Origin of the sequence: Massilia phyllostachyos (genome assembly GCF_021044825.1) — a bacterium.
GTDB classification, from domain to species: domain Bacteria; phylum Pseudomonadota; class Gammaproteobacteria; order Burkholderiales; family Burkholderiaceae_D; genus Telluria; species Telluria phyllostachyos.
Genome location: NZ_JAJNOC010000006.1, coordinates 166,715 through 221,904, shown reverse-complemented (window position 1 = coordinate 221,904; position 55,190 = coordinate 166,715). Strand labels below are relative to the sequence as shown.

57 protein-coding genes and 1 riboswitch (2 of these 58 running past the window's edge) are annotated in these 55,190 nt (G+C 65.6%); of the genes, 36 read left to right on the top strand and 21 right to left on the bottom strand.

The window, feature by feature from the left end; genetic code table 11:
- Together LQ564_RS18310 and LQ564_RS18305 are read left to right on the top strand one after the other, a co-directional pair.
- Positions 1-580 carry the 3' portion of an alpha/beta hydrolase gene (locus LQ564_RS18310; protein WP_231059550.1) on the top strand. Its footprint begins 185 nt before the window's first position, so the window shows 580 of its 765 coding nt (coding positions 186-765); its start codon lies beyond the left edge, outside the window; its stop codon occupies positions 578-580.
- A gap of 24 nt (positions 581-604) precedes the next feature.
- Positions 605-919, top strand: coding sequence for a Dabb family protein (locus LQ564_RS18305; RefSeq protein ID WP_231059549.1), 315 nt, complete (start codon positions 605-607; stop codon positions 917-919).
- A 78-nt stretch (positions 920-997) separates the two neighbouring features.
- Here the strand turns inward: LQ564_RS18305 and LQ564_RS18300 are convergent, their stop codons facing one another.
- From LQ564_RS18300 to LQ564_RS18285, 4 genes are all read right to left on the bottom strand, one after another.
- Positions 998-2,206, bottom strand: a complete 1,209-nt coding sequence (locus tag LQ564_RS18300) for a serine hydrolase domain-containing protein (protein ID WP_231059548.1) — start codon at positions 2,204-2,206, stop codon at positions 998-1,000.
- An 81-nt stretch (positions 2,207-2,287) separates the two neighbouring features.
- Positions 2,288-2,494 (bottom strand): addiction module protein, encoded by a 207-nt coding sequence (locus tag LQ564_RS18295; protein WP_231059547.1) that lies wholly within the window; start codon positions 2,492-2,494, stop codon positions 2,288-2,290.
- Positions 2,495-2,536: 42 nt separating this feature from the next.
- A complete protein-coding gene (locus LQ564_RS18290) occupies positions 2,537-6,121 on the bottom strand; it encodes an ABC transporter permease/M1 family aminopeptidase (RefSeq protein ID WP_231059546.1) in 3,585 nt (1,194 codons plus the stop codon).
- Between the two features lie 3 nt (positions 6,122-6,124).
- The gene (locus LQ564_RS18285; protein WP_231059545.1) at positions 6,125-7,027 is read right to left on the bottom strand and encodes an ABC transporter ATP-binding protein; all 903 of its coding nucleotides are present in this window, start codon (positions 7,025-7,027) and stop codon (positions 6,125-6,127) included.
- A 243-nt stretch (positions 7,028-7,270) separates the two neighbouring features.
- On the opposite strand from LQ564_RS18285, the gene LQ564_RS18280 reads away from it, so the two are divergent.
- The gene (locus tag LQ564_RS18280; RefSeq protein WP_231059544.1) at positions 7,271-7,693 is read left to right on the top strand and encodes a hypothetical protein; all 423 of its coding nucleotides are present in this window, start codon (positions 7,271-7,273) and stop codon (positions 7,691-7,693) included.
- Positions 7,694-7,724: 31 nt separating this feature from the next.
- Positions 7,725-8,369 (top strand): 2-polyprenyl-3-methyl-6-methoxy-1,4-benzoquinone monooxygenase, encoded by a 645-nt coding sequence (gene coq7 / locus LQ564_RS18275; RefSeq protein ID WP_231059543.1) that lies wholly within the window; start codon positions 7,725-7,727, stop codon positions 8,367-8,369.
- A 188-nt stretch (positions 8,370-8,557) separates the two neighbouring features.
- On the opposite strand, the gene LQ564_RS18270 is transcribed toward coq7, so the two are convergent.
- The 4 genes from LQ564_RS18270 to LQ564_RS18255 all read right to left on the bottom strand — a co-directional run bounded on the left by LQ564_RS18270 (position 8,558) and on the right by LQ564_RS18255 (position 12,446).
- A complete protein-coding gene (locus LQ564_RS18270; protein WP_231059542.1) occupies positions 8,558-8,980 on the bottom strand; it encodes an OsmC family protein in 423 nt (140 codons plus the stop codon).
- Between the two features lie 85 nt (positions 8,981-9,065).
- Positions 9,066-10,250, bottom strand: a complete 1,185-nt coding sequence (locus LQ564_RS18265; RefSeq protein ID WP_231059541.1) for an ABC transporter permease — start codon at positions 10,248-10,250, stop codon at positions 9,066-9,068.
- 8 nt (positions 10,251-10,258) lie between these two features.
- Positions 10,259-10,990, bottom strand: a complete 732-nt coding sequence (locus LQ564_RS18260; protein ID WP_231059540.1) for an ABC transporter ATP-binding protein — start codon at positions 10,988-10,990, stop codon at positions 10,259-10,261.
- Between the two features lie 10 nt (positions 10,991-11,000).
- The gene (locus LQ564_RS18255) at positions 11,001-12,446 is read right to left on the bottom strand and encodes an alpha/beta fold hydrolase (protein WP_231059539.1); all 1,446 of its coding nucleotides are present in this window, start codon (positions 12,444-12,446) and stop codon (positions 11,001-11,003) included.
- Positions 12,447-12,757: 311 nt separating this feature from the next.
- On the opposite strand from LQ564_RS18255, the gene rplM reads away from it, so the two are divergent.
- From rplM to LQ564_RS18235, 4 genes are all read left to right on the top strand, one after another.
- The gene (gene rplM / locus LQ564_RS18250) at positions 12,758-13,186 is read left to right on the top strand and encodes a 50S ribosomal protein L13 (RefSeq protein WP_231059538.1); all 429 of its coding nucleotides are present in this window, start codon (positions 12,758-12,760) and stop codon (positions 13,184-13,186) included.
- A 9-nt stretch (positions 13,187-13,195) separates the two neighbouring features.
- Positions 13,196-13,588, top strand: a complete 393-nt coding sequence (gene rpsI, locus LQ564_RS18245) for a 30S ribosomal protein S9 (RefSeq protein ID WP_005667904.1) — start codon at positions 13,196-13,198, stop codon at positions 13,586-13,588.
- A 198-nt stretch (positions 13,589-13,786) separates the two neighbouring features.
- Positions 13,787-14,530, top strand: a complete 744-nt coding sequence (locus tag LQ564_RS18240; protein ID WP_231059537.1) for a helix-turn-helix domain-containing protein — start codon at positions 13,787-13,789, stop codon at positions 14,528-14,530.
- A 23-nt stretch (positions 14,531-14,553) separates the two neighbouring features.
- Entirely contained in the window at positions 14,554-15,282 is a 729-nt protein-coding gene (locus LQ564_RS18235) for a hypothetical protein (protein WP_231059536.1), read from the top strand.
- A gap of 5 nt (positions 15,283-15,287) precedes the next feature.
- Here the strand turns inward: LQ564_RS18235 and LQ564_RS18230 are convergent, their stop codons facing one another.
- Positions 15,288-16,046, bottom strand: coding sequence for an SDR family NAD(P)-dependent oxidoreductase (locus tag LQ564_RS18230; RefSeq protein ID WP_231059535.1), 759 nt, complete (start codon positions 16,044-16,046; stop codon positions 15,288-15,290).
- A gap of 124 nt (positions 16,047-16,170) precedes the next feature.
- On the opposite strand from LQ564_RS18230, the gene LQ564_RS18225 reads away from it, so the two are divergent.
- Positions 16,171-16,761 (top strand): TetR/AcrR family transcriptional regulator, encoded by a 591-nt coding sequence (locus tag LQ564_RS18225; protein WP_231059534.1) that lies wholly within the window; start codon positions 16,171-16,173, stop codon positions 16,759-16,761.
- 128 nt (positions 16,762-16,889) lie between these two features.
- On the opposite strand, the gene LQ564_RS18220 is transcribed toward LQ564_RS18225, so the two are convergent.
- Positions 16,890-17,303 carry a BLUF domain-containing protein gene (locus LQ564_RS18220; protein WP_231059533.1) on the bottom strand — a complete coding sequence of 138 codons (414 nt, stop codon included), beginning with the start codon at positions 17,301-17,303 and terminating at the stop codon, positions 16,890-16,892.
- A gap of 265 nt (positions 17,304-17,568) precedes the next feature.
- Between LQ564_RS18220 and argC the strand changes: the two genes are divergently transcribed.
- From argC to erpA, 3 genes are all read left to right on the top strand, one after another.
- Positions 17,569-18,606 carry an N-acetyl-gamma-glutamyl-phosphate reductase gene (gene argC, locus LQ564_RS18215; RefSeq protein WP_231059532.1) on the top strand — a complete coding sequence of 346 codons (1,038 nt, stop codon included), beginning with the start codon at positions 17,569-17,571 and terminating at the stop codon, positions 18,604-18,606.
- A 136-nt stretch (positions 18,607-18,742) separates the two neighbouring features.
- Positions 18,743-19,144, top strand: a complete 402-nt coding sequence (locus tag LQ564_RS18210) for a bactofilin family protein (RefSeq protein WP_231059531.1) — start codon at positions 18,743-18,745, stop codon at positions 19,142-19,144.
- A 54-nt stretch (positions 19,145-19,198) separates the two neighbouring features.
- Positions 19,199-19,567 (top strand): iron-sulfur cluster insertion protein ErpA, encoded by a 369-nt coding sequence (gene erpA, locus LQ564_RS18205; protein WP_231059530.1) that lies wholly within the window; start codon positions 19,199-19,201, stop codon positions 19,565-19,567.
- Between the two features lie 314 nt (positions 19,568-19,881).
- Here the strand turns inward: erpA and LQ564_RS18200 are convergent, their stop codons facing one another.
- Complete coding sequence (locus LQ564_RS18200; protein ID WP_231059529.1) at positions 19,882-20,979, bottom strand: anhydro-N-acetylmuramic acid kinase; 1,098 nt, start codon at positions 20,977-20,979, stop codon at positions 19,882-19,884.
- A 158-nt stretch (positions 20,980-21,137) separates the two neighbouring features.
- Here LQ564_RS18200 and fliD point away from each other — a divergent pair, with 158 nt between their 5' ends.
- Both fliD and LQ564_RS18190 read left to right on the top strand, forming a co-directional pair.
- A complete protein-coding gene (fliD, locus tag LQ564_RS18195) occupies positions 21,138-22,466 on the top strand; it encodes a flagellar filament capping protein FliD (protein ID WP_231059528.1) in 1,329 nt (442 codons plus the stop codon).
- 238 nt (positions 22,467-22,704) lie between these two features.
- Positions 22,705-24,315: a methyl-accepting chemotaxis protein gene (locus LQ564_RS18190; RefSeq protein WP_272492119.1), complete on the top strand. Its 1,611-nt coding sequence runs from the start codon at positions 22,705-22,707 to the stop codon at positions 24,313-24,315.
- A gap of 28 nt (positions 24,316-24,343) precedes the next feature.
- On the opposite strand, the gene LQ564_RS18185 is transcribed toward LQ564_RS18190, so the two are convergent.
- The 3 genes from LQ564_RS18185 to LQ564_RS18175 all read right to left on the bottom strand — a co-directional run bounded on the left by LQ564_RS18185 (position 24,344) and on the right by LQ564_RS18175 (position 27,622).
- Positions 24,344-24,871 carry a nuclear transport factor 2 family protein gene (locus tag LQ564_RS18185; protein ID WP_231059527.1) on the bottom strand — a complete coding sequence of 176 codons (528 nt, stop codon included), beginning with the start codon at positions 24,869-24,871 and terminating at the stop codon, positions 24,344-24,346.
- Entirely contained in the window at positions 24,868-26,016 is a 1,149-nt protein-coding gene (locus LQ564_RS18180; protein WP_231059526.1) for an alpha/beta hydrolase family protein, read from the bottom strand. Before LQ564_RS18180 ends, LQ564_RS18185 begins: the two co-directional genes overlap by 4 nt.
- A 241-nt stretch (positions 26,017-26,257) precedes the next feature.
- Positions 26,258-27,622, bottom strand: coding sequence for a M23 family metallopeptidase (locus tag LQ564_RS18175; protein WP_231059525.1), 1,365 nt, complete (start codon positions 27,620-27,622; stop codon positions 26,258-26,260).
- Between the two features lie 149 nt (positions 27,623-27,771).
- Here LQ564_RS18175 and tyrS point away from each other — a divergent pair, with 149 nt between their 5' ends.
- From tyrS to LQ564_RS18105, 14 genes are all read left to right on the top strand, one after another.
- Positions 27,772-29,037 carry a tyrosine--tRNA ligase gene (gene tyrS, locus LQ564_RS18170; RefSeq protein WP_231059524.1) on the top strand — a complete coding sequence of 422 codons (1,266 nt, stop codon included), beginning with the start codon at positions 27,772-27,774 and terminating at the stop codon, positions 29,035-29,037.
- Entirely contained in the window at positions 29,034-29,492 is a 459-nt protein-coding gene (gene dtd, locus LQ564_RS18165) for a D-aminoacyl-tRNA deacylase (protein WP_231059523.1), read from the top strand. Before tyrS ends, dtd begins: the two co-directional genes overlap by 4 nt.
- A 49-nt stretch (positions 29,493-29,541) precedes the next feature.
- Positions 29,542-30,207: a YbhB/YbcL family Raf kinase inhibitor-like protein gene (locus LQ564_RS18160; protein WP_231059522.1), complete on the top strand. Its 666-nt coding sequence runs from the start codon at positions 29,542-29,544 to the stop codon at positions 30,205-30,207.
- A gap of 33 nt (positions 30,208-30,240) precedes the next feature.
- The gene (locus LQ564_RS18155; RefSeq protein WP_231059521.1) at positions 30,241-30,906 is read left to right on the top strand and encodes a histidine phosphatase family protein; all 666 of its coding nucleotides are present in this window, start codon (positions 30,241-30,243) and stop codon (positions 30,904-30,906) included.
- Between the two features lie 304 nt (positions 30,907-31,210).
- Positions 31,211-32,236 carry a tRNA dihydrouridine synthase DusB gene (gene dusB, locus LQ564_RS18150; protein WP_231059520.1) on the top strand — a complete coding sequence of 342 codons (1,026 nt, stop codon included), beginning with the start codon at positions 31,211-31,213 and terminating at the stop codon, positions 32,234-32,236.
- 79 nt (positions 32,237-32,315) lie between these two features.
- Positions 32,316-32,549, top strand: coding sequence for a helix-turn-helix domain-containing protein (locus LQ564_RS18145; RefSeq protein WP_027865797.1), 234 nt, complete (start codon positions 32,316-32,318; stop codon positions 32,547-32,549).
- A gap of 91 nt (positions 32,550-32,640) precedes the next feature.
- Positions 32,641-34,227: a bifunctional phosphoribosylaminoimidazolecarboxamide formyltransferase/IMP cyclohydrolase gene (purH, locus tag LQ564_RS18140; protein WP_231059519.1), complete on the top strand. Its 1,587-nt coding sequence runs from the start codon at positions 32,641-32,643 to the stop codon at positions 34,225-34,227.
- Positions 34,228-34,407: 180 nt separating this feature from the next.
- Positions 34,408-34,944 carry a crossover junction endodeoxyribonuclease RuvC gene (gene ruvC, locus LQ564_RS18135; protein WP_231059518.1) on the top strand — a complete coding sequence of 179 codons (537 nt, stop codon included), beginning with the start codon at positions 34,408-34,410 and terminating at the stop codon, positions 34,942-34,944.
- An 18-nt stretch (positions 34,945-34,962) separates the two neighbouring features.
- Positions 34,963-35,541, top strand: coding sequence for a Holliday junction branch migration protein RuvA (gene ruvA / locus LQ564_RS18130; RefSeq protein ID WP_231059517.1), 579 nt, complete (start codon positions 34,963-34,965; stop codon positions 35,539-35,541).
- Positions 35,542-35,544: 3 nt separating this feature from the next.
- Positions 35,545-36,612, top strand: coding sequence for a Holliday junction branch migration DNA helicase RuvB (gene ruvB, locus LQ564_RS18125; protein ID WP_231059516.1), 1,068 nt, complete (start codon positions 35,545-35,547; stop codon positions 36,610-36,612).
- 99 nt (positions 36,613-36,711) lie between these two features.
- Positions 36,712-38,487 (top strand): CIA30 family protein, encoded by a 1,776-nt coding sequence (locus LQ564_RS18120; protein WP_231059515.1) that lies wholly within the window; start codon positions 36,712-36,714, stop codon positions 38,485-38,487.
- Positions 38,488-38,599: 112 nt separating this feature from the next.
- Positions 38,600-40,396: a CIA30 family protein gene (locus LQ564_RS18115; RefSeq protein WP_231059514.1), complete on the top strand. Its 1,797-nt coding sequence runs from the start codon at positions 38,600-38,602 to the stop codon at positions 40,394-40,396.
- A gap of 21 nt (positions 40,397-40,417) precedes the next feature.
- Positions 40,418-41,530 carry a sensor histidine kinase gene (locus tag LQ564_RS18110; RefSeq protein ID WP_231059513.1) on the top strand — a complete coding sequence of 371 codons (1,113 nt, stop codon included), beginning with the start codon at positions 40,418-40,420 and terminating at the stop codon, positions 41,528-41,530.
- Positions 41,527-42,132 (top strand): response regulator transcription factor, encoded by a 606-nt coding sequence (locus LQ564_RS18105; protein WP_231059512.1) that lies wholly within the window; start codon positions 41,527-41,529, stop codon positions 42,130-42,132. Before LQ564_RS18110 ends, LQ564_RS18105 begins: the two co-directional genes overlap by 4 nt.
- On the opposite strand, the gene LQ564_RS18100 is transcribed toward LQ564_RS18105, so the two are convergent.
- The 5 genes from LQ564_RS18100 to LQ564_RS18080 all read right to left on the bottom strand — a co-directional run bounded on the left by LQ564_RS18100 (position 42,099) and on the right by LQ564_RS18080 (position 44,643).
- Complete coding sequence (locus LQ564_RS18100) at positions 42,099-42,557, bottom strand: hypothetical protein (protein ID WP_231059511.1); 459 nt, start codon at positions 42,555-42,557, stop codon at positions 42,099-42,101. The genes LQ564_RS18105 and LQ564_RS18100 overlap by 34 nt on opposite strands.
- Positions 42,558-42,861: 304 nt before the next feature.
- Complete coding sequence (locus LQ564_RS18095; protein WP_231059510.1) at positions 42,862-43,341, bottom strand: hypothetical protein; 480 nt, start codon at positions 43,339-43,341, stop codon at positions 42,862-42,864.
- 90 nt (positions 43,342-43,431) lie between these two features.
- A complete protein-coding gene (locus LQ564_RS18090; RefSeq protein WP_231059509.1) occupies positions 43,432-43,773 on the bottom strand; it encodes an SMR family transporter in 342 nt (113 codons plus the stop codon).
- Positions 43,774-43,805: 32 nt separating this feature from the next.
- On the bottom strand, positions 43,806-44,174 hold the full coding sequence (locus LQ564_RS18085; protein ID WP_231059508.1) for a VOC family protein: 369 nt from the start codon (positions 44,172-44,174) through the stop codon (positions 43,806-43,808).
- Positions 44,175-44,193: 19 nt separating this feature from the next.
- Positions 44,194-44,643, bottom strand: a complete 450-nt coding sequence (locus LQ564_RS18080; protein ID WP_231059507.1) for a DUF2147 domain-containing protein — start codon at positions 44,641-44,643, stop codon at positions 44,194-44,196.
- A gap of 194 nt (positions 44,644-44,837) precedes the next feature.
- On the opposite strand from LQ564_RS18080, the gene LQ564_RS18075 reads away from it, so the two are divergent.
- Positions 44,838-45,032, top strand: a complete 195-nt coding sequence (locus tag LQ564_RS18075; RefSeq protein ID WP_231059506.1) for a hypothetical protein — start codon at positions 44,838-44,840, stop codon at positions 45,030-45,032.
- A gap of 30 nt (positions 45,033-45,062) precedes the next feature.
- The gene (locus LQ564_RS18070; RefSeq protein WP_231059505.1) at positions 45,063-45,788 is read left to right on the top strand and encodes a hypothetical protein; all 726 of its coding nucleotides are present in this window, start codon (positions 45,063-45,065) and stop codon (positions 45,786-45,788) included.
- Positions 45,789-45,996: 208 nt separating this feature from the next.
- Here LQ564_RS18070 and LQ564_RS18065 read toward each other — a convergent pair whose 3' ends face one another.
- Positions 45,997-48,795, bottom strand: a complete 2,799-nt coding sequence (locus LQ564_RS18065; protein WP_231059504.1) for a valine--tRNA ligase — start codon at positions 48,793-48,795, stop codon at positions 45,997-45,999.
- Positions 48,796-48,885: 90 nt separating this feature from the next.
- Positions 48,886-48,989: riboswitch (TPP riboswitch) on the top strand.
- 67 nt (positions 48,990-49,056) lie between these two features.
- Between LQ564_RS18065 and thiC the strand changes: the two genes are divergently transcribed.
- The 5 genes from thiC to thiE are packed head-to-tail and all read left to right on the top strand — an operon-like array spanning position 49,057 to position 53,347.
- Positions 49,057-50,970 (top strand): phosphomethylpyrimidine synthase ThiC, encoded by a 1,914-nt coding sequence (gene thiC, locus LQ564_RS18060; protein WP_272492116.1) that lies wholly within the window; start codon positions 49,057-49,059, stop codon positions 50,968-50,970.
- Positions 50,970-51,173, top strand: coding sequence for a sulfur carrier protein ThiS (thiS, locus tag LQ564_RS18055; RefSeq protein WP_231059503.1), 204 nt, complete (start codon positions 50,970-50,972; stop codon positions 51,171-51,173). The genes thiC and thiS overlap by 1 nt, the downstream gene beginning before the upstream one ends.
- Positions 51,174-51,184: 11 nt before the next feature.
- Positions 51,185-51,970 (top strand): thiazole synthase, encoded by a 786-nt coding sequence (locus LQ564_RS18050; RefSeq protein ID WP_231059502.1) that lies wholly within the window; start codon positions 51,185-51,187, stop codon positions 51,968-51,970.
- Positions 51,970-52,713 (top strand): hydroxymethylpyrimidine/phosphomethylpyrimidine kinase, encoded by a 744-nt coding sequence (locus tag LQ564_RS18045; protein ID WP_231059501.1) that lies wholly within the window; start codon positions 51,970-51,972, stop codon positions 52,711-52,713. The genes LQ564_RS18050 and LQ564_RS18045 overlap by 1 nt, the downstream gene beginning before the upstream one ends.
- A 25-nt stretch (positions 52,714-52,738) precedes the next feature.
- On the top strand, positions 52,739-53,347 hold the full coding sequence (gene thiE, locus LQ564_RS18040; RefSeq protein ID WP_231059636.1) for a thiamine phosphate synthase: 609 nt from the start codon (positions 52,739-52,741) through the stop codon (positions 53,345-53,347).
- 3 nt (positions 53,348-53,350) lie between these two features.
- Here the strand turns inward: thiE and LQ564_RS18035 are convergent, their stop codons facing one another.
- On the bottom strand, positions 53,351-54,427 hold the full coding sequence (locus LQ564_RS18035; RefSeq protein WP_231059500.1) for a S41 family peptidase: 1,077 nt from the start codon (positions 54,425-54,427) through the stop codon (positions 53,351-53,353).
- 265 nt (positions 54,428-54,692) lie between these two features.
- Here LQ564_RS18035 and LQ564_RS25915 point away from each other — a divergent pair, with 265 nt between their 5' ends.
- Positions 54,693-55,190 carry the start of a methyl-accepting chemotaxis protein gene (locus LQ564_RS25915; RefSeq protein WP_272492114.1) on the top strand. Its footprint extends 1,107 nt past the window's final position, so the window shows 498 of its 1,605 coding nt (coding positions 1-498); the start codon lies at positions 54,693-54,695; the stop codon falls past the right edge of the window.

Here is a 55,190-nt window from a genome sequence, read left to right as displayed (position 1 = left end):
CGCCGGCCACGGCGCGGTGATCTATTTGGGCGGGAATGCCGAGGATGTCAGCGCCAGCCTGCCGCTGCTGGACGCCTCCTACCCGGAACGCGCGCTCTACCTGCTGCACTACCGCGGCTACGCCGGCAGCACCGGCAAGCCGGCCGAGGAAGAGCTGGTGCACGATGCGCTGGCGCTGTTCGACAAGGTCGCGCCGGAGCACGGCGACATCGTGGTGGTGGGACGCAGCCTGGGCAGCGGCGTGGCGGTGCAACTGGCGACCCAGCGCCCGGTGCGGCGGCTGGTGCTGGTCACGCCCTTCGACAGCCTGCGCGACCTGGCGGCCGCCCAGTTCCCCTACATGCCGGTGCGCTGGCTGCTGCGCGACCGCTACGAATCCTGGCGCTACGCGCCGCAGGTGACGGCGCCGACCCTGATCCTCGCCGCCGGGCAGGACGAGATCATCCCGGCGGAGAGCACCCGGCAGCTGTCCACGCGCTTCGCGCCCAAGGTCGCCACCATGCGGGTGATCGAGGGCGTCGGGCACAATACCATTTCGAACAGTCCCGAGTACGTCAAGGCGCTCGCCTGGGCGCGTTGAACTAAACCGTTTATAAGGAATGCCATGTCATCCAGTTCCATCCTGCGCCATGTGGTGCTGTTCTCGTTCAAGGACGATGCTCCTTACGAGGCGGTCGACCAGGTGGTCGCCGATTTCGCCCGGCTGCCGGGCCAGATCCCGGGCATCGTGTCCTACGAGTGGGGCACCAACGTCAGCCCGGAGGGCCTGAACGACGGGTTCACGCATTGCTTCACCTTGAGCTTTGCGAGCAACGAAGACCGCGACGCGTACATCGTGCATCCGGCGCACGAAGCCTTCGTCAAGACCTTGGGCGCGAGCCTGGCCCGTTCGCTTGTGCTGGATTACTGGACGCGCTGACGCCGGCGCAGGCTGAATCCGTAACCGTCGAACGTCGTACGCGCCACTGGCGCCTGCGCCGGTGCGACGGTCTTGCGGTCAGCGGATTTCAGCCAATGCGGTCCAGATCTCACGGAACTGCTGCACCACGCGCGCATCATCCTCCCCATCCGCACCGCTGAACTCCGTATTCGTCATCAACATCCTCCCCGTCCCGCTGGCCGGGTCGATGAACATGAAGGCCGTGACCCCCGGATCGCTCCCGGTATGCCCGACCTGGCCGTTCTTGCGAATGCGCCAGAACACGCCGCTGTTCGGCTCCCCCGCCGGACTGCCGGCCGGCAGGGCGTCCGGCGCGAACTGCGGATCGAACAGCAGGGTGAAGCCGGCCTTGCTCAGGATCCCGGCGCCGCCGTGGAAGCCCTTCACCATCGCCATGAGGAAGCGAGACAGGTCGGACACGGACGTGGTCAGCCCGCCATCCGGATAGGTGGTCAAGCCATAGCGCGGATACGCTCGTCCCTGACGGTCGTAGACGCTGGCCTGGCGCGATGCGAGCGCCGGGTCGGCATGCCAGCGTGTCGACAGCATGCCGAGCGGTTCGAAGATATGCCGCCTGGTGAACACGTCGAAGCCCATGCCGCTTTTCACTTCGACCAGGTAGGCCGCCAGCGCCGAACCGATGTTCGAGTAGTGGTAGGCGCTGCCCGGCGCTTTCCGATCGAAGTTGCTCTTGCGGTAGCGCGCGCCGCCCGGGGACAGGTAGTTCTTCAGGAAGCCGCCCAGCGTGGCGTCAGGCCGGCCGGGCACGGTGGAATCGCGCTCGAACGCCTTGTACAGCGGGCCGTTGCGGTCCGCGCCGGGCAGGATGGTGTAGCTGTGGCCGTAGATCTCCTCGTCGTCGACGATGGACGAGGTATGCGTGACCAGCTGCCGCACCGTGATCGCCCCCGCCGCGTGCGGGTTGCGCACCTTGAACGGCAGGATGCGCTCGATCTCGGTGTCGAGGTCGAAGTAACCGAGCTCGATCGCCTTGACCAGCGCCACCCCGACCACGGTCTTGCTGACCGAGCCGACGTTCTGCACGGTGTCCTCGGTGTATGGCCGCCGGGCGGCGACGTCGGCCAGGCCGAAGCCGCGCCGGTACAGCACCTTGCTGTCCGAAACCACGGCGACCGCGAAGCCCGGCAGCAGCGACCGCTTGTGCAGGGCCGCCAGCTTGTCGGTGGGATGGGGACGGGCGGGCGTGCCGGCCAGCGCGGGCAGGCCGAGGGACAGGGGAAGGAGCAGCAGCGAGCGTCGTTTCATGGCAATCCCGGCAGGCGTATAACGCAAAAAACCGCGGTGGGGCCGCGGTTCTTCATGGGGGCGCGAGGCGCCGCTGGAGGATTATTCCTGCCACTCCTGCAGGGCGCGGATCGCCGCTTCGCCGTTGCGGATCGCCTTGACGCGGCGTACCACTTCGTTGCGCCAGGCTTCGTCGGCATCCTGGTCGGGGCCGTCGATATCCTCGAGCAGCAGGCGCAGCAAGTCATGCTTTTCGTTCGCACTCAGCAGCTGGATCTGTTGCGCGATCTCGGCAACTCCATTCGACATGATGCTTCCCCCGGTAATATTTTTGAAATAATAACTTGCGAATTAAAGGTTGTCGACAGGAACCATATTATCCGTTGGTTTTCTATCAATTAATTTATTGTCGGGGTCGATGCCGGCCCGGGCCGGCCGCCCGTCGACCACCAGGGTGACGCTCTGCTGCGCCTTGTCGACCAGGCGCCGTTCGCGCGCCAGTGGATTGCCGTTGCGGTCGTCGACGCCGAATTCGATGTAGTCCTTCAGGGCCAGCGGCTGCTCTTCGCCCAAGGCGCCCGCGCGCACCTTGCCGGCCTGCGCGTTGATGGTGACCTCGAACTTGCCGTCGGCACGCTGGCGCGCCGTGGCGCCGACCGCGCGGTTCTCGTACAGGACGATGGATTCGAACAGGTCGCCGATCAAGTAAGCCTTGTCCGGCGGGGTGACGGCGCGCAGCCCGTCCACCAGAGCCGAGACGGTGGGGTAGGGCACGCCCTTGAAGGCGTGCTGCTCGACCAGCCGGCGCAGCACGCCGTTCACCACGTCTTCGCCCAGCAGGTCCTGCAGCAGGTAGAGCGCCAGGCTGCCCTTGCGGTAGTGGACGTAGTTCTGCTGTTCGTTGTCGGACAGCGGCAGCTCCTGGCGGCGCTCGACCGCGCGGCCCATCAGGTAGGCGTCCAGGTTGTAGCGCAGGAAGCGCCGCATCTTCCGGGCGCCGACCGTGCGCTTCATGACCATCAGCGCGGTGTACTCGGACAGGCTTTCGGACAGCACGGTGGCGCCGCGCGCGTCGGCGCCCACCACCTGGTGGCCCCACCACTGGTGCGCCGCCTCGTGCGCGCTCACGTAGAAGGGATAGTCGATGTCCTTCGGCGAATCGTCGTCGATGCGGGCGATGAAGCCGGCGCTTTCCGAGAACGGGATGGTGCCGGGGAAGGCCTGGGCATACTGCTCGTAGCGCGGGAACTCGACGATGCGCAGCTCGCGGAACTGGTAGCGGCCGAAGCGGCGCGAAGCGTAGTCGAGACTGGCCTGGGCGCCGCGGATCATGCGCTCGACGTTCCAGTCGTGGCCCGGATGGTAGTAGACGTCGATGGTCACGTCCTGCCAGCGGTCGTGGCGCACCTCGTAGCGGGCCGACTGGAAGGCGTAGAAGTTCAGGATCGGCTGGTCCATCTGGTACTGGAAATAGCGGCGGCCGCCCTCGATCCATTCACGCTGCAGGGTGCCGGGCGCGATCGCGATCTGGTCCGGGCTGGTCGAGACCACGGCGTCGAATTCGATCCAGTCGGCGTCCCGGCCCAGGAAGTTGTGCTGGCGCGCCGCCGGATCGTCGCGCCCCGCCATCGGCGTGCGCGGCCCCAGGCCGAAGCGCTTGCGGTCACGCTCGTCCACGAGTTCGACCGCGCGCTGGTAGCCGATGCGCGGCAGGACCTCGTTGGTGAAGAAGCTGCCGTTGGCCACCACCGGGGTGTCGCGGCCGATGCCGAGCCAGCCGCCCGGCGCGTACGCCACATTGAATTCGACGGCGGTGCGCGCGCCCGGCGCCAGCGGCTGGGCCAGGCGATAGTGATAAAAGCCGTGCGCCGGATCGGCGGCCAGCTGGCGCGCGCCCATGGCGAACTTCACCTTCAGGACCGCGCCGCGCTGCTGGTACAGGATGACGTCGCTGAGCGGCGCGCCGGTCCGGTTTTCCAGCTGGTAGAAGCCGGTCACGTTCAGCGCGCGCCGCTCCGGCTCGATATCGACATCCAGATGGACCACGGCGATGCGCGGCTGCGGCAGTTGCGCGAAGCGGCGGTAGCGCTGCTCGTACTCGGCGCGCTGGCGCTCGACCTGCACGCCGGTCTGGAAGTCGCCGGCATGCAGTTCCCAGGCGATCAGGGCGCCCGTGCCCGCGAACACCATCAAGCCCAGCGCGAAGCCGGCCAGCACGGTGCGCGACAGGTTGCGCCGGGCCAGGCGCAGGCGCTCACCCCAGGCATCGTCGACGCCGCGCGCCCACAGCACCCGCGCCACCACCAGCAGCATCAGGGCCAGGCCCGACCAGTAGAGCTGGAACAGGCGCTCGCGCAGCAGGTAGTGGCCGAAGCCGTTCATCGCCGAGTAGGTGGTCTGCGGCCAGTAGCCGTAGGTGAGCAGCGGATGGTCGAAGCCGTAGCCGCGCGCGGTGGCGCCGACCAGGTAGCAGGCGATCAGGATGAAGTAGGCGAGGTAGCGGTTGTTGACGATCACCTGGGTCGCGATCGCCAGCGCCCCCACGAGCGCGCACTGCGGCAGCAGCACCGTGAACAGCATCCGCAGGTACAGGCCCGGCTCGAGGCCGAACCAGCCCTTGAACAGCTGGACCAGCATGCCGACCACCATCGCCATGAACAGCAGCACCGCCTGCAGCCCGACCAGGGCCAGGAATTTCCCGGCGAGCGGCAGCCAGGTCGGCGCCGGCATCGCGTCCAGCATCTGCGCCATGCGCGCCTCGCGCTCGCGCCAGATCATCTCGCCGGCGAACAGGATGGTCACCACCAGCATGTAGAGCTCGAACACGCCGCGGATCAGGTCCAGCACCATGTAGGTGACCGGCTGCGTGCTGGTGCCGTAGATGCTGCCCAGGTCGATCGAGCTGGCCGCCAGGATCAGGGCCCCGGCCAGGGCCAGCGCCAGGAAGTAGACGTTGCGGGTCGCTTCGCGCAGGTTGTACCAGACCGATTTGCCCAGCAGGAGGGTGAGGCTGCGGCGCTGGAAGTCGGGTTCCTCGCGGGTGTCCACGGCGGTCTGCGACAGGCTCGGGGCGGTCTCGGCCTGCGGCGCCGCCGCGCCCGGACGCCGGCGCGGATCGACGCTGCCGACCGGCTGGAAGCGCCAGTAGCCGAGCAGCAGGACCACCAGGCCGAAGCCGATCCACAGCAGGCGGTTGACGAGATACACGCCCTCCAGCGTCACGGTGCGCGTGTTGCGCTCGGCGATCGGCCAGTATTCGGTGAGGCGGATCAGGGCCGTGGTGCCGAAGGGGTCGATCAGGGCGGCCAGGGTCTTGTAGTCGAGGTCGCGCGCCAGCGAGGGCGCGACCACGTAGCCGATCATCATGACGATGCTGGCCACGTACACCGGCAGCATGCGGCGCGACAGCGCGGCCAGCACGAAGAACAGGGCGCCGAAGATGAAGGTGTTGGGCAGCAGCGTGAACAGATAGGGCAGGACCCAGTTCGAGACCGGGCTCGGTCCCAGGCGGTCCGGCTCGATGCCGGGGATCAGGGTGCCGAGCCAGGCGCCCAGCACGATGCTCGACAGGATCACGGCGAGCGTGAGGAAGGCGCCGAGGAAGCGTCCGAACACGTAGTCGTGCTTGCGGATCGGGGCGCTGAAGAAGAAGTGCTGCATCTCGTATTCGAAGTCCTGCTGCACCGAGCGCCCCATCACGGCCGCCACCACCACCACCCCGAAGCAGCCGAGGAAGGAGGCGGTCAGCGCGATCTGACGCGGGGCGTTGATCAGGAGGCGCCCGCCGAAGGTGACGGTGGCGTCGCGGAACACGCCGCCCGCCGCCGCCATCCACAGCATGGCCAGGGCCAGGAACATGCCGAAGTAGATCCAGGTGGACAGCAGCCGCAGGCGCTGCCCCGCCTCGAAGCGCGCGATGGCGAACAGGAGCCGCATGGCCTAGCAGGTCCCCGCGGCGGTGGAGCGGTCGGCGAACAGGCCGGCGATGGTGGCGAAGTAGACGTCTTCCAGGCTGGCGCGCGCCGGCTCGAAACCGTCGCCCGGGTCGCTCTCTGCGTACACGTGGATCAGGGTCTTACCGGTCAGCAGGCGGGTCGAGATGACCTGGTGGCGCTTCTGGAACAGCGGTAGCTCCTGGCGCGTGACGAAGCGCGCCCAGATATAGTCCTCGATCTCGTAGGTGAGGTCTTGCGGGTCGCCGCACAGCAGCACGTGGCCCTTGTTGATGATGGCCATGTTCGAGCACAGGTCGGCCACGTCGGACACGATGTGGGTCGACAGGATCACGGTCTTGTCCTCGCCGATCTCGGACAGCAGGTTGTGGAAGCGCACCCGCTCCTGCGGGTCCAGGCCCGCGGTGGGCTCGTCGACGATGATCAGGCGCGGGTCGCCGAGCAGGGCCTGGGCGATGCCGAAGCGCTGGCGCATGCCGCCCGAGAAGGTGCCGAGGCGCTGCTTGCGCACCTCCCACAGGTTCACCTGCTGCAGCAGGCCGTCGACCACCTCGCGCCGGCGCTGCGCATGCGACAGGCCCTTCAGCTGGGCGAAATGGTCGAGCAGCTCGTAGGCAGTCACCTTCGGATAGACGCCGAAATCCTGCGGCAGGTAGCCGAGCATGCGGCGCACCGCGTCCTTTTCGTCGAGGACGTCGATATCGCCGAGGAATACCGAGCCGGAGTCGCACTCCTGCAGGGTGGCGAGGATGCGCATCAGGGTCGACTTGCCGGCGCCGTTGGGGCCCAGCAGGCCGAACATGCCGGCCGGGATGCTCAGGGTGACACGGTCGAGCGCGACCACGCCGTTCGCGTAGGTCTTCGACAAATTCCGGATTTTCAATTCCATGCCATGCTCCCGCGGACCGCCCGGTCCTCCCCCGTCAGACTTCTCAACGCTTGCATTGTATTAAATTGTTCTGCAAGCTGTGGCGACTCTGCGATACACGGGTGGATTGGTAGGCTGGATTGCATAATCTGCTGACAGGACGCATTAATAGGACGCACTAGTTGGACGCACTAAGCTTTGCCAGTTGTAAATATCGATTTGTTTGCCGGTGGAAACATGCGAGAAAACATGGATAATGGCAGGATGAACGACGCCCTCCAGGACAAGCTGCTGCTCTTGATGCGCGAGGCGCAAGGCCGCGTCGAGGCCACCGACTGGTTCCGGGTGGCGCTCGGCCTGGTCTACCTGGCCGGCCTGATGACCAAGGAAACCATCGACTTCAAGAAGGTCGACCGCGCTTTCAACCGCTTCATCTATCACACGCTGGGCAAGGGCCACAGCATCGCCAGCGTGCTGCAGTTCATGAGCGGCGAGAAGGTGATGCCGACGGTGCAGTCCGAACGTTTCATGGAAGCGTTCCGGCGCCACTGCCCGGAAATCCCGGCCGAGTCGATCCCCTTCCTGCTCGAGCTGAACCTGGGCGTGGCGAAGAATATCTCCGGGCTGGACCCGAGCGGCCCGCTGGCCGACTGGGTGGCGCAGCGCAAGAGCGCTCAAGGCCTATAATGGCGTTTTCGATATCGAACTGGCCATTCCCATGAGCGCTTTCCGTCTGCATTCCCCTATCGACAGCTTGATCACCGGTTTCGACAAGGCCCTGCGCGTGGTCGGCGGCGTCGCCGCGTCCTCGCGCCCTAACCCGGGCCAGCATGCTACCGATTGCGAACTCTCCGATGAGGAACGGCGCCACAGCGCGGGCCTGATGCGGGTGAACCACGTCGGCGAAGTCTGCGCCCAGGCCCTGTACGATTCGCAGGCGCGCTTCGGCAAGAGCCCGGCGATCCGCGCCCAGTTCGAAAAATCCGCGCGCGAGGAAGAAGACCACCTGGCCTGGACCGCCGAGCGCCTGGCCGAACTGGGGTCGCAGCCGAGCGTCCTGAATCCCCTGTGGTACGCCGGCTCCTACGTCATGGGCAGCATCGCCGCCAAGCTGGGCGACCCGCAGAGCCTCGGCTTCGTGGTCGAAACCGAGCGCCAGGTCGAGGCGCACCTGAACAGCCACCTCGAGACCCTGCCGGCGCAGGATGCGAAGTCGCGCGCGATCGTGGAGCAGATGCGGGTGGACGAGATCGCGCACGGGGCATCGGCGCAGGCGCTGGGGGCGGCCGAGACGCCGCTGCCGGTGCGGGTGTTGATGAAAGCGATGTCGAAGGTGATGACGACGACGGCGTACCGCATCTGACGTTCCTGGAATAGCCCCATACCCACCAACGTCGTTCCCGCGAAGGCGGGAACCCAATTTTGCACGCCTTACGTCGACGCCACGAACCTGGATTCCCGCCTGCGCGGGAAGTCATGGGCGCCAGCGGCGCGCATGACGGTGTCAAGGTAGGCGGTAATAAGCGCGTCTGCGGCCTGCTTACATCCAAATCAAACTTCGACGATCTCGATTGAGTGGGTAATCTCCGCCATTTGCGCCAGCATGATCGACGCCGAGCAGTACTTGTCGTGCGACAGGGTGACCGCCCGCTCCACCGCCGCCGGCTTCAGGTTGCGCCCCGTGACCGTGAAGTGGAAGTTGATCTTCGTGAAAATCTTCGGATCTGTCTCCGCGCGCTCCGCCTGCAGCGTGACGTCGCAGCCGCGCACGTCCTCGCGCCCGCGCTTCAGGATCAGCACCACGTCGTAGGCGGTGCAGCCGCCGGTGCCGACCAGGACCATCTCCATCGGCCGCGGCGCCAGGTTATGGCCGCCGCCTTCGGGCGCGCCGTCCATCGACACCATGTGGCCGCTGCCGGTCTCGGCGCGGAAACTCATGCCCGAGGGGCCGTTCCAGCTGACTTTCACTTCCATGTAGATTCTCCGCGTTTGAATTGACTAGCGAAGATTGTAAGGCAGGCGGGGCGCCCATGCAGGCGCCCCGTGATTGCGGCAGGGGTCAGACAGCCAGCACGTAGCGCTCGCTCTTCATGCGCCAGCTGGCATAGGCCACCAGCAGCAGCGCCGGAATCGCGGAACACAGGAAGGTCAGCAGCAGCGGCAGGGCGTGCGCGTCGCCGGCCTTGGACATCTCCTTGATCAGGGTCTGGTTCGACAGCATCGGCACCGCGTACATCCACAGCGCGGTCTTCAGGTCGAGGAAGGACACCACGATGCCCGGGATGATCGGCACGATCATCGCGAAGCTGAGGATGGTCTGGGCTTCCTTGAAGGTCTTGGAGTTCATCGCCAGGGTCACGTACAGCGCGGAAGCGAGCAGCGACAGCGGGACGGTGGCCAGGCAGACCAGCGCCAGTTCGCCCCAGCCCAGGCTCCACGACATGCCGATTTCCTCCAGCGGCAGCCACTTGAGCATCACGTGCGCCAGCACCAGCTCGAAGGTGACGCCGACCACGCCCAGGATGCCGGCCGCGAGCCACTTGCCGCCGATGAGTTCCCAGGTATGCGCCGGCTGCGCCATCAGCACTTCCAGCGAACGGCGTTCGCGCTCGCCGGCGGTGGTGTCGACCGAGGCCGACATGGTCAGCATGAAGGCGGGCAGGAACAGCACGCCCATGATGCTGCCGACCAGCATGGCCGAGCGCGAGGCGTTCGAGCCGGTGTCGTAGCGCTGCACCTGGATCGGCATCACCGCCACCGGCGACACGCCGTGCGCCAGCAGGCGTGCGCTGGTCACGTTGCTGCCGTAGGCTTCCAGCACGTCCTCCACTTCACGCCGCTGGGCGTTCGATTCGGCCGCCGAGTCGTACCAGATCTCGACCCGCGCCGGACGCATCGCGTAGTAGTCCTCGACGAAGTTGTCCGACAGGCGCAGCACCGCCGCGACCTTCTTCCCACGCAGCAGTTCGGCGATGGCGTCTTCGTTCATCGGCGGCGTGTCCTTGACCGTGATGTTGCGCTGGCCCAGCTGGGCCATCAGGGTCGGCGCTTTCGAGGCGCCGATCACCGCCAGGTCGACGCCTTCGCGTTCGGTCTTGGTGCTCTTGTCGATCAGCTGGTGCAGGGTCATGCCGATGATGAGCGGGTACAGCAGCGTGAACAGGGCCAGCATGCCGAGGGTGCGCTTGTCGCGCAGCGTCTCGCGCAGCTCCTTGAAGAAGACGATCAGGAATTTCGAGTTCATACGCGCTTTCATGCGATCCCTTCTTCGGTGCCGACCAGGTTGACGAAGGCGTCTTCCAGGTTGGCGATGCCGGTGCGGCGGCACAGTTCATCGGGCGAGCCCTGGGCCACGGTGTGGCCGCCGGCGATCACGATCACGTCCTCGCACAGGGCGGTGACCTCCTGCATCACGTGGGTCGCCATGATCACGCAGCAGCCGTCGGCGCGCAGCGAGTTCAGGGCGGTGCGCAGGGCGCGCGTGCTCATCACGTCCAGGCCGCGGCTCGGTTCGTCGAGCAGCAGGTGGCGCGGGCGGTGCAGCAGGGTGCGGGCAAGCGCGACCTTGATGCGCTGGCCCTGCGAGAAGCCCTTGCTGCGGCGCGCCAGGATGTCTTCCATGCCGAGCAGCTCGGAGACTTCGTCGGTGCGGCGGTTGATCGATGCGCGGTCCATGCCGTTCAGCTCACCGAAATAGGTGAGGTATTCGCGCGTGGTGAGGCGCTCGTACAGCCCGAACTGGTCGGTCAGGAAGCCGATCGAGCGGCGCACCGCCATCGGGTCCTTCTCGGGGTCGACGCCGTCGATCGAGATGCTGCCCTGGTCGCGCTTGAGCAGCCCGACCAGGGTGCGCAGCAGGGTGGTCTTGCCGGCGCCGTTGGGGCCGAGCAGCGCGGTGATCTGGCCGTCGCGCGCGGTGAAGCTGACACCGCCCAGCGCCTGGACGGCGCCGAACTTCTTGCGTACATCGTGGACTTCAATCATGTTGTTTGCCTTATGGTTGCGGGCCGGCGCTGCCGAGCTGGAAGGTCGGAGGCGGGATCTCTTTGAGGCAGCTGGCGTCCAGCTTGTCCTGCGGCTTGTCGAGGAAGGTGCGCAGCAGGCGCGGGGCGCAGCCGAGCTGCGAGACGCCGTGGCCGAGGTTGTCGACCACCACCTGCTGGGCGCGGCTCATGTATTTGGCGGCGGTGGCGGCGCGGTGCGGCGGCGTCACCGGGTCCAGCGCGCCGGACAGCAGCAGGGCCGGCGTGTCGATGCGGCTCGGCTCCTTGTACGCCACCGGCGGCACGTTCATCGACTTGCACACGCGCGGCATCTGCTCGGCCAGCGGCTTGGTCAGCTTGCCGGCGTCCTGCGCCAGCAGTTCCGGCGTCATGCGCGGCACGTCCTCGGCGCACACCACCGCCAGGTGCATCAGCATCGCGATGCCGCCCGGGCCGCCGAAGTCGCCGGCCAGGTTCTGGCGCGCGATGAAGGGCTGCCAGCGTCCCTGCGCGGCGTTGTGGATCAGGAAGGGCAGGCGGCGCGCGTCGGCCGGCGAATACAGCACGCCGTGCACGGTGCCGAGGAAGCGCGAACGCGTCATGTTGAACTCGACCGGCTGCGCGGTGCGCGGGTCGGGCAGCGACAATTTGATCGGGCCGGCTTCGAGTTTGCCCACCAGGCCGTCGAACTCGGCGCGCAGGTTCGGGAAGGCCTTGCTGCAGCCGGCGTCCTTGGCGCACTGGTCGAACACCCGGTCGAGCGCGGCCTGGCCGTCCTTGGCGCCGGCCGGGATCACCTGGTCGGGCGCGGCCACGCCATCCAGGATCAGGCTGCGCACGCTGGACGGATACAGGCGCGCATAGGCCTGCCCCAGGCGGGTGCCGTAGGAGCCGCCGAACACGTTCACCTGGGTGTAGCCGAGCGCGCGCCGCACGACCTCGATGTCGCGCGCGCCGGCCTCGGTGGTGTAGGCGGCCCAGGTGGCCTTGGTCTTGCCGATGCAGGCCAGCAGCTCGGCTTCGATCTGCTGTTCGTTCATGCGTTCGTGTTCCGGCTTGCTTTCGCAATCGAGCTTGCCCGAGCGGCCGGTGCCGCGCTGGTCGATGAACACGATGTCGCGGGTGGCGCGCACCCGGTTGAAGGCGGTCGACAGCAGCGGCGCGACTTCGCTGCCCGCTTCGCCGGGGCCGCCGGCCAGCACGAACAGCGGATCGCCGCGCGTGCCCTGGCGATGGGCCGGGGCGACGGTGACGTGCAGTTTCAGTTTGGCGCCGTCGGGCCTGGCATGGTCGAGCGGGACGTCGAGGGTGACGCAGCGCAGGCCGTCGGTGACGCCGGGCAGGTGGCAGCCACGGGCAGTGGCGGGGGCGGTGGTGCTGGCCGGCGCCGCCGCATTGGCTGTGGAGGCCGTCAGCAGCATGAGTGCGGCAAGCGGAACCAGGGAACGACGGAACATTGATCTTGTCTTCACACAATCTCCTCAAAGGACAGTTCCATACTAGAGTGGCATTATTTTGGAGGTCAATGGATTAATTGCGACGAAGCACGAAATTATGCGGCTGGGAGACGTTCTATTCATGCGGAATGACAGGCGGCCCCATGAAGAACGGAAAATGCGACAGCAAAGGTCAATGCGCATTGACGGCGAGCCTGCTGTTCGGCTATCATCGTGGGCTTTCCCTTTGCTCGGGGAAGACAATAAGGCAGAGTCCGCTGCAGCAAGGGCGGAACCACCACAGTGAGCATTTAACCTATTAGGAAGTCAACATGAAAACTTTTTCCGCTAAGGGCCATGAAGTCCAGCGCGACTGGTTTGTGATTGACGCGACGGACTTGGTCCTCGGACGTGTTGCCAGCGAAGTGGCACTCCGACTGCGCGGCAAGCACAAGCCGGAGTTCACTCCGCACGTCGATACCGGCGACTACATCATCGTCGTCAATGCAGGCAAACTGCGTGTGACCGGCACCAAGGCCACCGAGAAGACCTACTACCGTCACTCGGGCTACCCGGGCGGTATCTACGAAACCAACTTCCTGAAAATGCAACAGCGCTTCCCGGGCCGCGCCCTGGAAAAAGCCGTCAAAGGCATGCTGCCGAAGGGCCCGCTGGGCTATGCAATGATCAAGAAGCTGAAAGTGTACGCGGAAGGCTCGCACCCGCACGCAGCACAGCAACCTCAAGCACTGACCCTCTAAGGAACTGACATGATCGGTAACTACAACTACGGCACTGGCCGTCGCAAGAGTGCAGTCGCTCGCGTGTTCATCAAGGCCGGCACCGGCCAGATCATCGTGAACGGCAAGCCGGCATCGGAATACTTCTCGCGCGAGACCGGCCTGATGGTCATCCGTCAGCCGCTGGAACTGACCGGCAACGTCGAACGTTTCGACATCAAGGTCAACGTGCACGGCGGTGGCGAGTCGGGCCAGGCAGGCGCCGTCCGTCACGGCATCACCCGCGCCCTGATCGACTACGACGCAGGCCTCAAGGGCGACCTGGCACGTGCCGGTTTCGTCACCCGTGACGCCCGTGAAGTCGAGCGTAAGAAAGTCGGCCTGCGTAAAGCACGTCGCGCAAAGCAGTTCTCTAAGCGTTAATTCGTTTCCTCAGCCGGCGCCTCCGGGCGCTGCTGCGAGAAAGCCGTCCTCCGCAAGGTGGGCGGCTTTTTTGCTTTTCCGGCCCTGTTTTTCTGCCGGACCCGTCAAATTCATTGCTATTCGCACATATTCATCTTCCGATTCCTGCATGAATGCCGAAGAATACGGTCATTCCATTGACGTTCAGGAAAGTTCAACATGAATTTTGGCGAAAGACTCAGGCAAGTCCGTACGGACAAGGGGCTGACCCAGCCGCAGTGTGCGCAGATGGCGGGGATCGAGCAGTCCTACCTCTCGAAACTGGAGAACGGCAAATCGGTGCCCTCGGCCGAGATGTTTTCCACCATCCTGGCCGGGATCGGCATGGATGAGAAAACCTTTCTCGCAGATGTGGACCGGGAGGTGCTGGAGACGACTTTGCGCCATATTCCGGCGGTCAGCCAGTTCACCACACAGGTGGCGGTAGCGCAGGTGAATCATGGCAAGCGCTGGCTGTTCGGTTCGGCTGCCTGCTGGGTGCTGGGCTTCGCGATGATGCTGGCGGCGAACGACGGCATCTTCTTTTCCCAGTGGCGCTACCACTACGATTCGCCGGGTGTGATCCGCGCAGGCGAGGCGGACAACATCTTCTCCACCCACCGCGAGATCGTCACGCTGCGCCAGGCCGCGAAAGTCATTACCGACGAGGAAGCCTCGCGCGAGCTGGCCGACTTCGAGTCGACGCGGGCCCGGCCGGTCAGCGCCGAGTGGCCGGAGAGCCGCGGCGCGGCATACGCCGAAGCAGCCGACGGCGGACACCGCCGTTTCCAGCTGGTCCGTACGGAGTACGTCAAGGCGCCGGGCAACGTCATCCTGAATTACCTGGGCGGGGTCGTGCTGTTTTCCGGCTTCGTCGGCCTGTTCATCGAGTGGCGCCTGCGCCGCCTGAAATCCAAGCGTTGATTCCACATCCATCAAGGAAAACCATGTCCCAGCTTCGCACCTTCTTCGCCGGCGCCACCACCATGGCCGCTTTACTTGCCGCCATCTTCACCCTCACCGGCGCCAAGGGCCCCGCGCGCCACGAAACCTTCGACGAGATCACCGTCGGACGCATCAATATCGTGGAACCGGACGGCACCAAGCGCATCATCGTGTCCAACCGGGCCCAGTTCCCGGGCGACTTCATGCAGGGCAAGGAAGGCGCGCGTCCGGACCGGCGCAGCTTTGCCGGCATGTTGTTCATCAATGAAGAGGGCACGGAGAACGGCGGCCTGATCCAGAAGGGCAGCATCGGACCGGACGGCAGGATCTCGTCCGGCCTGTCCCTGACCTTCGACCGCTTCCGCCAGGACCAGGCGCTGCAGCTCATGAACAACGACAGCGCCAATCACCAGACAACCGGGATCAAGATCAACGATGTGCCTTATTACGGCGTCACCTCGATCGAAGACTTCCGGCGCCTCCGCGAGGAGGCTGGGAAGCTGCCGGAAGCCGAGCGCGGCGCTTACTGGGATACATTGTCCGAAGCAGGGCGCCTGAACGAGAACCGCATCTGGCTCGGCAACACCATGGGCAAGGCCTCGACCCTGCAGCTCAAGGACGCCCGCGGCCGGGTGCGCATGATGCTGATGGTGTCGGCTGACGGCAAGGCCGAGATCCAGATGCTGGACGAGCAGGGCAAGGTTATCAAGTCCATCACCCCAGGTATCTAAACTTCTTAGACCCCAATGCCGCCCGACACGCTGATGGTCTCGCCGGTGATGTAGCCGCCCTGGGGACCGGCCAGGAAGCAGGCCAGCGCCGCCACCTCTTCGAGGGTGGCGATGCGGCGGATCGGGTGCTGGTCGAGCACGGCGTCAGGGACCGTGTCGCCCAGCACTTCGGCCGACATATCGGTCGGCATCACGCCGGGCTGGATCACGTTGGCGGTGATGTTGCGCCCTCCCAGGTCGCGGGCGACGCCTTTCGCGTAACCGATCAGCGCCGCCTTGGTGCCGGCATAGTCGGCGGCGCCGGCCCAGGGCACCACGGTGCCGAGGCGCGAGCCGATGTAGACGATGCGTCCGCCCTCCGCCAGGCGCGGGGCCGCGGCGCGGGTGAGGGCGACGGGGCCGAGCACGTTGACCTGCCACTGGCGGTCGAGGCTGGCGGTGTCGAGGTCCGGCGCGTCGACCGGCTTGCCCTGCACCGCGATGGCGGCGTTGTTGACCAGGATATCGAGGCGGCCGAAATGCTCGACGACCTGATCGACCAGCGGCTTGGCGGCGGCGGTGTCGGCCTGGTCGCTGCGGACCGCGAGGGCGCGCACGCCCTTCGCCTGCAGCTGCGCCACCACGGCATCGGCTTTTTCCTTCGACGCGACATAGCTGATGGCGACGTCCGCGCCCTGGTCGGCCAGCGCCAGCGCGGTAGCAGCGCCCAGGCCGCGCGAGCCGCCGGTGACGAGTGCGACTTTTCCTTTCAATGCTGCGGTCATGACAATCCCTTTCTGAATACGGTATTTTCGTAACGGTCGTTACGATAACGATCAGTATATAATTTTGACCTGTGAGCCTGTCAAGGCTTTTCCGTAACAACCATTATGAAAAGAGGAATTCCAGATGGGACGCCATCGCGAATTCGACGTGGACAAGGCGCTCGACGCGGCTTTGTGCGTGTTCTGGCGCAAGGGCTATGAAGGCACGTCTTACGTCGACCTGACCGAGGCGGCCGGCGTCGAGCGGCCGGCCCTGTACGCGGCCTTCGGCAACAAGGAAGCCTTGTTCCGCCAGGCCCTGGAGCGCTACAACGAGCGTTTTCTTTCCTATATTCCGGAAGCACTGGCCTTGCCGACCGCGCGCGAGGTCGCGGCGTATGCCTTGCGCAAGGCAGTGGAACTGAACACCCTGTTCGATGACCAGCGCGGCTGCCTGGGCGTGAACGGCGTGCTTGCCGGATCGGACAGCGCGGAGCCGGTGCGCCAGGCGCTGATCGCATTTCGCGCCCAGGGCGAAGTGCAATTGCGCGAGCGATTTGAACGTGCGCAGGCGGAAGGGGACTTGCCGCCGACGGCCAAACCGGCGGCGTTGGCCGCCTTCCTGATGGCGGTCATGCACGGGATCGCGGTGCAGGCCAAGGCAGGCTTCAGCCGCGACATGCTGCAAGCGGTGGCCGAACAGGCACTCATGGCCGTGCCCGGCGGGGACGTGTAGCGCCACGCCCGTGCAAAGAATATTTGCCTATTCGTCCTGCATGCAAATATCCTTCACCACAGTTTCTCGGTGACCACCAGGCAGCATTTGCTTTTCCGGACACCATCTACTTGTTGCTGAACCCTTGGTCAGGCCCTGAAGATCTTTAACAGGGTCGCGGCCGGCGAAGCGGCGCCAATCTTGCGGTCGCCTCGGGCAGCATCGATGACCTCGACCAGCTCGTCGTATTTGTCGGCCTGCCGGTCGTCGAGGTTGATCATGTTCATGGTCCAGCGCGGGAACGTGCGGAACTTCGCAGGTTCGTTGTAGAGCACGCGCGAATGCTTGTGGCGCGGGTCCTGTTCGATCCTGGCGTAGAGCGACGCGAGCGTCGGCGCCGGCCCTTCCAGCACTTGCAGGAACCAGCCGCCGTTGTAGAACAGGCTGCCCGTGACATCGATGTGCTGGTTATTTGCTTGGGCAGTGGCCTGGATGGCGCGAAGTTCTTCGGCGGACACTTTGCGTACGGACTGACTGAGATACACGAGCTGATTGATCGACATGGCTGACTTTTGGCGGGAATGAAAAGAGGAGCGCAGCTTAGCGCAGGTTTTTGTTGCCACATGGAAATTTCGTATCGTGCGGCGCGATCCCCGGGTCGCTGCCGGTTCAATATACTGTGCAAAGATTATTTGGATGTTGAGTAGCTCAGGCAAATTTTATTTGCATGCCGGTCGATGGCTGGTACCCGCGGCGCACGCATTTTTCACCGCTGTTAAAATGCAGCCTCGTCCTGGAAAGGTCACAATACATCACGAGGAACAGAACATGATCAAAGTTGGCATCGTTGGCGGAACCGGATACACGGGCGTGGAATTGCTGCGGCTCCTGGCCGTCCACCCCGACGTGCAACTGACCGCGATCACTTCGCGCAAGGAAGACGGCCTGCCGGTCGCCGACATGTTCCCCTCGCTGCGCGGCGTGGTCGACCTGGCCTTCTCGAGCCCGGACAAGGCCGACCTGACCCAGTGCGACGTGGTCTTCTTTGCCACCCCGCACGGCGTCGCCATGGCGCAAGCCCCGGCGCTGCTGGCGGCCGGCGTCAAGGTGATCGACCTGGCGGCCGATTTCCGCCTGAAAGACCAGGCGACTTTTGAAAAGTGGTACAAGATCCCGCACACCGCCCCCGAGCTGATCGAGGAAGCGGTGTATGGCCTGCCGGAACTGAACCGCGAAGACATCAAGGGCGCGCGCCTGATCGCGAACCCGGGCTGCTACCCGACCACCATGCAGCTGGGCTTCGTGCCGCTGCTCAAGGCTGGCCTGGTCGATGCGGGCAGCCTGATCGCCGACTGCAAGTCGGGCGTCTCCGGCGCCGGCCGCAAGGCCGAGATCGGCACGCTGTTCTCGGAGTCGAGCGACAACTTCAAGGCCTACGGTGTGCACGGCCACCGCCACACCCCGGAAACCTCGGCCCAGCTGGCGCGCTACACCGACCAGAAGGTCGGCCTGATCTTCACCCCGCACCTGGTGCCGATGATCCGCGGCATGCACGCGACCCTGTACGTGCGCCTGACGAAAGAGATCGACGATGCGGCGCTGCAAGCCCTGTTCGAAGATGCCTACAAGGACAGCCAGTTCGTCGACGTGATGCCGTTCGGCTCGCACCCGGAAACCCGCTCGACCCGCGGCTCGAACATGCTGCGCCTGGCGCTGCACCGTCCGGAAGGCGGCAATACGGTCGTGATCCTGGTGGTGCAGGACAACCTGGTCAAGGGCGCGTCGGGCCAGGCCGTGCAGTGCATGAACATCATGTTCGGCCTCGACGAAGCCACCGGCCTGAAGCAGGTCGCGCTGCTGCCTTAAGTTTCTTTCCGCTGCATACGGCGGCCGCCTCCGGGGCGGCCGTTTTGCTTCTTGCTCACCCGATCTAGATCAAGGCCGCCATTGTTGAGCACGGTAAATTGACCGATGCGCAGGTTCAATTTGACGGGGGGAAATCATGTTCGGTCGACAAGCCAAGAGCGAAATAGACAGCCTGGTCGGAATTTCGGCCCGGATCGAGGGCGATCTGTGCTTCACCGGCGGCCTGCGCATCGACGGCGAGGTGCACGGCAACGTGGTGGCGGCGGACGGGGCCGACAGCATGCTGATCGTCTCCGAGCACGCCCGCATCGAAGGCGAGGTGCGCTGCGCCAGCCTGGTCGTCAACGGCTACATCGCCGGTTCCGTCTACTCCTCGGAACTCCTTGAATTACAGCCGAAAGGCCGCATACATGGGGATGTCCACTACCGTTTGCTTGAAATGCATGGCGGCGCATTAGTAACTGGGAAACTGACCCACGAACCTGCCAGCGAGCCGGTGTTTCATCTGGCCGACGCCGCCATCGGGTCGGCAGCATGATGCGTGCTAACGGTCTATAATGGGCGCAATTCGAAATTCATCAGGAGTATTCTCATGACCGCAGTCGCCGAAGTGCAAGACCTCGACACGATCCCCACCCCGATCAACTTCACCGACAGCGCCGCAGAGAAGGTTGCACAGCTGATCGAAGAGGAAGGCAATCCCGACCTGAAACTGCGCGTTTTCGTGCAGGGCGGCGGCTGCTCCGGCTTCCAGTACGGCTTCACCTTCGATGAAATCGTCAACGAAGACGACACCACCATGGAAAAGAACGGCGTCCAGCTGCTGATCGACTCGATGAGCTACCAATACCTGGTCGGCGCCGAGATCGACTACAAGGACGACCTCGAAGGCGCCCAGTTCGTGATCAAGAACCCGAACGCGACCTCGACCTGCGGCTGCGGTTCGTCGTTCTCGGCCTAAGGGCCAGCAGTCCCCCAGGCAGCCCGGTCAGTCCGGGCGGTCGACGGCCCGGTTGATCCGGGCCGTTTCTATTTGTGGCTGTGGTAGAGGGTGTGAAAAAACGGCTACGGCAAGGCGCCGAGTCGAAGACAGTACGTTAGTACGGCGAGACGAGGCAACGCAGCCGTAGACGAATTTTTCACACCCTCGTAGGGTGGACGGCTTCGCCGTCCGCGCGTTCAACCATCGTGAAAATGGACGAAGCGCCTTATCTCACCGTGTATTTGCATGCGCGGACGGGGAACCGTGATCTGGTCCACTGGACCAGATCACCCCTACGCCGGATACAGTGCGCCCAGGATGCGTGGGCCACGGGCACCGGTGACGGCCGGCATATTGCCCGGTTCACGCTGCGTGAACCGATACCCCAGCCAGGCAAACGCCAGCGCCTCCACCCGGTTCGGCGCAATCCCCAGCGCCGCCGTCGATTCCACTGTCACCCCACCCAGCGCTTCCGAGATACCGCGCAGCAGCGTCGCGTTGTACGCCCCGCCGCCGCAGACATACACCGCATCGACGCCGGCGTGCTCCGCGCGGATCGCCTCCGCAATCGTCACCGCCGTCAGCCGCGTCAAGGTTGCCATCACATCCCGCGGCGCCACATCCGTGAAGCCCGCAAGCTTGGCATCCAGCCATTGTTCATGAAACAAGTCACGCCCCGTGCTCTTGGGCGCCCGCTGGCGGAAATAGGCTTCGTCCAGCAGCGCGGCCAGCAGCCCTTCGTGCACCGTCCCACCCGCAGCCCAGGCGCCATCCTCGTCATACGCCTTGCCCAGGTGCGGCCCGATCCACAAATCCATCAAGACATTCCCCGGCCCCGTGTCGAAGCCGTTGACGCGGCCGTCGCCGTGCAGCACGCTGATGTTGCCGATGCCCCCGATATTCACGACCACGCGCGCCACGCCCGGCTTGCCGAAGGCCGCCTCATGAAAGGCCGGCACCAGCGGCGCGCCCTGGCCGCCGGCGGCGACGTCGCGGCTGCGGAAGTCGGCGATGACGTCGATGCCGGTGAGTTCGGCCAGCAGGGCCGGGTTATTGGTCTGGCGCGTGAAGCCGAGTTCGGGGCGGTGGCGGATGGTCTGGCCGTGCACGGCCACGGCCGCGACTGGCTCGCCGGCCTGGGGCAGCAGCTGGCGCACGCAGTCCGCATAGCACAGGGCCAGGCCGTTGGCGGCCAGCGCTTCGCGCTCGAGTTCGTTCTCGCTGGCGGCTTGCAGCGCCATCAGTTCGCTGCGCAGGGCGGGCGGGAAGGGCGTGAAGGCGGCGGCCAGGGTAGCGATGGCGCCGCCGGCGAAGTCAGCCAGCACGCCGTCGACGCCGTCGAGGCTGGTGCCGGACATCAGGCCGATGTACAGGGTAGAAGTGTCGCGCATGAATAAGTTCTCTGGTCCAGGTGAGCAGCAAGGCAGTCTAAACCGCCCCGGCAAAAAGTGAAAGCTTGCATGACTTGCCATGCAAAAGCGGAAACTGAACGGCGAAGCCCAGTGTTTTTCGCCGAATAGCCGGCGGTCGTCCTCGGCATACTTGCACCATGACGACGATACCATCCTCCCTGTACGCGGCCCAGTCCGGCACCCAGGTGTCCGATCTGTACACCTCGGCCGCCAAGTCGCTGATGAACCAGAACCCGGCCCTCAAGACCATCGACGCGCAGTGGAAGCGTGACGAGGCGCGCCTGTCGAACCTCGGCAAGATCGCCGCAGCGCTCGACGGCGTCGCCGGGACGAGCGGCAAGCTGGCCGCGGGCACGCTCGACATGGCGGCCACCGCCAGCACCAAGGGCGTTACCGTGCGGCTGGCGTCGGGAACCGCGATGCCGGGCGTGCACAGCGTCGACGTCGCCCAGCTGGCCCAGGCCCAGCAGTTGGCGAGCCACGCGCTGCCGGGCAAGGACACGCCCATCGGCGCCGGCGGTACCAGCCTGATCCGTGTCGAATCGGGCCAGGGCAGCAGCCTGGTCACGACGACGGTGAAGATCGGTGCTGGAGATAACACGCTGGAGGGCATCGCCGCCGCCATGCGCGAGGCCGGCCTGGATGCGAAGGTGGTGCAGGGCGGCACGGGCTACGCGCTCAGCCTGTCCGGCAAGCCGGGCGCCGCCAACGGCATGCGGGTGCAAGTGGCGGGCGACGCGGCGCTGCTGGGATTATTGACCTATGAGCCGGGCGGCAGCAGCGGCTTGCGCCAGCAAGTGGCGGCGCAGGACGCCCAGCTCACGGTCGACGGCAAGCGCATCACCAGCAGCAGCAACAATGTCGATGCGACGATTCCCGGCGTGTCCCTGAACCTGGTTTCCACCGGCAAGCTCGACGTGACGGTGACGCGTGCCTCGAGCGCCATCGCTGCCAACGTCAAGTCGGTGGTCGAGGCTTTCAATGTCATGCACGCCAGCCTGGCGGAACTCGGCGGCAAGGATGCGGACGCGGCTACGGCCGTGCGCCAGGTGCAGGACCAGGTCGGCAAGGCGCTGGGCAAACTGGACGCCAAGACATTGGCCGAGATGGGACTGGGTTTTTCGGGTAGCACGCTGGAACTGGACGAGAGCAAGCTGAAAGCGGCCATCGAGCTCGATCCGGAAAAGGTCGCCAAGTTTTTCAGCAATGGCAACGACGGCGTCGCCGACCAGCTCGCTGTGGCCGTGGCCCAGCAGTTCGCGTCCGGCAGCGTGCTGTACAAGCAGGCCGATGCGATCGAGCAGGACATGGAAGTGCTGGCCGGCAAGCGCAGCCAGATCACCGAGACGGCCAGCCGCCAGGCGTTGCTGCTGATGCAGCAGTATTCGGCTGCCGGCAGCGGCGGCAGCTCGCTGTTCGGCATCCTGGGAGCGCCGCCCATGTCGGCCTTCGACTTCATGGCCTGAGACCGATTCTATTACGATAACAGGCAATATTTTTCCGCCAACTTAGCTGGCAAATTTTCAATAAGCCGTTGTTTATACACGTCTTTTTGTTAGTGCCGAGGTAAGCAAACTGTCATAAAAGTGTATCTATTGAAGGCAAATAAAATTCTCTAGAGTAAAGTTTGATGCATGACACATGGTTTCTTTGGAAGCCTTGTTGTAGACCAAGCTTGCTTACGTTTTTTGATTAGAGAACGATATGAACCTCAGTAACTTGAAGATCGGCACCCGTCTCGGCGGCGCCTTCGCGGCTCTGCTTCTCCTGATGGCGATCATGCTGGCAACGGCGCTGTGGCAGTTGAACCGCATCGCCGAGGCCAAGAACACCATGGCCGACGCTAACTACAAGGCCAAGCTGGCGGCCAGCTGGCTGCAGGGCATCGCGACCAACAGCGTGCGCACCCTGGCCAAGGCGAAGAGCATCGATCCGGCCGACGACGCCTACTACGACAAGGAAATGAAGTCGACCAGCGCCGAAGTCAGCCGGCTGCAAAAGGAACTCGAGGCGCGCGTCAGCAGCGAGAAGGGCAAGGCCCTGCTGGCCGCCGTGGCCGAGCAGCGCAAGCGCTATGTGGGCGTGCGCGACGACCTGTTCAAGCGCCGGGAAATGCTGGACGGCGATGCTCCCGAGTTGAAAGCCATCGTGGCCGACAAGCTGCTGCCGGAAATGCAGAAGTACGTGCAGAGCGTGGAAGCGGTGGTGGCTTTCCAGGAAGGCCTGTTCACGGCCGCCGACGAGCGCATCGACGCGCTGCAAACGAGCGCGCGTGAAGTGCTGGTGTCGCTGGGCATCGTGGCCCTGGTCTGCGGCGCCGTATTCGGCTGGCTGCTGACCCGCAGCATTACCCGCCCGCTCGGCCATGCGGTCGACCTGGCCCAGCAAGTGGCCTCGGGCGACCTGACTGCCGACATCCAGCCATCATCGCGCTGCGAAGTCGGCGAACTCCTGATGGCGCTCAAGCGCATGAACGACAGCCTGCTCAAAACCGTGAGCCAGGTGCGCGCCGGCACCGAGACCATCGTCACCGCCTCGCAGCAGATCGCCACCGGCAACCTCGACCTGTCCGCCCGCACCGAGCAGCAGGCCGGCGCGCTGGAAGAGACGGCCTCGTCGATGGAAGAGCTGACCGGCTCGGTCCGCCAGAACGCGGACAATGCCCGCCAGGCCAATACCCTGGCCCAATCGGCGTCGGAAATCGCGGCGCGCGGCGGCAACGTGGTGTCCGAAGTGGTGGCGACCATGGCGTCGATCAATGCATCGTCGAAGAAGATCGGCGACATCATCGCAGTCATCGACGGCATCGCCTTCCAGACCAATATCCTGGCGCTCAATGCCGCGGTGGAAGCAGCGCGGGCCGGCGAGCAGGGCCGCGGTTTCGCCGTCGTCGCCTCGGAAGTGCGCAACCTGGCCCAGCGCTCGGCCGGCGCGGCCAAGGAAATCCGTGGCCTGATCATGGATTCGGTCGCCAAGGTCGACGCCGGCGGACGCCTGGTCGACGAAGCCGGCGCCACCATGCAGGAAATCGTCGAGGGCATCACCCGGGTGACCGACGTCATGGCCGAAATCACCTCTGCGAGCGCCGAACAGGCAACCGGCATCGAGCAGGTGAACGCCGCGCTGACCCAGATGGACGGCGTGACCCAGCAGAACGCCGCGCTGGTCGAGGAAGCGGCGGCCGCGGCGGCGTCGATGCAGGACCAGGCCGCGATCCTGGCCGAGCTGGTCAGCACCTTCAAGGTGGCCAACGAGGGTACGCACGCGCCGCGCCTGCGCGGCCAGGACGCCAGGCGCCTGGCGCTGGCAGCCTGATCCGCCGGGTTGCTGACCGCCCGTCAACTCATATGCCCGGCCGCGGCGCCGGGTTTTCCTCGGCCGACCACACCACCGCGGCGATCTTCCAGCCGTGCTCGGTGCGCACCAGCTGCCAGCTTTCCTTCCCCCAGTTGTTGCGGTAGTCGCCCACCATGAAGCTGTAGTCGAACAGCACCTGGGCCATGTCGCCGTCGGTATCGATGCGCACGTTTTCAAACGTCTCGGTGCGCGCTTCCGGGGCACTGATGATCCTGTCGATGAACTTGCGCGGCGTGCTGCTCGAGGTCTTCGGCGACGGTTCCTTCGGATCCTTCAGGCTGGCGCGGTAGCGCGCCACACTGCCGTCCGTATAGGCGCCGACCCAGGTGATGTCCTCGCGCAGGAACAGGCGCAGGAAACCGTCCCTGTCCTTGTCGGCCATGGCCTTGCCGAAAGCCTTGATGATGGCTTCGATCTGCTTGCGGCTTTCGATCGGGTCTTCGGCCCGGGCCTGCTGGGGCAGGGCGGCGAACAAAGCGAGCGTGAGTGCGGCACTGGCGAACATCGGTTTCATTCGACCTCCTTGGTGGGAAAGAATTGGCTGTAGCTGGTGTGCGGCGCGGCGCCGAGCTGTTGCGGCTTTTTCATCAGGTAGTCGAAGCCGGCCCGCTCGCCTTTCAAGGCGCCGTTCAGGAAGTTCAGGACATAGCGCGCAGCCAGGGCATACGACTGCGCCACTTCCTCACGGCTGTATTCCTCGAACACCAGCGGATCGAGGCGCAGGTAGCTGCTGCCAAAATAGACGTGTTCCATCGCATACATGGTCACGAGGTAGACGTCGGCCCCCGTCATCTTTTGCAGGATGCTGCCGGAGACATCCGGCTTGTGTTTCAGGCCGCGTTCGAAGGGTTGCGGACGCTGGGACACGAACAACAAAGGCGTGCGCAGCCGTTCCGGTTTGAGGTAGGGCACTTGCGCGAGCATCGCATGGCGGTAGCGCACCGTGCCGTCCAGGCTGACCAGGGCCTTGATGCGATTGTCCTGCGCGGCGGCCAGCACGTTCGCCATGCCGCCCCAGGAAAAGCCGGCGGCTGCGATGCGGCTGGTGTCGGCTTGCGGCAGGGTCTGCGCATAAGCGACCAGGAAGCGGATATCGGCCGCCTGGGCTTCGGCATGCGCCAGGTCGTCCTTCTGCGTGCGTGTCTCGAGTCCCAGCGCCGGGCTGGCGATCACGAGATAGCCGTGGCTGGCGAGAAATTCCATCATTTCCGCGTTCTCGAACACATTGCTGCTGATGCTGGGCGAGTAGATCACGACCGGGAATTTTCCCGGCAGCGCTTGCGCATCGCGCAGCGCCCAGCGCAGCGCGCCCCGTTCCGCGGCGACATCCGTGGCGGGTTTGCTTTCGGTGACGAGCTTCAGCCAGTCGGCCAGCACCTTGTCCCGCTCGGCCGGCGTGCGGGCGAAATCGTCGTCCCAGCCCAGCAGCTGCAGGTAGTCGTCGTAGCGCATCGGCTGTCCACCCCGTTGCGCCGGATACCAGATGGCGGTCTGGATCGGGCGCGGCTTGCCCTTGTAGCTGCGGCTGGGGTCGCTTTGCTGGACGGTGCGGAAACCGACGGCGTAGGCGCCGGGGGTGTTATGGAAAGGGAAAACTTGCTGGGCACTTGCCCAACTACTGAAGAGTATGAGCAGGAATAACGCGACGAGCCGATGCAAGCTTGCCTCCGTGGGATATTGTGATGTTATTCACTATAGCATTGGAGGGGTAATTAAGTTGCTACTGCATGGCAAAAATTATTCTTTACTATGGAAGTAACCCTTCCTACATGATGTGGTTGCGATGAACCGGGTGCACACCATGATTCATAGATAGCGATTGGATGGTCTTTACTCGACAAAAACAAACGCCCCGCGGCATCTAGCGATGCGGCGGGGCGTTTGGAAGAAGCGGAATCGCTTAGCGTGCAGCCATCGCGTTGCCGCTCGGCGCGAGCAGCGAGAAGCGGTGGTTCATCTCGGCGGCAGCCATGCGGAAGCGGGTGAGTTCAGCCGGGGTCAGCGGTTGCTGGGCCAGCGACTTGAACTTGTCCGGATTCTGGGCCTGGCCGGCGACGCGGAACTCATAGTGCAGGTGCGGGCCGGTCGACCAGCCGGTCGAGCCGACGTAGCCGATGACGTCGCCCTGGCTGACCTTGGCGCCCTTGCGCATGCCCGGTGCGATGCGGCTCATGTGGGCGTAGGCGGTGCTGTACTTGGACCAGTGCTTGAGGACCACCTGGTTGCCATAGCCGCCGCTGTTGCCGGCGAAGTCGACGGTGCCGTCGGCGGCTGCGCGGATCGGGGTGCCGGTGGAGGCTGCGTAGTCGACGCCCTTGTGCGCTTTCCACTTGCCCGACAGCGGGTGCACGCGCATCGAGAAGCCGGAGGAGATGCGGCTGAACTGCAGCGGCGACTTCAGGAAGGCTTTTTTCAAGGCCTTGCCGTCCAGGCTGTAGTAGCCGCCCTGCTTGGTGACCGGGTCTTCGAACCAGACCGACTGGTAGGCGACGCCGCGGTTGACGAATTCGCCGGCCAGGATGCGGCCGGTCTTCACCAGTTCGCCATCGAGCCAGAAGGTTTCGTACACAACATTAAAACGGTCGCCGCGCTTGATGTCCGAACGGAAGTCGATATTGGTCGAGAACATCTCGATCATCTGGCTGACGACCGAATCCGGCATGCTGCCGCCGTCGACGTTGGAGTCGGTGGCCGAGTACAGCGAGCTGGCGATGACGCGAGAACGCATCTCGACGCGGCGCTCGAGCTTGGCCGGCGCTTCCAGCGAGACGAACTTGTCGCCCTGGCGCTCGACCGAGATCTGGCGTGCTTCGCCGCCCTTGCCGTCGGTGGTCGTGGCGCGCATCGACAGCAGCAGGCCATTCTCATCGGTTTCGGCCTGGATGCGCTTGCCGTTCTTGAGGGACAGCAGGCGGCGGGCGGTCTTGTCGGTGCGGACGAATTTCTGGGCGTCGGCATCGTCGATGCCAAGGCGGGTGAAGAGGGAACCAAGGGAGTCGCCCGGACGGACGCGCTCTTCATGGATGAATTGCTGCTCGTTTTGCTGGAGGGCGGCGATCTGGTCTGCGAGGTTCGGCAATTCCAGGTTTTGCTCGATCGACTTGACCGGAAGGTCGGACGCATCCGGTGCGATCGGGGCCACGCCGATGGCGCCGAAGGCGCACATGCTCATGAACACGGCGCCGGCGCTGACGATGCGCGCCTTGCGGGTTCGTGGCACCAGCTGGAGCAGGCTCTGACGGGTGATTTTCTGTATAGGGTTCATGCAATCAGTTAAAATTTGCGGCTGAACTTTCAGGACCCTTGCTTCTTATCGTTGTGCAAAGTTTTCTTAGAGCAACAGGGCGAGGATCGTGAATTATACCAAAAGAAGCGGTCCTACAACCGCTTTAGCCAATTTCCTACACGAATTATATGACTTTAAACGTTTCGTCCGGTAAAGGTGCTCCGGCCAACTTATCTGCCCCCTTGCCGCTGACGGACACCGTGCAAGAGGCGCTCGCGATCGCCAAGCGCGGTGTCGACGAGCTCCTGATCGAAAGCGAATTCGCCCAGAAGCTGGCGCGTTCCGAACAGAGCGGCACCCCGCTGCGCATCAAGCTGGGCCTGGACCCGACCGCGCCCGACCTGCACCTCGGCCACACTGTGGTGCTGAACAAGATGCGCCAGCTGCAAGACCTCGGCCACCAGGTGATCTTCCTGATCGGCGACTTCACCTCGATGATTGGCGACCCTTCAGGCCGTAACGCCACGCGTCCTCCCCTCACGAAGGAGCAGGTCGAGGAAAACGCCATGACCTATTTCCGCCAAGCATCGCTGGTGCTGGACGCCGCGCGCACGGAAATCCGCTACAACTCCGAGTGGTGTGACCCGCTCGGCGCGCGCGGCATGATTCAATTGGCGTCGCGCTACACCGTGGCGCGCATGATGGAACGCGACGACTTCACCAAGCGCTACAAGAGTGGGACCCCGATTGCAGTGCATGAGTTCCTTTACCCTTTGATGCAGGGCTATGATTCGGTCGCTTTGAAGGCCGACCTGGAACTCGGCGGTACCGACCAGAAATTCAACCTGCTGGTCGGCCGCGAACTGCAGAAGGACTACGGGCAAGAGCAGCAGTGCATCCTGACCATGCCGCTGCTGGAAGGCCTGGACGGCGTCGAGAAGATGTCGAAGTCCAAGAACAACTATATTGGAATTACCGAAGCCCCGAACACCATGTTCGGCAAGCTGATGAGCATCTCGGACACCATGATGTGGAAGTACTACGACCTGCTGTCCTTCCGCTCGATCGCCGAGATCGCCGCCCTGAAGGCCGAGGTCGAGGGCGGCGCCAACCCGCGCGATGCGAAAGTGGCGCTGGGCAAGGAAATCGTCGCGCGCTTCCACTCGGCCGCGGCTGCCGACGATGCGCTGGCCGACTTCGTCAACCGCTCCAAAGGCGGCATCCCGGACAAGGTGCCGGAAGTGACCTTGAGCGGCGCTCCTTTGGGCGTGGCGCAATTGCTCAAGCAAGCCGGCCTGTGCGCCTCGACTTCGGAAGCGATGCGCATGGTCGACCAGGGCGGCGTGCGCATCGACGGCAATGTCGTCAGCGACAAGGGCTTGCAGATCGAGGCCGGCACGTTCGTCATGCAAGTGGGCAAGCGCAAGTTCGCGCGCGTCACGCTGTCCGCATGATCGGGCTATTGCAGCGCGTCAGCGAGGCCAGCGTGCGCGTCGATGGCGAGGTCATCGGCGCGATCGGGGCCGGCCTGATGGTGCTGGTCTGCGCCGAGAAGGGCGATACCGAGCGCGAAGCCGAGGCCCTGTTGAACAAGCTGCTCGGCTACCGCGTGTTTTCGGACGAGGCCGGCAAGATGAACCGCAGCGTGACCGACACCGCCGGCGGCTTGCTGCTGGTGCCGCAGTTCACGCTCGCCGCGGACACGAAATCGGGCACCCGGCCCTCGTTTTCGCCGGCCGCGGCGCCGGAAGACGGGCGCCGCCTGTTCGATCATGTCGTGCGCCAGGCGCGGGAACGCCATGGCACCGTCGAGACCGGCAAATTCGGCGCGGACATGAAAGTTGGCCTGGTCAACGATGGCCCCGTGACTTTCTGGCTGCGAGTTGATCCGGTCGGTGTCCAGCGCTGAAACCCGCGCTGTGAATTCAGGTCAATAGGAGGAGGGGATGGGAGGACGTATGCGAATCTGGAGCGATTCATTCACGGAAGGCGGGGTGATTCCGCCGCAATGCGCGTTCGCCGTCGGCGATCCGGCGCGCCACGTCAAGTTGTCCAGCAACCGCAGCCCGCACATCGCCTGGGACGACGTCCCCGCCGGCGCCAAGTCGCTGGTGCTGATCTGTCACGACCCTGACGTGCCCTCGGTCGGCACCGACGTCAACCAGGAAGGGCGCACCGTGCCCGCATCCTTGCCGCGGGTCGATTTCTTCCACTGGCTGCTGGTCGACATTCCGGTCTGCCTCAAGTCGCTGAACGAGGGCATGTTCTCGGACATGGTCACGCCGCACGGCAAGCCGGGCCCGCTGGTGCCCTTCACCATCAAGAACGGCACCGAACACCAGCTGCGCCAGGGCATCAACGACTACACCGGCTGGTTCGCGGGCGACCCGGACATGGCCGGCGAATACTATGGCTACGACGGCCCCTGCCCCCCGTGGAACGACGAGCGGGTGCATACTTACGTCTTCACCCTGTACGCCCTCGACATCCCGCGCCTGCCGCTGGTGGGCCGCTTCACCGGCGCCGAGCTGCGCCTGGCGATCCGCGGCCACATCCTGGACGAGGCGCGTACCTTCGGCGTGTACTCGCTCAATCCGGCCGTCGCGGCCACCATGGACAAATAACACCGCCCCGAGGTTCGGGCGCGAACGAACCTCATGCAATCGAACGACAAGAATACCGCTACCACCATTCTCTTGATCCGCCATGGCGAGACCGCCTGGAATGCCGAAAGACGGCTCCAGGGGCATCTCGACATCGCCCTCAACGCCGAAGGCGCACGCCAGGCCGCGCTGCTGGGGGCGGTGCTGGCATCCGAGCCGATCGACCACGTCGTTTCCAGCGACCTGCTGCGCGCGCGCCAGACCGCCGAAGCGATTGCTCACTCGCGCGGCATGGCGGTCGAGGTCGATCCGGCACTGCGCGAGCGCTGCTACGGTGGCTTCGAGGGCTTGCTGTACAGCGAGATCGCGGCGCGCTTTCCGCTCGAGTTCGCGGCCTGGCAGGCGCGCGATGTCGATGCGGTGCTGCCGCTGGGGGCGAATCGGGGGGAGACGTTCAGGCAGTTTTATGATCGGGCGGTTGGGGCGATCATGGGGCAGGCGGCAGGGCATCCGGGCAAGACGATTGCGATCGTGGCGCATGGTGGGGTGCTGGAGTGTGCCTACCGGGCGGCGCAGGGGTTGCCGCTGGAGACGCCGCGTGATTTCAAGGTGCTCAATGCGAGTGTGAATCGGTTTGTGGTGGAGGAGGGCGTGTTGCGCTTGGTGAGTTGGGGTGAAGTCGAGCACTTGCGGCCGGCGGTGCTGGATGATCTGACATAGCGGACTTCGGTTTGGAAATTGGGTACCGGCCTTCGCCGGTACGACGGTTCTACTGCTAGCGGTGCTACATCGTTAGCTGCGCATCAAACGCAACACAAAAATTAACGTCGTTCCGGCGAAGGCCGGAACCCAATTCCGCCGCATTCCAACTGCTAATCCTTGCACCATAAACCAGGCGCCTACCCCTCCTAACCACCCCTGCCAATATCACACACACAACACCACAGAAAAATTCTGCCGCTTATTTGAGCAGCGTTTGAGGTAAAATAATAGGTTCCCCGAGAAACTTTCGAGATTTTCCGCTGTGCAAATCGGTCCTTACATCCTGCGTAACAATGTCTTCGTCGCCCCCATGGCCGGGGTGACCGACCGCCCGTTCCGCCAGCTGTGCAAGCAGCTCGGCGCAGGCTACGCCGTGTCCGAAATGGCGGCTTCGAACCCGCGCCTGTGGGCCAGCGAAAAGACCTCGCGCCGTACCGACCATGCGGGGGAAATGGAACCGAAGGCAGTGCAGATCGCCGGCGCCGATCCGAGAGACCTGGCCGATTGCGCGAAGTTCAACGTCGAGCGCGGCGCCCAGATCATCGACATCAATATGGGCTGCCCGGTGAAGAAGGTCTGCAACAGCTGGTGCGGGTCGGCGCTGCTGCAGCATGAAGACCTGGTCGAGCGCATCCTGCACGCGGTGGTCGAAGCCGTCGACGTGCCGGTTACCCTGAAGTTCCGTACCGGCTGGGACCGCCAGAACAAGAACGCGCTGACCATTGCCCGCATGGCGGAACAGGCCGGCATCCAGATGCTGACCCTGCACGGCCGCACCCGCGCCGACGGCTACAAGGGCGACGCCGAGTACGACACCATCCGCGCGGTCAAGGCGTCGGTCGGGATCCCGGTGGTGGCCAACGGCGACATCACGACCCCGGAAAAGGCCAGGTTCGTGCTCGACTACACCGGCGCCGACGCCGTCATGATCGGCCGCGCCGCCCAGGGACGTCCCTGGATCTGCCGCGAGATCGATCATTTCCTGCGCACCGGGGAGCATTTGCCGGCCCCGACGGTCGAAGAAGTACGGGCGCTGATGAACGAACACCTGCCGGCGCACTATGCCTTCTATGGCGAGTACGTCGGCGTGCGCACCGCCCGCAAGCACATCGGGTGGTATGTGCAGGACTTGCCGGGCGGGGAAGAATTCCGCCAGCGCATGAACCTGCTGGAATCGACGGCCGAGCAGCTGGACGCGGTCGACGCCTTTTTCAAATCGCAACTCCGGCATGGCGAGCGGTTACAATACCGGCCCGCACTTTCGGCTGACGAGGCGATGGCGGCATAAGGCAGTAGCAGAATAATAAGAATATCGGGGACACGCTGCGCAGCAGCGGCATATTAACCAGGATGAAGCAGCAGAGAACATGAGCAAAGAAAGTATCCAGGAAGTCGTCCAGAAAAGCCTCGAGGACTATTTCAACGATCTGGGCGAGCAGAAACCGACGAACATCTACGACATGATGGTCCTGACGGTCGAAAAGCCGGTCCTTGAAGTGGTCATGACGCGCGCCGACGGCAACCAGTCGCATGCCGCGCAGATGCTGGGCATCAACCGGAACACTTTGCGCAAGAAACTGCAGGAGCACGGTCTCCTCTGATAGACCGCATGGCGATGGCCGTGCGTCTGGGGCGCGGCCGGCACGCCGTCCGTCCGCCCGGACGCCAGAATTCTCAACCACAGGCCTCACCATGATCAAACAAGCACTGATTTCCGTTTCCGACAAAACCGGCGTCCTCGATTTCGCCAAGGCGCTGGCAGCCCTCGGCGTCAACATCCTGTCCACCGGCGGCACTGCAAAGCTGCTGGCGGACAATGGCGTGCAAGTGACCGAAGTCGCCGACTACACCGGCTTCCCGGAAATGCTGGACGGCCGGGTCAAGACCCTGCACCCGAAAGTGCACGGCGGCATCCTGGCCCGTCGCGACCTGCCGGAGCACGTCGCCAAGCTCGACGAGCACGGCATCCCGCAGATCGACATGGTCGTGGTCAACCTGTATCCCTTCCAGCAGACCGTCGCCAAGGCTGAATGCTCGCTGGAAGATGCGATCGAGAACATCGACATCGGCGGCCCGACCATGCTGCGCTCGGCGGCCAAGAACCACCGCGACGTGGTCGTGATCGTCGACCCGGCCGACTACGGCGTCGTGCTGGCGGAAATGAAGGGCACCGGCGCAGCCGCCGGCCCGGTCAGCTACGAGACCAAGTTCCGCCTGGCGAAAAAAGTGTTCGCGCACACCGCGCAGTACGATGGCGCGATCACCAACTACCTCACCAGCCTGGGCGAAGACCGCCAGCACACGACCCGCTCGAGTTATCCGCAGACCCTGAACGTGAGCTTCGAGAAGGTGCAGGACATGCGCTACGGCGAGAACCCGCACCAGGGCGCCGCCTTCTACCGCGACCTGGTCGCCACCCCGGGCGCGCTGGCCAACTACCGCCAGCTGCAGGGCAAGGAACTGTCGTACAACAATATCGCCGATGCCGACGCGGCCTGGGAATGCGTCAAGTCGCTCGGCGGCCTCGGTTCGCCGGCCGGTTGCGTGATCGTCAAGCACGCCAATCCCTGCGGCGTGGCGATCGGTGTCGATGCGCTGGACGCCTACTCGCGCGCGCTGCAGACCGACCCGACCTCGGCCTTCGGGGGCATTATCGCCTTCAACGTGGAAGTCGATGCGCGTGCTGCGGAAGCGGTGGCCAAGCTGTTCGTCGAAGTGCTGATCGCGCCGTCATTCACGGACGAAGCACGCCAGATCATGTCGGCCAAGCAGAACGTGCGCCTGCTCGAAATTCCGCTGGGCGAAGGCCAGAACGCCTACGACCTGAAGCGCGTCGGCGGCGGCGTGCTGGTGCAGGCGCCGGATGCCAAGAATGTTGGCCTCGACGAACTGCGCGTGGTCAGCAAGAAGCAGCCGACCCAGCAGCAACTGCAGGACCTGATGTTCGCCTGGCGCGTGGCCAAGTTCGTCAAGTCGAACGCCATTGTGTTCTGCGCTAACGGCATGACCCTGGGCGTCGGCGCGGGGCAGATGAGCCGCATCGATTCGGCGCGCATCGCGTCGATCAAGGCGCAGAATGCAGGCCTGTCGCTGTCCGGTTCGGCGGTGGCGTCGGATGCGTTCTTCCCGTTCCGTGACGGGCTGGATGTGGTGGTTGATGCGGGCGCGACTTGCGTGATTCACCCGGGTGGCTCGATGCGGGACCAGGAAGTGATCGATGCGGCGGATGAGCGTGGTGTGGTGATGCTCTATACCGGCACGCGTCACTTCCGTCACTAATCGACGTTAACTTGGGTCCCGGCCTTCGCCGGGACGACGTTGTTTGCGTTGACAGTTAGCCCAAAGACCGTCGTTCCGGCGAAGGCCGGAACCCAAGTCAGTAGCATCCCGCAAACGCCTCACTGTGTTTTTACACAGTATTTTTCCCACGAATAGCCTCCCGCCGTATATCATTCCACAATGATTATCCTCGGCATCGACCCGGGCCTGCGTACGACGGGTTTCGGCGTCATCGAAAAACACGGCACGAAACTGCGCTATATCGCGTCCGGCACCATCAAGACCGGCACGGAGGGCGCATTGCCTCCGCGCCTGAAGGTCATCCTGAACGGCGTCGGCGAAATCGTCGCCGCCTACCAGCCAGCCTGCGCGGCCATCGAAAAAGTCTTCGTCAACGTCAACCCGCAATCGACCCTGCTGCTCGGCCAGGCGCGCGGCGCCGCGATCACGGCCCTGGTGGGGGCGGACCTCGACGTCGCCGAATACACGGCGGTGCAGGTGAAGCAGGCCGTGGTCGGCACCGGCAAGGCGGCCAAGGCGCAGGTGCAGGACATGGTGTCGCGCCTGTTGAAACTCCCGGGCCTGCCCGGCACCGACGCCGCCGACGCGCTCGGCGTCGCCATCTGCCACGCCCACAGCATCGACACGCTGTCGATGCTCGGCGCGCTGTCCCCGAGCGCGCCCACGCTGCGCATGAAGCGCAGCCGTCTCGTCTAAAGAACAAAAGGAATAACGATGATCGGTCGTCTCTCCGGAATCCTGCTCGAAAAAGCGCCCCCGCACGTGCTGGTGGACTGCAACGGTGTCGGCTACGAAGTCGACGTCCCGATGAGCACCTTCTACAACCTGCCGCACACCGGTGAAAAAGTGGTGCTGTTCACCCACCTGATCGTGCGCGAGGATGCGCACCTGCTGTTCGGCTTCGGCAGCGCGTCCGAGCGCGCGCTGTTCCGCCAGCTGATCAAGATCACCGGCATCGGCGCGCGCATGGCGCTGGCCATCCTGTCGGGCATGACGGTGGCCGACCTGTCGCAGGCGGTCACCCTGCAGGAAGCCGGGCGCCTCGTGAAGATTCCCGGCATCGGCAAGAAGACCGCCGAGCGCCTGCTGCTCGAACTGAAGGGCAAGCTCGGCGCCGATATCGGCGTGGTGGGCGGTGCGGTGCGCGACGACGCCCAGGCCGACGTGCTCAATGCGCTGCTCGCATTGGGGTATTCTGACAAGGAAGCGCTCATCGCGATCAAGAACATGCCGGTAGGCAGCTCAGTTTCGGACGGCATCAAGTTCGCGTTGAAAGCGCTCTCCAAGGCATAAAGCATGAGCATCCAGACCGACAACTTCACCGAGCACCGCGTCATCGACGCCGCGCCCGCCTCGCCCAACGAGGAGGCGATCGAGCGCGCCTTGCGCCCCAAGCAGCTGGACGAATACGTCGGCCAGGCCAAGATCCGCGACCAGCTCGAGATCTTCATCAGCGCCGCGCGCAAGCGCCGCGAAGCGCTCGACCACACCCTGCTGTTCGGCCCCCCCGGCCTCGGTAAGACCACGCTGGCGCACATCATCGCGCGCGAGATGGGCGTGAACCTGCGCCAGACTTCCGGCCCGGTGCTGGAACGTCCGGGCGACCTGGCCGCGCTGCTCACCAACCTCGAACCGAACGACGTGCTGTTCATCGACGAGATCCACCGCCTGTCGCCGGTGGTGGAAGAGATCCTGTACCCGGCGCTCGAGGACTACCAGATCGACATCATGATCGGCGAGGGCCCGGCCGCGCGTTCGGTCAAGCTCGACCTGCAGCCGTTCACGCTGGTCGGCGCCACCACCCGCGCCGGCATGCTGACCAATCCCTTGCGCGACCGTTTCGGCATCGTGGCGCGCCTCGAGTTCTACAACGTCGACGAACTGACCAAGATCGTCGCCCGCAGCGCCGCGCTGCTGGCGGCCCCGATCAACGAGGAGGGCGCGCGCGAAGTGGCCAAGCGCGCGCGCGGCACGCCGCGTATCGCCAACCGCCTGCTGCGCCGCGTGCGCGACTATGCGGAAGTAAAGGGCAACGGCGAAATCACCGCCGACATGGCGGACCGCGCCCTGAAAATGCTGGACGTCGACACGGTCGGATTCGACGTCATGGACCGCAAACTCCTGGAAGCGGTGCTGTTCAAGTTCGCCGGCGGTCCGGTGGGCATCGGCAACCTGGCCGCCGCGATCGGCGAAGCGGCCGACACCATCGAGGACGTGCTCGAGCCCTACCTGATCCAGCAGGGCTACCTGCAGCGCACCCCGCGCGGACGCATCGCCACGCCGCTCGCCTACCAGCACTTCGGCGTGACCGCGCCGCGCATCAGCCCGACGGGCGATTTGTGGGACAACCTGCCGCCCGCCTGAGCTGACAGTTGTCATGCCAAACCGATGGCGCCTGCATCTGGCAGGCGCCATCGTCGTTTTCGCATACTGGTTGCCCCATCCAACCAATGCGAGGAACGCATGCATCCCATCCTGAAAACCCTTTGCGGCGCCATCGGCTTTTTGTTGGCGTCGTGCGCCTGCGCCGAACCCACCCTCGTGCAGGACGTGCGCGTGTTCGACGGCGAGCGGGTGCACGAACGCCGCTCGGTCCTGTTCGACAAGGGCGTCATCGTCGACGCCGACCATCGCGGCGCGGCGCCTGGTGGCGCACGGATCGTGAGCGGGCAGGGGCGCACGCTGCTGCCGGGCCTGATCGACGCCCACACCCACGCCTGGCGCTACCACGAGCTACCGGTGCTGTTCGGGGTCACTACGCAGATCGACATGTTCACCCAGGTCGCCATGCTCAAGGAATCCAGGGCGAGCCGCAATGCCGCGCGCGCCGACCTGTTCTCGGCCGGCACCCTGGTCACCGCGCCGGGCGGCAACGGCACCCAGTTCGGCGTCGCCATTCCGACCCTGGTCCGTGCCGAGGATGCGCAAGCCTTCGTGGACGCGCGCATCGCCGAAGGTTCGGACTTCATCAAGATCGTGATGGTCGGCGCGCAGGGCAAGACGCTCGAGCTGGCGACGGTCAAGGCCGTGATCGACGCGGCGCACCGGCGCGGCAAGCTGGCAGTCGTCCACGTCAACACCGAAGAGAATGCGCGCGCCGTGCTCGAAGCCGGCGTCGATGGCCTGACCCACCTGTTCACCGGCGAGACGATCGATGCGCAGGGCCTGGCCCGGCTGGCCGCCCGCCATGGCGCCTTCGTGATTCCGACCTTCACCGTGCTCGAAAGCGAAGCCGGGGTGCAGCTTGACGACTTGCTGGCCGATCCGGCTTTCGCCAGCCTGCTCGACAAGGAGATGCAAAGCTTGCTCAAGGCACGCTACGGCACGGCGCCGCGGCCCGCACGCCTGGCCGCGCCGAAGGCATTGACCGCCGCGCTGTACAAGGCGGGCGTGCCGGTGCTGGCCGGGACCGACGCCGGCAACGCCGGCACCCAGCATGGCGCCAGCATGCACCGCGAACTGGCGGCGCTGGTCGACGCCGGCCTTGCGCCGGTCGATGCGCTGGCGGCCGCCACCAGCCTGCCGGCCAAGGTGTTCAGGCTCGGCCAGCGCGGCCGCATCGACAAGGGCTACAAGGCCGACCTGCTGCTGGTCGAGGGCGACCCGAGCGTCGACATCCGCGCCACGCGCCGCATCGTCGAAGTGTGGAAGGATGGCGAAAGCGCCAATGGCCTGCGCGATGGACAGCGCAAGCTGGTCGCACAGCGTCTCGAGTCCCTGAAGACGGCGCTCGCGCTGCCGCCGGACGGCCGTATCGGCGTCTTCAGCGACAAAGGGCTGAAGAGCCCTTTCGGCGCGGGCTGGATGCCCTCGACCGACAGCTTCACGGGCGGGAAATCCACCGTCACCCTGGCCGCGCAGCCGGCGCTTCCCGACGGCCAGGCGCCGCTTGCGGTGATCGCGAAGGTGGCGCCGGAGCTGCCCTATGCCTGGGCCGGCGTCGCCTTCATGCCCGGCGCACAGCCGATGCAGCCGGCCAACCTGAGCGCCGCCACGCTGCTGCGCTTCAAGGTGCGCGGCGACGGCAAGACCTACCAGGCGATCGCGCTGTCGCAGGGCGTGCAGGCGCCGCGCGCGCGTCCCTTCACCGCGGGCCCTGAGTGGAGCGAGGTGACGATCCCGCTGGCCGAGTTCAAGGGCCTCGATACGGCGGCGGTCACCATGCTGGGCTTTAACGCCGGCCCGCAGCCCGGCGACTACCGTTTCGAGATCGCCGACGTGCGCCTGCTGGAGCGCTGAGTCCCGTCACGCCACATGACAGTTGTCATGTGAAATCGATGGCGCCTGCTTCTACAGGCGCCATCGCCTTTTCCGGATACTGGCTGCATACACCAACCAATGCGAGGAACGCATGCACACCACCGTCCTGAAAGCCCTGTACGCCGCCGCACTCCTGCTGGCCGCATCCGCGCACGCCGCACCCACCCTGGTCAAGGACGTGCGCGTCTTCGACGGCGAGCGCGTGCACGCGCAGCGCTCGGTCCTGTTCGACAAGGGCGTCATCGTCGATGCAAACTATCGTGGCGCGGTCCCCAGCGGCGCGCGCATCGTGAGCGGCCAGGGCCGCACCCTGCTGCCGGGCTTCATCGACGCCCACACCCATGCCTTCCGCTTCCACGAGCTGCCGGTGCTGTTCGGCGTGACCACCCAGATCGACATGTTCACCGACGTCACGATGATGAAGCAGGCCAAGCAGGCGATGGCCGAGGGCCGCGATCACACGCACGCCGACCTGTTCTCGGCCGGCACCCTGGTGACCGCGCCGGGCGGCCACGGCACCCAGTTCGGCATCCCGATCCCCACCATCAGCAAGCCGGAAGAGGCGCAGGCCTTCGTCGACGCGCGCATCGCCGAGGGCTCGGACTTCATCAAGATCGTGATGGAGGGCGGCTACGGCTTCAAGCCGCTGTCCCTGGCCACGGCGAAGGCGGTGATCGACGCCGCCCACAAGCGCGGCAAGATGGCGGTGGTCCACATCGGCACCGAGAAGGATGCGCGCGATGTGCTGGCGGCCGGCGCCGACGGCTTGGTGCACCTGTTCCCCGCCGAGTCGGCCGATGTGGAAGGCCTGGCAAAGCTGGCGCGTGCCAGGGGCGCGTTCGTGATCCCGACCTTCGCCGTCCTCGAGAGCATGGCGGGCTATCGCGGCGACGACCTGCTGGCCGATCCGTCCCTGGCCGCGCTGCTCGACAAGGATGCGCAAGCCCCGTTGAAGGCGCGCTACGGGCAGGACGCGCGTCCGGCGCTGCTGGCGGCGCCGAAGGCGGTGGCGGCGGCCCTGGTCAAGGCCGGCGTGCCGGTGCTGGCCGGGACCGACGCCGGCAATCCGGGCACCCAGTACGGCGTCAGCATGCACCGCGAAGTGGCGGCCCTGGTCGACGCCGGCTTGACTCCGGTGCAGGCGCTGGCGGCCGCCACCAGCGTGCCGGCGAGGGTCTTCAAGCTGGGCCGGCGCGGCCGCATCGCCGCCGGCTACAAGGCCGACCTGCTGCTGGTCGAAGGGAATCCCGCCGCCGACATCAGGACCACCCGTCATATCGTCGAAGTCTGGAAGGACGGCGAGAGCGCCAGCGGCCTGCGCGACGGCCAGCGCGACAAGGTAGCCAAGGCCACGGCGGCAGCGGCGCAGGCCAGGGGCCAGGCGCTGCCGCCGGACGGCCGCATCAGCCAGTTCAGCGACCAACGCCTCGGCAGCCCCTTCGGCCTGGGATGGAGCGCCTCTACCGACAGCTTCGCCGGCGGCAAATCGACCGTGAAGTTGACGGTGCAGCCGGCGCTGCCCGACGGCCAGGTCCCGCTCGCCATCGATGCGACCGTCGACCCGGGACTGCCCTTCGCCTGGGCCGGGGTCGCCTTCATGCCGGCTGCCCAGCCGATGCAGCCGGCCGACCTGAGCGCGGCCAAGGTGGTGCGCTTCAAGGTGCGCGGCGACGGCAAGTCCTACCAGTTCATGGCGATGTCGCAGGGCGTGCAGGTCCCGGGCGCGAAGCGCTTCACGGCGGGGCCGGAATGGACCGAGGTCACGGTCGCCTTCAGCGAGCTGAAAGGCATCGATTCCTCGGCCGTCACCATGTTAGGATTCAATGCCGGACCTCAGCCGGGCGACTACCATCTCGAGATCGCCGACGTGCGCCTGCTGGACCGCTGACCCCTTCTGGACGACCGCCCAATGAACCGGATCACGCAGCTTTTGAGAGGACCGTGGCTGCCTCCCGAGCACGGCAGGATGCCGTACTTCTGGCTGCTCAGCCTCGGCTACATGGGCTGGAAGTACATCTACATCGCACCCGGCGCGCTGGAACTGGCGCTGCTCGCGCTCACCGTGCTCGCCTTCGTGCCGCTGTACCTGGCCAGCTACTGGGCGCGCGGCTGGCAGGTCGTCGCCTGCATGGCGGCGAGCTGCCTGATCGGCACAGCCTGGGCGCGCTGGAACGTCGGCGCCGCCACTTTTTTCATCTTCGCCTGCGCCATGGCGGGCCGCATCGTCCACCTGCGGCGCGCCGTGCTGGCGATGCTGGCCGTGATCGCAGCCGGCGTGCTGGCTTCGATCCTGGTGCCGCAGGCGCAGATGCGCTTCATCTTCCTGATGCCCTTCCTTACCGGCGGCATCCCGGTCGGCATCGGCACCATCATGGATGCGCGCCTGCGCCGCTCGCGCCAGGAGCTGCTACGCAAGCAGGAAGAGGTCGAGCACATGGCCACCATCGCCGAGCGCGAACGCATCTCGCGCGACCTGCACGACCTGCTCGGTCACTCGCTGTCCCTGATCGCGCTGAAGGCGGAACTGGCGCGTAAACTCGTCCACCGCGATGCGGATGCCTGCGCGAGCGAGGTCGCCGACATCGAACGCAGCGCGCGCCAGGCCCTGGCCGAGGTGCGCGCCGCCGTCACCGGCTACCGCGAAAGCGGCCTGGCCCAGGCCCTCGCCAGCGCGCGCGCCAGCCTGGCCGCCGCCGACGTCGTCTTCGACGAGCAGGTCGAGCGCTTCACGCTCGCGCCGGCGGCCGAGAACGTCGTCGCGCTGGCGCTGCGCGAAGCCGTCACCAACGTGGTGCGCCATGCGGGCGCGAAGCGCTGCAGCGTCTCGCTGGCGCTCGAACATGGCATGGCGGTGCTGCGCATCGCCGACGATGGCCGCGCGCGCAGCAGCGCCGACCTCAAGCACGGCAACGGCCTGACCGGCATGCGCGAGCGCGTGGCCTCGGTCGGCGGCCGGCTGGCGCTGCGCGCGCAGGCCGGGCTCGAACTCGAACTGCGCATCCCTCTCGGAGCCTCCGCATGATCCGCATCCTTCTGGCCGAAGACCAGACCCTCGTCCTCGGCGCCATGGCCGCGCTGCTGCGTCTCGAACCCGACTTCGAGGTGGTCGGCGCCGCCACCAACGGCCGCGAAGCGCTGGCCCTGTGCGCAAGCCTGGCGCCGGACATCGTCCTGACCGACATCGAGATGCCCTTGATGACGGGCCTCGAACTGGCGGCCCAGCTGAAGGAAGAGCGTTCGCCGGCGCGGGTGATCGTGGTGACGACCTTCGGGCGCAGCGGCTACCTGCGGCGCGCACTGGAGGCGGGCGTGCGCGGCTACCTGCTCAAGGATGCGCCGGTCGACGCCCTGGCCGCCGCGATCCGCGTGGTGCACGGCGGCGGCCGCGCGATCGCGCCCGAACTGGCGCTGGAAAGCTGGAGCGGCGGCGCCGACCCGCTCACCGAACGCGAACGGCAGGTGCTGCGCCTGGCCGGGGAAGGGCGCTCCAGCTCGGACATCGCGCGCCAGGTCCACCTGTCCGAAGGCACGGTGCGCAACTACCTGTCCGAGGCGATCAGCAAACTGAATGCCGGCAACCGCGTCGAAGCCTACCGGATGGCGCGCGACGCCGGCTGGCTGTAGTCCTTGTTTTGGCGCTGCTTCGGCGTGTGCATGAGCGGATAAATGAAGGTCATGTAGAGCGCCAGCGTGAAGGCCATCAGGAAGCCGCAGATGCGCAGCAGGGTCGGGCTGCTGCCGCCATGCCAGACCACGGTGGCGCTGGCCGCGAACGGCATCATCATCAACAGCGCCGCCAGCGAGCGCAGCTCCGGCGAACGCCGCATGCGATGCCCCGCCAAGCCGATCACGAAATACCCGCCCGCCGCCAGCACCATCCCACCCAGCATGACGAAGGGCTCCGCCATATCCGGGATCAAATGCGCAATGGAACGCAGCAGCAGCGGCGGATGGATGAGCGCCAGCACGCCCGCGAACAGGCTGATCAATCGAAGATAACGCAAGGCGCGCCCCCGCACGACAGGCCGCGCCGGATTCGGAACGCTCATCGTTAGCTGGAAGCGAAACACGCAGGCCGGACACGACCCGACGATAGCACAGTCGCGCCCGTCCCGGAGCCCAACCCACAGGCGCTCCAAACCCCAATTGGGGTCAGAGTCGAATTATTCGCCAACATCTTCCAGGTTATGTCCCGATTTTAAGAAACCTGGCTTGACCTCAGTTGATGCAGGGTTCTTGGCAAATAATTCGACTCTGACCCCAATTAGGGTTGCGCCGCTTTCCAGCCAACCCAATTAGGGTCAGAGTCAAATTATTGGGTACGGTCTTCAGATCAATTGGTTCGTGTGAAGATCAATTGCTCGACGCCTGATGATGGTGGGATAGTGGCAAATAATTCAACTCTGACCCCAATTGGGGTTCGAGGGGGTGGTGGCGGCGCTGGTGGGTTTCGCGGGCGCGGAGGCGGCGGGGGCTGGGGCCTTGCAGGAGGGGGTAGGCGAGGATCGCGGTGACGATCAGCGTGAAGCCCAGCAGCAGGCCGCTCATCCACAGGGCGGTCGGGGTGGCGGCGTTCCACAGGGCGGCGGCGCCGGCCAGGAAGGGGGCAGCCATCAGGAGGGCGCACAGGCGCTGCAGGACGGGCGAGCGGCGGATGCGGTGGCCGGTCAGGGCGACGAAGAAGAAGCCGGCGGCGGCCAGCAGCAGCGCGGCCAGCATGCCGGCGGCCGGGATCAATTCCTTGGCGGATGCGCCCGTCGGGTAGAGCATGGCCGGTGGCGCCAGCAGCACCAGGAAACCGGCGAGCAGGCAGACAAGACGCAGGAAGAGCATGGGGACCTTTCTCGTTATGCGATGGTGAACTCAGCAGTAAATGAGAAGATATCGGAATGGCAAGTTTGTTGGCGCGCAGTTGGATTGGCTTTAATGTCCGACGCTTTTGGAGAACAGGTTGATGACGGCAACTCCGGCAATGATCAGGCCCAGCCCGGCGATGGCCGGCAGGTCGAGGCGCTGCTGGTAGACCACCCAGCTGATCACGGAAATCAGCACGATGCCGACCCCGGACCAGATCGCATAGGCGATCCCCGTCGGCAGCACGCGCAGGCTGAAGGTCAGCAGGTAGAAGGAGAGGGCGTAGCAGCCGACCGTGAGCAGGCTGGGCCAGGGGCGGGTGAAGCTGTCGGAGGCCTTGAGCGCCGTGGTGCCGATCACTTCGGCGCCGATGGCGAAGGCGAGATAGAGGTAGGCTTGGGTCTGGGTCATGCGTCCATGATACAGGGCGCAGGCCCCACCCATCATCCCTCGGGCAGGGCGTGCCCGATCATGATGCGGTGGCCGTCGACGGTGCGCAGGCCGAATTCGCGCATGCCCCAGGGCTCGTCGGCGAGCGCCTTGGTGATCTCGACGCCGCAGGCCGCGGCGCGGGCGTGCCAGGCGTCGGCGTTGTCGACTTCGAGGTAGGCGAACCAGCCGTGGTCGCCCAGCTGGGCGGCGGGCAGGGCGTGCGGACAGGCGCCGGCCATGATGCGGCAGCCGTCGCGTTCGAACATGCGCCAGCCCGGGTCGCCCATCTCGTGGACGGTGAAGCCCAGCACGTCGCGGTAGAAACCGGCCGAGCGATCGAGGTCGGGGACGGCCAGCACGTACATATGCTTGCGGATCATGGCGGCCGCCCCTTGCCGGTTACTGTTCGCGGACCCAGGTCTGCGAGCGGCCGAACATCGGCGCGCCGATGTAGCCGCGCACTTCGAGCTTGCTGCCGTTGTCCTTCAGGGTCAGCTTGCTCTTGTATTCCTTGCCCTTGGCCGGGTCGAGGATCTGGCCGCCGGAGTACTCGTTGCCGTCCTTCTTCAGGCCCCACAGGATGGTCATGCCGATGATCGGCTGGTCCTTGCGCGCGCCTTCGCAGGAGGTGCATTTCGGGTTCTGGTCCTGGTCCGCGGGGCGGAACAGCTTCTCGATCTTGCCGGTCAGCGCGCCGCCTTCCTCGCTGATGCGCACCAGCGATTTCGGTTTGCCGGTCTCGTCGTCGATCGTCTTCCACACGCCCACCGGCGAGGCGTTCTGCGCCATCGCGGCCATCGGCAGCGCAAGCGTCAGTGCAATCAGGCCGGCCTTCATCAGGTGTCGCATCTTGGGTCTCCAGAGTCGTTATTGGTATGGCAGAGTGTAGCAAACCCTTTTGGCCAAGTGGAGCGCGGAATCCGAAGAATCCTTCGAATCGCAACAGCGCCCGGCGCCGGCGTCACACCCCGGTGACAGTCGGTGACTTTTGGTTCGTCCCCGCGCCGATACAATGCCGGTTTCGCCTGGAAAGCCCGCCCGCCGTGAAACGCCTTGCCTCCCTGATCCTGCTGTCGGCCGCATGCGCCGTCCCATCCACCCGCGCCGCCGAACCGGCCTTGACGATGAAAGTGCTCGACCTGGCGAGCGCCTTCCAGCAGGTGGCCGACCGCAACGCCGGCAAGCCTGACGCCGCGGTCGCGGACTTCAAGGCGACGATCGTGCCGCGCTTCCCGTAGTTTTACGGACGCCAGCGCTACGGGGACAAGGTGACCGAGGCCGAGCGCGACACCCAGCTTGCCAAGGCCTTTGCCGGCTTCCCCGCGATCCGCGCCGCCTACCTCAAGAAGGTGGCCAGCTTCACCCAGGACCTGCCGCGCCACATCGCCACCTTCCGCGCCGCGTTCCCGGACTACGCCGCCGGCACCGACATCTGGTTCCTGCACTCGCTCGGCGAGATGGATGGCGGCACCCGCACCTTCGACGGCAAGAACTACTTCATCTTCGGCGCCGACGTGATGGTGCAGGCCCATGGCGACGGCGACGAAGCCGCCTTCTTCCACCACGAGCTGTTCCACGACTACCAGGCGCTGAACTGCAGCGGCGGTCCGGTCTGGGCCGGGGTCTGGGAAGAGGGGCTGGCGACCTACGTCTCCAAGCGCCTGAATCCGCAGGCGAGCGACGCCGAGCTGCTGCTCGACCTGCCGCACGGCCTGGTGCCCGACACCCGCCGGCAACTGCGGCGCGCGCTGGACGACCTGCTGGCGAAACTGGACCGCACCGACGGCGACGCCGTGGCCGGCCTGTTCCAGCGCCGCGGCGACGACACGGGGCTGCCGGCGCGGCGCGCCTACTACCTGGGCTACCTGGTGGCGGAGGAAGTGGGAAAGACCATGAGCATGCGCGAGATGGCGAAGCTCGATTGCGCGGCGGTGCACAAGGTGGTCGTGACGGCCCTGGAGCGGCTGCGCAGCGCCCAACCCGCCGACAAATAAACGCTGCCGAGGTCCATGCCGTTGCCGAGGCCCGTAGGGTGGGCGCTCCCGCGCCCACGCGTTCAAGCATCGGGTGATTTGCCGCGGCGTGTGTAATCACCGTGTTTTTGAACGCGTGGGCGGAGGGACCGCCCACCCTACAACGGCTGCACGCGTTACGTCATAAAAAAAACGCGGCCGAAGCCGCGTTCCTGTCGAGCGCCGAAGCTTACGCCGCCGGCAGCTTGGCCAGCTGTTCCTGCATCTTGGCCAGCGTCGCCGAGAAGTTCGCCACGCGTTCCTTCTCCTGCTCGACCACCGCGGCCGGCGCGCGCGCAACGAAGCTTTCGTTCGACAGCTTGCCGCTCGCCTTGGCGATCTCGCCCTGCAGGCGCGCGATCTCCTTCGACAGGCGTTCGCGTTCCGCGGCCGGGTCGATCTCGACCTTCAGCATCAGCTTGGTGGTGCCGACGATCGACACCGCGGCCGGCGATTCCGGCAGCGCGTCGACGATCTGCACCTCGGCCAGCTTGCCGAGCGCCTGGATGTAGGGCGCGAACACCGCCATGCGGGCACGGTCCTCATCATTGCCCGGCTCGACGATCAGCGGCACGCGCACCGACGGCGACAGCGACATCTCGCCGCGCAGGTTGCGGGTCGCGTCGATCAGCGCCTTCAGCTGCTCCATCCAGCCCTCGGCTTCCTCGCTCACCAGCGACGTGTCGGCCAAAGGATACGGCTGCAGCATGATGGTGTCGCCGGTCTTGCCGGCCAGCGGCGCAATCGCCTGCCACAGCGCTTCTGTCACGAACGGGATGATCGGGTGCGCCAGGCGCAGCACGACTTCCAGCACGCGCAGCAGGGTGTGGCGGGTGGCGCGCTGCTGCGCTTCGGTGCCCTGCTGGACCGAGACCTTGGCCAGTTCCAGGTACCAGTCGCAGTACTCGTCCCAGACGAACTTGTAGATGGCGCTCGCGATATTGTCGAAGCGGTAGTCGGCGAAGCCTTTCGCGACTTCCAGCTCGGCGCGGTTCATCAGCGAGATGATCCAGCGGTCGGCGGGCGACAAGTCTTCCGGCTGCGGCGCGCTGCAATCCTTCCCTTCCGTGTTCATCATCACGAAGCGGGTCGCGTTCCACATCTTGTTGCAGAAGTTGCGATAGCCTTCGCAGCGGCCCAGGTCGAAGTTGATGTTGCGGCCGAGGGAAGCGTAGCTCGCCATGGTGAAGCGCACGGCGTCGGTGCCGAAGGCCGGGATCCCTTCCGGGAATTCCTTGCGGGTGGCTTTCGCGATTTTCTCCGCGGCGCGCGGGTCCATCAGGCCGGTGGTGCGCTTGGCGACCAGCGACTCGAGGTCGATGCCGTCGATCAGGTCGATCGGGTCGAGCGTGTTGCCCTTCGACTTCGACATCTTCTGGCCCTGCGAATCGCGCACCAGGCCGTGCACGTACACGGTCTCGAACGGCACCTTGCCGGTGAAGTGGGCCGTCATCATCACCATCCGGGCGACCCAGAAGAAGATGATGTCGAAGCCGGTCACCAGCACCGAGGACGGCAGGAACATCGACATGTCGCGCGTCTGTTCCGGCCAGCCCATGGTCGAGAAGGGCACCAGGGCCGACGAGAACCAGGTATCGAGCACGTCGTCGTCGCGACGCAGGGCGCCGGTGATGCCTTGCGCGGCCGCCTTGGCCTGCGCTTCCTCTTCCGTGCGGGCGACGACGATCTCGCCGTTCTCGCCATACCAGGCCGGGATGCGGTGGCCCCACCACAGCTGGCGCGAGATGCACCAGTCCTGGATGTTGCCCAGCCACTGGTTATAGGTGGTGCTCCAGTTCTCGGGCACGAACTTGATCTCGCCGCTGGCGACCTTTTCCAGCGCGACCTCGGTGATCGACTTGCCCGGATTGAAGGTGCCTTCCGGCGCCGGCTTGCTCATGGCGACGAACCACTGGTCGGTCAGCATCGGCTCAATCACGACGTTGGTGCGGTCGCCGCGCGGGACCATCAGCTTGTGCGGCTTGACCTGCTCCAGCAGGCCCTGCGCTTCGAGGTCGGCGACGATCTGCTTGCGCGCGGCGAAGCGGTCCAGGCCCTGGTAGGGCGCCGGGCCGTTCTCGTTGATCTTCGCGTCGAGCGTGAAGATGTTGATCGGCGCAAGGCCGGCGCGCTGGCCGACCGCGTAGTCGTTGAAGTCGTGGGCCGGCGTGATCTTCACGCAGCCGGTGCCGAATTCCTTGTCGACGTAGCTGTCGGCGATCACCGGGATCTGGCGGCCCGTCAGCGGCAGCGTGAGCAGCTTGCCGTGTAGGTGGGTGTAACGCTCGTCGGTCGGATCGACCGCCACGGCGACGTCGCCCAGCATGGTTTCAGGACGGGTGGTGGCGACCGTCAGGTGGCCCGAGCCGTCGGCCAGGGGGTACTGGATGTACCACATCGAGCCGTCTTCTTCCTGCGAGTCGACTTCCAGGTCGGAGACTGCCGTGCCCAGCACCGGGTCCCAGTTGACCAGGCGCTTGCCGCGGTAGATCAGGCCTTGTTCGAACAGGCGCACGAAGACTTCGGTGACGGTCTTCGAGCGCGGCTCGTCCATCGTGAAGTATTCGCGCTGCCAGTCGGGCGAGGTGCCCATGCGGCGCATCTGGCCGGTGATGGTGCTGCCCGACTTTTCCTTCCACTCCCAGACCTTCTCGATGAAGGCGTCGCGGCCCAGGTCGTGGCGCGAGATCTTCTGGGCGTCGAGCTGGCGCTCGACCACGATCTGGGTGGCGATGCCGGCGTGGTCGGTGCCCGGGACCCAGGCGGTGTTATAGCCGCGCATGCGGTAGTAGCGGGTCAGGCCGTCCATCACGGTCTGGTTGAAGGCATGGCCCATGTGCAGGGTGCCGGTCACGTTCGGCGGCGGCAGCTGGATGCTGAACGACGGCTTGCCGTCTTCCATGCTGGCGGTGTAGTAGCCGCGCTGTTCCCACTCGGTGCGCCAGTGTTGTTCAATGTCCGCTGGCTCGAAAGACTTGGCAAGTTCCATGATTGGTGGCGTAAAAATTTATGCGAAAAGAACCATTATAGAGTAGATGGACGCTATAATCCGCCCGCTGCACCCGGCCAGGCCGGGCGCAGCACACGCTAGGGGTCCTGTTGTCGCATCAGCGACACGGGTGAGAAATACCCTCCGAACCTGATCTGGATAATGCCAGCGAAGGGAAGCAGTCAGAAGATGGCCGGGGCGCGGGTGCGCCTGCCCGTCCGTCGCTGGCACACTCCTTTGCTGGCTCCGCAAAGGAGCCACATGAACGCACCACTCAAATTCGAAGCCGCGACCGCCATGGTCGACCAGGCGGCGATCGAACCCTTCCCCAACTCGCGCAAGGTCTACATCGAAGGCAGCCGGCCCGACATCCGCGTGCCGATGCGCGAGATCTCGCAATCCCCGACACCCGACAGTTTCGGCGGCGAGGCCAATCCGCCGCTGTTCGTCTACGACACCTCCGGCCCCTACACCGACCCGGCGGCGTCGATCGACGTGCGCCGCGGCCTGAACACGCCGCGCCTGCCCTGGATCCTGGAACGGGGCGACACCGAAGAACTGTCCGGCCCCACGTCCGAATACGGCAAGGCGCGCCTGCAGGATCCGGCCTTGAGGGCATTGCGCTTCGAACTGCAGCGCACCCCGCGCCGCGCGAAAGCGGGCCGCAACGTCACGCAAATGCACTACGCGCGCCAGGGGATCGTCACGCCCGAGATGGAATTCATCGCCCTGCGCGAGAACCTGCGCCGCAAGGAGTACATCGCTTCGCTGGTCGATTCCGGCCCGATGGGCGCGCGTGTGGCCAGCCTGCTGGCGCGCCAGCATCCGGGCCAGTCCTTCGGCGCCAGCATCCCGCCAGAGATCACGCCCGAATTCGTGCGCGACGAAGTCGCGCGCGGCCGCGCCATCATCCCGGCCAACATCAACCACCCGGAAGTCGAGCCGATGATCATCGGCCGCAACTTCCTGGTGAAGATCAACGCCAACATCGGCAACTCGGCCGTCACGTCCTCGATCGGCGAAGAGGTCGAGAAGATGACGTGGGCGATCCGCTGGGGCGCGGACAATGTGATGGACCTCTCCACCGGCAAGCATATCCACGAGACGCGCGAATGGATCATCCGGAATTCGCCGGTGCCGATCGGGACGGTGCCGATCTACCAGGCGCTGGAAAAGGTGAACGGCAAGGCCGAGGACCTGACCTGGGAGATCTACCGCGACACCCTGATCGAACAGGCGGAGCAGGGCGTCGACTACTTCACCATCCACGCCGGCGTGCGCCTGGCCTACGTGCCGATGACGGCCAAGCGCCTGACCGGCATCGTCTCGCGCGGCGGCTCGATCATGGCCAAGTGGTGCCTGGCGCATCACAAGGAATCCTTCCTGTACACGCACTTCGAGGAGATCTGCGAGATCATGAAGGCCTACGACGTCTCCTTCAGCCTGGGCGACGGCCTGCGTCCCGGCTCGATCTACGACGCCAACGACGAGGCCCAGCTGGCCGAACTCAAGACCCTGGGCGAACTCACCCAGATCGCGTGGAAGCACGACGTCCAGACCATGATCGAGGGCCCCGGCCACGTGCCGCTGCACCTGATCAAGGAGAACATGGACCTGCAGCTGGAACAGTGCAGCGAAGCGCCGTTCTACACGCTGGGCCCGCTCACCACCGACATCGCGCCCGGCTACGACCACATCACTTCCGGCATCGGCGCCGCCACCATCGGTTGGTACGGCACCGCCATGCTGTGCTACGTGACCCCGAAGGAGCACCTGGGCCTGCCCGACAAGGGGGACGTCAAGGACGGCATCATCACCTACAAGATCGCCGCCCACGCGGCCGACCTGGCCAAGGGCCACCCCGGCGCCCAGCTGCGCGACAACGCGCTTTCAAAAGCGCGCTTCGAATTCCGCTGGGAAGACCAGTTCAACCTGGGCCTGGACCCGGACAAGGCGCGCGCCTTCCACGACGAGACCCTGCCCAAGGATTCGGCCAAGGTGGCGCACTTCTGCTCGATGTGCGGCCCGCATTTCTGCTCGATGAAGATCACCCAGGAGGTGCGCGAGTACGCGGCCGCCAGCGGCGTGGCGGAAGACGCGGCGCTCACGCAGGGGATGCAGGAAAAGGCGATCGAGTTCGTGCGCGGCGGCGCGAAACTGTACCGGGAGCTGTGATGCTGGAAGTCGAATTGAACGGTTCGCCCTACCTGCTGCCCAGCGGGGCCTCGCTGCAGGAGCTGGCCGGCCAGCTCGGCCTGGGGGGGCAGGCGGTGGCGGTCGCGGTCAACCGCGAAGTGGTGCCGCGCCAGCAGTGGCCGGGGCGGCGGTTGCAGGCGAAAGACAAAGTGGACATCGTGCGCGCCATCGGTGGCGGGTGAAGGAGACGACAATGACTGATACTGATTTTCTGACCATCGCCGGGCGCCAGTACGCCTCGCGCCTGCTGGTCGGCAGCGGCAAGTACCGTGACCTTGAACAGACCCGCGCAGCGACGCTGGCCGCCGGCGCCGAGATCATCACCGTGGCGATCCGCCGCGTAAACATCGGCCAGGACCCGAACGCGCCCAGCCTGCTGGACGTGCTGCCGCCCGATGAATTCACCATCCTGCCCAACACCGCCGGCTGCTACACCGCCAAGGACGCGGTCTACACCCTGCAGATGGCGCGCGAGCTGCTCGGTGGCCGCAAGCTGGTAAAGCTGGAAGTGCTGGGCGACGAGAAGACCCTGTTCCCGCAGATGCCGGAAACACTCAAGGCGGCCGAAACGCTGGTGCGCGACGGTTTCGACGTGATGGTCTACTGCAGCGACGACCCGATCCAGGCCCGCATCCTGCAGGAGATCGGCGTGGTCGCGGTGATGCCGCTGGCCTCGCTGATCGGCTCGGGCATGGGCATCCTGCATCCCTGGAACCTGTCGCTCATCATCGAGCAGGCCACGGTGCCGGTGCTGGTCGACGCCGGCGTCGGCACGGCGTCGGATGCGGCCATCGCGATGGAGCTGGGCTGCGACGGCGTCCTGATGAACACCGCGATCGCCGCCGCGCGCGACCCGGTGCGGATGGCGCGCGCCATGCGCCATGCCGTCATCGCCGGCCGCGAAGCACACCTGGCGGGCCGCATGCCGAAGCGTTTCATGGCCTCGCCCTCGTCGCCCAAAGAAGGCCTGGCGACCTGATGGTCCCGAACGTCCTGGTGTTCGCCGGGCTCGACCCGGGCGGGGGCGCCGGCCTGGCGGCGGATATCGCCGCCATCGGCGCCCTCGGCGGCCACGCGCTGCCGGTGGCGACGGCGCTCACGGTGCAGGACAACAACCGGGTGCACGAGGTGCGGCCGGTCGACCCGGGCCTGGTCACGCGCCAGGCCGTGGCGCTGATCGACACCTGCCGCATCGACGCGGTCAAGATCGGCATCCCCGGCAGCCGCGAGAACGCGGCGGCGATCGCGCAGCTGCTGCAGCGGCTGCGCGCGGCCAGGCCGGGGCTGGCGGTGGTGCTCGACCCGGTGCTGGCCAGCGGCCATGGCGATGCGCTCGGCAGGGGCAATGCCCTGGCGGCGCTGGCCGAGCTGCTGCCGCTGGCGACGCTCGTCACGCCCAACCTGCCGGAAGCCGCGGCGCTCGGCCCCATCCCGTGCGAGCACGTGCTGGTGACCGGCGGGCACGGGGAGGGCGACGTCATCGTCAACCGCTGGCTGCGCGCTGGTGTCGAACAACAGGCCTGGCGCCTGCCGCGCCTGCCCCACGATTACCACGGCAGCGGTTGCACCCTGGCCTCAAGCATCGCGGCGCGCCTGGCCCTGGGCGAGGGCATGAAGGAGGCGCTCGAGTACGCCCAGGACTACTGCCACTTGACGCTGGCGCACGCCATTTCCATCGCGCCGGGACAGCGCATCCCGCGCCGCATCCTGCACATCCATTGAAAGGACAGCCTTGAAACCACACGACTTGCGAGGACTCTACCTGGTCACGCCGGACTGGGACGACACCGACCGCCTGCTCGCCGCCACCGAAGCGGCGCTTGGGGGTGGCGCCGCCCTGGTGCAGTACCGCCACAAGGAAGCGAGCCCGGAACTGCGGCAGGAGCAGGGCGCGGCCCTGCTGGCGCTGTGCCGCCGCTACGGCCGGCCCCTGGTCATCAACGACCACCTCGACCTGTGCCGCGCACTCGATGCCGACGGCGTGCACCTGGGCGGCGCCGACACCTCGATCGCGCAGGCGCGCTTCATCCTCGGACCGGGCAAGATCGTCGGCGCGTCCTGCTATGGCGAGCTGGATCCGGCGCGCGCGGCGGAGCAGGACGGCGCCAGCTACGTGGCCTTCGGCGGCTTCTATCCCTCGCCGGTCAAGAAGTACAGCTTCGTGACCGCGCCCGACATCGTCGACACCTGGCGCGCCGCGTCGCAACTGCCGCTGGTCGTCATCGGCGGCATGACGCCGGCGAATGCCGAGCCGTTGGCAAGGCGTGGTGCTCATATGGTGGCCGCCATCACGAGCGTCTATGGCGACCCGGATCCGGCCAGCGCGGCGCGCCGCTTCGCCGCGCTGTTCGCCTGACGCTTACTGTCCCGCAGCGGCGAGCGCGGCGCCACCCTGCAAGCGGCGCTGCAGCAGGTCCCTGGCCATCTCGAGCGCCTGGTCCGGCTTCGCCGCGATGTCCGGGATGACGCCCGTACCTTCCCAGTTGCTGTTGGTGATCGGGCTGATCGTGCGGCGGCTCGGGATCACGGCATAGAAATGCTCGCCCAGGCGGAACGGGCGTGCGGGATGGGCGCCGCCCCAGGTGGGTTCGCCGATGACTGTGGCACGCTTCAGCGCCTGCATGGTATAGGCAAAGTCTTCGCCGGCCGACATCGTGTCCGGGCCGACCAGGATCATGACCGGCTTCTTGCCGCCGTAGCGTTTTCCGTCGAGTTTGTCCAGGGTCCAGTGCTGGATGGAGGCGCCGGTTTCGCGGTCCCAGATGTCATTGAGGCGGGTGCGGCCGTCGACGAAATAGCTGACCAACAGGGCCACCGTTTGCGGCCCGCCGCCGCCGTTGTCGCGCAGGTCCACGATGAGGCCATCGGTATCGGCGAGTTCGTCCATCGCCGCCGCGTACTTCTCGAGCATCAGGAAATGGGGCGGGAAACCGGACAACTGCAGGTAGCCGATCCTGGGAGCCAGGTGATCGACCTTTTCCACGCCGAGGTTCGAGAAGCGCGCCATCACGCGTGCGACGAAGGGGGCCTGCCGCTCCCACTCCGCTTTCGTCTCCGGCGGCGGCCCGACCCGGTCGGGCGGCACGGGCCTCGGGCTGAACCCCACCGTCATGTGCAGGTCGCGGGCGACGCCATGCAGGTCATCCGTGAGCTGCATGGCCAGCTGCTTGCCATCCGTGATCCCGTCATACTTGCCCGCTTGCTGGCGCTGGCGCAGCACGGTTTCGATCTGCTTGGCCTTGTCGGGAAAAACGTAGTGACTGTTCAGCCTCGCCACCAGCGTATCGACTGTTTTCGTCCGCATCGCACTGTCGACGATCACCTCCGGCTGCGGCCAGACCCGATCGGCCACGGGACGCCACAGCGGTACGGTGGCAGCGGCGCCAATGACGCTCAGCAGCAGCAAGGACGGTATGACAATCCATTTCTTTTTCATTTTTTTCCTTTGATTGTGGTACGCGGTTGGTCAAGATGCGGATTGAGGATAGCATAAAAAATTTCCATCAAATGGAAAATATAACTACTTATGTTTTATGAATAATGACTTGGAAGTGGCAATCGACTCACGGGTCGTACGTTGCGGCTGGGAGACAAACAGGGTTGTAAAGACTGTTTCTTGCTATGGCGCAAAATATATAATCCTGTGACATTTCTTTTATGCGTCCCGCATTGCCATGCAAGCCATATCCCCCGAATCGACAATGAAACAAACCAAGGTGGGCACCCGCCTGGCGCTGGGCTTCGCCCTCGTGCTGCTCATGCTGCTGGCCGTGATCGCCTTCGGCATCAAGCAGCTCGCCAGCCTGAACGAGGGCACCCGCTCGATGGCGGTGGAGGCCTATCCGAAGGTGGTGCTGGCGCAGAACCTGGCCGACCGCATCAACCGAACCGCGCGCACCGTGCGCGACCTGCTGCTCTTGAGCGAACCTGAAGCGGACAAGAAGAACTTCGCGGCGATCGCCACCGCGCGCAAGGAAACCGAGGAGATGTTCGCGAAGCTGGCGGCGACCGCACATTCCGAGGAGGGCGTACGCAAGCTGCAGGCCTACCGCGCGGCCTATGCCCGGTACATCGGCGCGATCGACGGCATATTGAAGCTGCACGCCGCCGGCGAACGCGATGCCGCCATCGCCCAGTTGCTCGGCCCCGCGCGCAAGCTGCAAAGCGCCGTGTTCATCGCCTCCAACGAACTGATCGAA

Bases quoted from the DNA above. Each gene is read 5' to 3' on its own strand.
- LQ564_RS18305 (WP_231059549.1), top strand. From the start codon at position 605: ATGTCATCCAGTTCCATCCTGCGCCATGTGGTGCTGTTCTCGTTCAAG.
- LQ564_RS18300 (WP_231059548.1), bottom strand. From the start codon at position 2,206: ATGAAACGACGCTCGCTGCTGCTCCTTCCCCTGTCCCTCGGCCTGCCC.
- LQ564_RS18295 (WP_231059547.1), bottom strand. From the start codon at position 2,494: ATGTCGAATGGAGTTGCCGAGATCGCGCAACAGATCCAGCTGCTGAGT.
- LQ564_RS18290 (WP_231059546.1), bottom strand. From the start codon at position 6,121: ATGCGGCTCCTGTTCGCCATCGCGCGCTTCGAGGCGGGGCAGCGCCTG.
- LQ564_RS18285 (WP_231059545.1), bottom strand. From the start codon at position 7,027: ATGGAATTGAAAATCCGGAATTTGTCGAAGACCTACGCGAACGGCGTG.
- LQ564_RS18280 (WP_231059544.1), top strand. From the start codon at position 7,271: ATGAACGACGCCCTCCAGGACAAGCTGCTGCTCTTGATGCGCGAGGCG.
- coq7 (WP_231059543.1), top strand. From the start codon at position 7,725: ATGAGCGCTTTCCGTCTGCATTCCCCTATCGACAGCTTGATCACCGGT.
- LQ564_RS18270 (WP_231059542.1), bottom strand. From the start codon at position 8,980: ATGGAAGTGAAAGTCAGCTGGAACGGCCCCTCGGGCATGAGTTTCCGC.
- LQ564_RS18265 (WP_231059541.1), bottom strand. From the start codon at position 10,250: ATGAACTCGAAATTCCTGATCGTCTTCTTCAAGGAGCTGCGCGAGACG.
- LQ564_RS18260 (WP_231059540.1), bottom strand. From the start codon at position 10,990: ATGATTGAAGTCCACGATGTACGCAAGAAGTTCGGCGCCGTCCAGGCG.
- LQ564_RS18255 (WP_231059539.1), bottom strand. From the start codon at position 12,446: ATGTTCCGTCGTTCCCTGGTTCCGCTTGCCGCACTCATGCTGCTGACG.
- rplM (WP_231059538.1), top strand. From the start codon at position 12,758: ATGAAAACTTTTTCCGCTAAGGGCCATGAAGTCCAGCGCGACTGGTTT.
- rpsI (WP_005667904.1), top strand. From the start codon at position 13,196: ATGATCGGTAACTACAACTACGGCACTGGCCGTCGCAAGAGTGCAGTC.
- LQ564_RS18240 (WP_231059537.1), top strand. From the start codon at position 13,787: ATGAATTTTGGCGAAAGACTCAGGCAAGTCCGTACGGACAAGGGGCTG.
- LQ564_RS18235 (WP_231059536.1), top strand. From the start codon at position 14,554: ATGTCCCAGCTTCGCACCTTCTTCGCCGGCGCCACCACCATGGCCGCT.
- LQ564_RS18230 (WP_231059535.1), bottom strand. From the start codon at position 16,046: ATGACCGCAGCATTGAAAGGAAAAGTCGCACTCGTCACCGGCGGCTCG.
- LQ564_RS18225 (WP_231059534.1), top strand. From the start codon at position 16,171: ATGGGACGCCATCGCGAATTCGACGTGGACAAGGCGCTCGACGCGGCT.
- LQ564_RS18220 (WP_231059533.1), bottom strand. From the start codon at position 17,303: ATGTCGATCAATCAGCTCGTGTATCTCAGTCAGTCCGTACGCAAAGTG.
- argC (WP_231059532.1), top strand. From the start codon at position 17,569: ATGATCAAAGTTGGCATCGTTGGCGGAACCGGATACACGGGCGTGGAA.
- LQ564_RS18210 (WP_231059531.1), top strand. From the start codon at position 18,743: ATGTTCGGTCGACAAGCCAAGAGCGAAATAGACAGCCTGGTCGGAATT.
- erpA (WP_231059530.1), top strand. From the start codon at position 19,199: ATGACCGCAGTCGCCGAAGTGCAAGACCTCGACACGATCCCCACCCCG.
- LQ564_RS18200 (WP_231059529.1), bottom strand. From the start codon at position 20,979: ATGCGCGACACTTCTACCCTGTACATCGGCCTGATGTCCGGCACCAGC.
- fliD (WP_231059528.1), top strand. From the start codon at position 21,138: ATGACGACGATACCATCCTCCCTGTACGCGGCCCAGTCCGGCACCCAG.
- LQ564_RS18190 (WP_272492119.1), top strand. From the start codon at position 22,705: ATGAACCTCAGTAACTTGAAGATCGGCACCCGTCTCGGCGGCGCCTTC.
- LQ564_RS18185 (WP_231059527.1), bottom strand. From the start codon at position 24,871: ATGAAACCGATGTTCGCCAGTGCCGCACTCACGCTCGCTTTGTTCGCC.
- LQ564_RS18175 (WP_231059525.1), bottom strand. From the start codon at position 27,622: ATGAACCCTATACAGAAAATCACCCGTCAGAGCCTGCTCCAGCTGGTG.
- tyrS (WP_231059524.1), top strand. From the start codon at position 27,772: ATGACTTTAAACGTTTCGTCCGGTAAAGGTGCTCCGGCCAACTTATCT.
- dtd (WP_231059523.1), top strand. From the start codon at position 29,034: ATGATCGGGCTATTGCAGCGCGTCAGCGAGGCCAGCGTGCGCGTCGAT.
- LQ564_RS18160 (WP_231059522.1), top strand. From the start codon at position 29,542: ATGCGAATCTGGAGCGATTCATTCACGGAAGGCGGGGTGATTCCGCCG.
- LQ564_RS18155 (WP_231059521.1), top strand. From the start codon at position 30,241: ATGCAATCGAACGACAAGAATACCGCTACCACCATTCTCTTGATCCGC.
- LQ564_RS18145 (WP_027865797.1), top strand. From the start codon at position 32,316: ATGAGCAAAGAAAGTATCCAGGAAGTCGTCCAGAAAAGCCTCGAGGAC.
- purH (WP_231059519.1), top strand. From the start codon at position 32,641: ATGATCAAACAAGCACTGATTTCCGTTTCCGACAAAACCGGCGTCCTC.
- ruvC (WP_231059518.1), top strand. From the start codon at position 34,408: ATGATTATCCTCGGCATCGACCCGGGCCTGCGTACGACGGGTTTCGGC.
- ruvA (WP_231059517.1), top strand. From the start codon at position 34,963: ATGATCGGTCGTCTCTCCGGAATCCTGCTCGAAAAAGCGCCCCCGCAC.
- ruvB (WP_231059516.1), top strand. From the start codon at position 35,545: ATGAGCATCCAGACCGACAACTTCACCGAGCACCGCGTCATCGACGCC.
- LQ564_RS18120 (WP_231059515.1), top strand. From the start codon at position 36,712: ATGCATCCCATCCTGAAAACCCTTTGCGGCGCCATCGGCTTTTTGTTG.
- LQ564_RS18115 (WP_231059514.1), top strand. From the start codon at position 38,600: ATGCACACCACCGTCCTGAAAGCCCTGTACGCCGCCGCACTCCTGCTG.
- LQ564_RS18110 (WP_231059513.1), top strand. From the start codon at position 40,418: ATGAACCGGATCACGCAGCTTTTGAGAGGACCGTGGCTGCCTCCCGAG.
- LQ564_RS18105 (WP_231059512.1), top strand. From the start codon at position 41,527: ATGATCCGCATCCTTCTGGCCGAAGACCAGACCCTCGTCCTCGGCGCC.
- LQ564_RS18100 (WP_231059511.1), bottom strand. From the start codon at position 42,557: ATGAGCGTTCCGAATCCGGCGCGGCCTGTCGTGCGGGGGCGCGCCTTG.
- LQ564_RS18095 (WP_231059510.1), bottom strand. From the start codon at position 43,341: ATGCTCTTCCTGCGTCTTGTCTGCCTGCTCGCCGGTTTCCTGGTGCTG.
- LQ564_RS18090 (WP_231059509.1), bottom strand. From the start codon at position 43,773: ATGACCCAGACCCAAGCCTACCTCTATCTCGCCTTCGCCATCGGCGCC.
- LQ564_RS18085 (WP_231059508.1), bottom strand. From the start codon at position 44,174: ATGATCCGCAAGCATATGTACGTGCTGGCCGTCCCCGACCTCGATCGC.
- LQ564_RS18080 (WP_231059507.1), bottom strand. From the start codon at position 44,643: ATGCGACACCTGATGAAGGCCGGCCTGATTGCACTGACGCTTGCGCTG.
- LQ564_RS18065 (WP_231059504.1), bottom strand. From the start codon at position 48,795: ATGGAACTTGCCAAGTCTTTCGAGCCAGCGGACATTGAACAACACTGG.
- thiC (WP_272492116.1), top strand. From the start codon at position 49,057: ATGAACGCACCACTCAAATTCGAAGCCGCGACCGCCATGGTCGACCAG.
- thiS (WP_231059503.1), top strand. From the start codon at position 50,970: ATGCTGGAAGTCGAATTGAACGGTTCGCCCTACCTGCTGCCCAGCGGG.
- LQ564_RS18050 (WP_231059502.1), top strand. From the start codon at position 51,185: ATGACTGATACTGATTTTCTGACCATCGCCGGGCGCCAGTACGCCTCG.
- LQ564_RS18045 (WP_231059501.1), top strand. From the start codon at position 51,970: ATGGTCCCGAACGTCCTGGTGTTCGCCGGGCTCGACCCGGGCGGGGGC.
- LQ564_RS18035 (WP_231059500.1), bottom strand. From the start codon at position 54,427: ATGAAAAAGAAATGGATTGTCATACCGTCCTTGCTGCTGCTGAGCGTC.